The sequence below is a fragment of the Lactobacillus sp. XV31L genome, assembly GCF_059900865.1.
In genome coordinates this window covers 57,672-113,141 of sequence record NZ_JBWXGC010000005.1, presented here as the reverse complement: position 1 = coordinate 113,141, position 55,470 = coordinate 57,672, and the positions used below count along the sequence as shown (strand labels likewise).

Annotated in this window: 70 protein-coding genes, 1 other RNA gene and 3 pseudogenes (2 of these 74 running past the window's edge); 9 read left to right on the top strand and 65 right to left on the bottom strand. The window is 40.7% G+C overall.

Annotation, left to right across the window (positions count from 1 at the left end):
• Positions 1-1,089, top strand: the 3' portion of a protein-coding gene (locus AC2JF7_RS04940) for an LTA synthase family protein (protein ID WP_500727585.1). It extends 1,104 nt beyond the left edge of the window; the window shows 1,089 of its 2,193 coding nt (coding positions 1,105-2,193); its start codon lies off the left edge, out of view; the stop codon is at positions 1,087-1,089.
• 49 nt (positions 1,090-1,138) lie between these two features.
• A complete protein-coding gene (locus tag AC2JF7_RS04935; RefSeq protein ID WP_500727584.1) occupies positions 1,139-2,005 on the top strand; it encodes an SPFH domain-containing protein in 867 nt (288 codons plus the stop codon).
• Positions 2,006-2,095: 90 nt separating this feature from the next.
• Here the strand turns inward: AC2JF7_RS04935 and AC2JF7_RS04930 are convergent, their stop codons facing one another.
• From AC2JF7_RS04930 to glpK, 4 genes and pseudogenes are all read right to left on the bottom strand, one after another.
• A complete protein-coding gene (locus AC2JF7_RS04930) occupies positions 2,096-2,491 on the bottom strand; it encodes an SdpI family protein (RefSeq protein ID WP_500727583.1) in 396 nt (131 codons plus the stop codon).
• Positions 2,492-2,514: 23 nt separating this feature from the next.
• Entirely contained in the window at positions 2,515-3,483 is a 969-nt protein-coding gene (gene manA / locus AC2JF7_RS04925; protein ID WP_500727582.1) for a mannose-6-phosphate isomerase, class I, read from the bottom strand.
• 181 nt (positions 3,484-3,664) lie between these two features.
• Positions 3,665-5,397, bottom strand: a pseudogene (locus AC2JF7_RS04920) (FAD-dependent oxidoreductase).
• A 29-nt stretch (positions 5,398-5,426) separates the two neighbouring features.
• A pseudogene (gene glpK, locus AC2JF7_RS04915) lies at positions 5,427-6,938 on the bottom strand (glycerol kinase GlpK).
• 142 nt (positions 6,939-7,080) lie between these two features.
• Between glpK and AC2JF7_RS04910 the strand changes: the two are divergent.
• Entirely contained in the window at positions 7,081-7,965 is an 885-nt protein-coding gene (locus AC2JF7_RS04910) for a LysR family transcriptional regulator (protein WP_500727581.1), read from the top strand.
• Positions 7,966-8,184: 219 nt separating this feature from the next.
• Here AC2JF7_RS04910 and AC2JF7_RS04905 read toward each other — a convergent pair whose 3' ends face one another.
• The 55 genes from AC2JF7_RS04905 to AC2JF7_RS04635 all read right to left on the bottom strand — a co-directional run bounded on the left by AC2JF7_RS04905 (position 8,185) and on the right by AC2JF7_RS04635 (position 45,268).
• A complete protein-coding gene (locus AC2JF7_RS04905; RefSeq protein ID WP_500727580.1) occupies positions 8,185-8,370 on the bottom strand; it encodes a hypothetical protein in 186 nt (61 codons plus the stop codon).
• A 154-nt stretch (positions 8,371-8,524) separates the two neighbouring features.
• Positions 8,525-8,647, bottom strand: coding sequence for a hypothetical protein (locus AC2JF7_RS04900; protein WP_259334987.1), 123 nt, complete (start codon positions 8,645-8,647; stop codon positions 8,525-8,527).
• A gap of 153 nt (positions 8,648-8,800) precedes the next feature.
• Positions 8,801-10,147 (bottom strand): type II restriction enzyme, encoded by a 1,347-nt coding sequence (locus tag AC2JF7_RS04895; protein WP_500727579.1) that lies wholly within the window; start codon positions 10,145-10,147, stop codon positions 8,801-8,803.
• Between the two features lie 40 nt (positions 10,148-10,187).
• A complete protein-coding gene (locus AC2JF7_RS04890) occupies positions 10,188-11,021 on the bottom strand; it encodes a DNA adenine methylase (protein ID WP_500727578.1) in 834 nt (277 codons plus the stop codon).
• A 113-nt stretch (positions 11,022-11,134) separates the two neighbouring features.
• Complete coding sequence (locus AC2JF7_RS04885) at positions 11,135-12,247, bottom strand: GH25 family lysozyme (protein ID WP_500727577.1); 1,113 nt, start codon at positions 12,245-12,247, stop codon at positions 11,135-11,137.
• The gene (locus AC2JF7_RS04880; protein WP_500727576.1) at positions 12,225-12,662 is read right to left on the bottom strand and encodes a phage holin, LLH family; all 438 of its coding nucleotides are present in this window, start codon (positions 12,660-12,662) and stop codon (positions 12,225-12,227) included. Before AC2JF7_RS04880 ends, AC2JF7_RS04885 begins: the two co-directional genes overlap by 23 nt.
• 42 nt (positions 12,663-12,704) lie before the next feature.
• Positions 12,705-12,941 carry a hypothetical protein gene (locus AC2JF7_RS04875; RefSeq protein WP_500727575.1) on the bottom strand — a complete coding sequence of 79 codons (237 nt, stop codon included), beginning with the start codon at positions 12,939-12,941 and terminating at the stop codon, positions 12,705-12,707.
• Between the two features lie 12 nt (positions 12,942-12,953).
• On the bottom strand, positions 12,954-13,337 hold the full coding sequence (locus AC2JF7_RS04870) for a hypothetical protein (protein WP_500727574.1): 384 nt from the start codon (positions 13,335-13,337) through the stop codon (positions 12,954-12,956).
• Positions 13,318-13,473, bottom strand: coding sequence for an XkdX family protein (locus tag AC2JF7_RS04865; RefSeq protein ID WP_500727573.1), 156 nt, complete (start codon positions 13,471-13,473; stop codon positions 13,318-13,320). The genes AC2JF7_RS04870 and AC2JF7_RS04865 overlap by 20 nt, the downstream gene beginning before the upstream one ends.
• The gene (locus tag AC2JF7_RS04860) at positions 13,473-13,829 is read right to left on the bottom strand and encodes a hypothetical protein (RefSeq protein WP_500727572.1); all 357 of its coding nucleotides are present in this window, start codon (positions 13,827-13,829) and stop codon (positions 13,473-13,475) included. Before AC2JF7_RS04860 ends, AC2JF7_RS04865 begins: the two co-directional genes overlap by 1 nt.
• 9 nt (positions 13,830-13,838) lie before the next feature.
• On the bottom strand, positions 13,839-14,231 hold the full coding sequence (locus AC2JF7_RS04855) for a hypothetical protein (protein ID WP_500727571.1): 393 nt from the start codon (positions 14,229-14,231) through the stop codon (positions 13,839-13,841).
• A gap of 9 nt (positions 14,232-14,240) precedes the next feature.
• On the bottom strand, positions 14,241-15,716 hold the full coding sequence (locus AC2JF7_RS04850) for a pyocin knob domain-containing protein (RefSeq protein WP_500727570.1): 1,476 nt from the start codon (positions 15,714-15,716) through the stop codon (positions 14,241-14,243).
• Between the two features lie 14 nt (positions 15,717-15,730).
• Positions 15,731-16,282 carry a putative phage tail protein gene (locus AC2JF7_RS04845; protein WP_500727569.1) on the bottom strand — a complete coding sequence of 184 codons (552 nt, stop codon included), beginning with the start codon at positions 16,280-16,282 and terminating at the stop codon, positions 15,731-15,733.
• Positions 16,275-17,414 (bottom strand): baseplate J/gp47 family protein, encoded by a 1,140-nt coding sequence (locus AC2JF7_RS04840; protein WP_500727568.1) that lies wholly within the window; start codon positions 17,412-17,414, stop codon positions 16,275-16,277. The genes AC2JF7_RS04845 and AC2JF7_RS04840 overlap by 8 nt, the downstream gene beginning before the upstream one ends.
• The gene (locus AC2JF7_RS04835; RefSeq protein WP_500727567.1) at positions 17,401-17,871 is read right to left on the bottom strand and encodes a DUF2634 domain-containing protein; all 471 of its coding nucleotides are present in this window, start codon (positions 17,869-17,871) and stop codon (positions 17,401-17,403) included. Before AC2JF7_RS04835 ends, AC2JF7_RS04840 begins: the two co-directional genes overlap by 14 nt.
• A 1-nt stretch (position 17,872) precedes the next feature.
• Positions 17,873-18,250, bottom strand: coding sequence for a DUF2577 domain-containing protein (locus AC2JF7_RS04830; RefSeq protein WP_500727566.1), 378 nt, complete (start codon positions 18,248-18,250; stop codon positions 17,873-17,875).
• Positions 18,232-19,287 carry an XkdQ/YqbQ family protein gene (locus AC2JF7_RS04825; RefSeq protein ID WP_500727565.1) on the bottom strand — a complete coding sequence of 352 codons (1,056 nt, stop codon included), beginning with the start codon at positions 19,285-19,287 and terminating at the stop codon, positions 18,232-18,234. The genes AC2JF7_RS04830 and AC2JF7_RS04825 overlap by 19 nt, the downstream gene beginning before the upstream one ends.
• Positions 19,284-19,976, bottom strand: coding sequence for a hypothetical protein (locus AC2JF7_RS04820; protein WP_500727564.1), 693 nt, complete (start codon positions 19,974-19,976; stop codon positions 19,284-19,286). The genes AC2JF7_RS04825 and AC2JF7_RS04820 overlap by 4 nt, the downstream gene beginning before the upstream one ends.
• A gap of 12 nt (positions 19,977-19,988) precedes the next feature.
• Positions 19,989-23,096: a tape measure protein gene (locus tag AC2JF7_RS04815; RefSeq protein WP_500727563.1), complete on the bottom strand. Its 3,108-nt coding sequence runs from the start codon at positions 23,094-23,096 to the stop codon at positions 19,989-19,991.
• 17 nt (positions 23,097-23,113) lie between these two features.
• A complete protein-coding gene (locus AC2JF7_RS04810) occupies positions 23,114-23,266 on the bottom strand; it encodes a hypothetical protein (RefSeq protein WP_500727562.1) in 153 nt (50 codons plus the stop codon).
• Positions 23,267-23,304: 38 nt separating this feature from the next.
• Positions 23,305-23,721 carry a phage tail assembly chaperone gene (locus AC2JF7_RS04805; protein WP_500727561.1) on the bottom strand — a complete coding sequence of 139 codons (417 nt, stop codon included), beginning with the start codon at positions 23,719-23,721 and terminating at the stop codon, positions 23,305-23,307.
• 15 nt (positions 23,722-23,736) lie between these two features.
• On the bottom strand, positions 23,737-24,225 hold the full coding sequence (locus AC2JF7_RS04800; RefSeq protein WP_500727560.1) for a phage tail tube protein: 489 nt from the start codon (positions 24,223-24,225) through the stop codon (positions 23,737-23,739).
• Positions 24,226-24,239: 14 nt separating this feature from the next.
• A complete protein-coding gene (locus AC2JF7_RS04795) occupies positions 24,240-25,649 on the bottom strand; it encodes a phage tail sheath C-terminal domain-containing protein (RefSeq protein WP_500727559.1) in 1,410 nt (469 codons plus the stop codon).
• Entirely contained in the window at positions 25,646-26,053 is a 408-nt protein-coding gene (locus AC2JF7_RS04790; protein ID WP_500727558.1) for a phage tail terminator family protein, read from the bottom strand. The genes AC2JF7_RS04795 and AC2JF7_RS04790 overlap by 4 nt, the downstream gene beginning before the upstream one ends.
• Entirely contained in the window at positions 26,050-26,493 is a 444-nt protein-coding gene (locus tag AC2JF7_RS04785; RefSeq protein ID WP_500727557.1) for an HK97 gp10 family phage protein, read from the bottom strand. Before AC2JF7_RS04785 ends, AC2JF7_RS04790 begins: the two co-directional genes overlap by 4 nt.
• Positions 26,490-26,855 carry a hypothetical protein gene (locus AC2JF7_RS04780; protein WP_500727608.1) on the bottom strand — a complete coding sequence of 122 codons (366 nt, stop codon included), beginning with the start codon at positions 26,853-26,855 and terminating at the stop codon, positions 26,490-26,492. The genes AC2JF7_RS04785 and AC2JF7_RS04780 overlap by 4 nt, the downstream gene beginning before the upstream one ends.
• Positions 26,851-27,213 carry a head-tail connector protein gene (locus tag AC2JF7_RS04775; protein ID WP_500727556.1) on the bottom strand — a complete coding sequence of 121 codons (363 nt, stop codon included), beginning with the start codon at positions 27,211-27,213 and terminating at the stop codon, positions 26,851-26,853. Before AC2JF7_RS04775 ends, AC2JF7_RS04780 begins: the two co-directional genes overlap by 5 nt.
• A complete protein-coding gene (locus AC2JF7_RS04770) occupies positions 27,213-28,151 on the bottom strand; it encodes a capsid protein (protein WP_500727555.1) in 939 nt (312 codons plus the stop codon). Before AC2JF7_RS04770 ends, AC2JF7_RS04775 begins: the two co-directional genes overlap by 1 nt.
• On the bottom strand, positions 28,151-28,702 hold the full coding sequence (locus AC2JF7_RS04765; protein ID WP_500727554.1) for a phage scaffolding protein: 552 nt from the start codon (positions 28,700-28,702) through the stop codon (positions 28,151-28,153). Before AC2JF7_RS04765 ends, AC2JF7_RS04770 begins: the two co-directional genes overlap by 1 nt.
• Positions 28,703-28,818: 116 nt before the next feature.
• The gene (locus tag AC2JF7_RS04760; RefSeq protein WP_500727553.1) at positions 28,819-29,157 is read right to left on the bottom strand and encodes a YjcQ family protein; all 339 of its coding nucleotides are present in this window, start codon (positions 29,155-29,157) and stop codon (positions 28,819-28,821) included.
• An 8-nt stretch (positions 29,158-29,165) separates the two neighbouring features.
• Positions 29,166-29,378, bottom strand: a complete 213-nt coding sequence (locus tag AC2JF7_RS04755; RefSeq protein ID WP_500727552.1) for a hypothetical protein — start codon at positions 29,376-29,378, stop codon at positions 29,166-29,168.
• Positions 29,379-29,389: 11 nt separating this feature from the next.
• A complete protein-coding gene (locus AC2JF7_RS04750) occupies positions 29,390-30,787 on the bottom strand; it encodes a minor capsid protein (RefSeq protein WP_500727551.1) in 1,398 nt (465 codons plus the stop codon).
• The gene (locus AC2JF7_RS04745) at positions 30,774-32,207 is read right to left on the bottom strand and encodes a phage portal protein (protein ID WP_500727550.1); all 1,434 of its coding nucleotides are present in this window, start codon (positions 32,205-32,207) and stop codon (positions 30,774-30,776) included. Before AC2JF7_RS04745 ends, AC2JF7_RS04750 begins: the two co-directional genes overlap by 14 nt.
• Positions 32,198-33,448 (bottom strand): PBSX family phage terminase large subunit, encoded by a 1,251-nt coding sequence (locus AC2JF7_RS04740; RefSeq protein WP_500727549.1) that lies wholly within the window; start codon positions 33,446-33,448, stop codon positions 32,198-32,200. The genes AC2JF7_RS04745 and AC2JF7_RS04740 overlap by 10 nt, the downstream gene beginning before the upstream one ends.
• Positions 33,432-34,217, bottom strand: coding sequence for a terminase small subunit (locus AC2JF7_RS04735; protein WP_500727548.1), 786 nt, complete (start codon positions 34,215-34,217; stop codon positions 33,432-33,434). The genes AC2JF7_RS04740 and AC2JF7_RS04735 overlap by 17 nt, the downstream gene beginning before the upstream one ends.
• Positions 34,218-34,258: 41 nt before the next feature.
• On the bottom strand, positions 34,259-34,969 hold the full coding sequence (locus AC2JF7_RS04730; protein ID WP_500727547.1) for a KwaA family protein: 711 nt from the start codon (positions 34,967-34,969) through the stop codon (positions 34,259-34,261).
• A gap of 2 nt (positions 34,970-34,971) precedes the next feature.
• On the bottom strand, positions 34,972-36,030 hold the full coding sequence (locus AC2JF7_RS04725) for a hypothetical protein (protein ID WP_500727546.1): 1,059 nt from the start codon (positions 36,028-36,030) through the stop codon (positions 34,972-34,974).
• Between the two features lie 334 nt (positions 36,031-36,364).
• On the bottom strand, positions 36,365-36,877 hold the full coding sequence (locus AC2JF7_RS04720; protein ID WP_500727545.1) for an ArpU family phage packaging/lysis transcriptional regulator: 513 nt from the start codon (positions 36,875-36,877) through the stop codon (positions 36,365-36,367).
• Positions 36,878-36,892: 15 nt separating this feature from the next.
• Entirely contained in the window at positions 36,893-37,414 is a 522-nt protein-coding gene (locus AC2JF7_RS04715; RefSeq protein ID WP_500727544.1) for a hypothetical protein, read from the bottom strand.
• 20 nt (positions 37,415-37,434) lie between these two features.
• Positions 37,435-37,623: a hypothetical protein gene (locus AC2JF7_RS04710; protein ID WP_500727543.1), complete on the bottom strand. Its 189-nt coding sequence runs from the start codon at positions 37,621-37,623 to the stop codon at positions 37,435-37,437.
• Positions 37,624-37,627: 4 nt separating this feature from the next.
• Positions 37,628-38,119 (bottom strand): RusA family crossover junction endodeoxyribonuclease, encoded by a 492-nt coding sequence (locus tag AC2JF7_RS04705; protein ID WP_500727542.1) that lies wholly within the window; start codon positions 38,117-38,119, stop codon positions 37,628-37,630.
• Positions 38,120-38,128: 9 nt separating this feature from the next.
• Positions 38,129-38,590 (bottom strand): single-stranded DNA-binding protein, encoded by a 462-nt coding sequence (ssb, locus tag AC2JF7_RS04700; RefSeq protein ID WP_500727541.1) that lies wholly within the window; start codon positions 38,588-38,590, stop codon positions 38,129-38,131.
• Positions 38,583-38,810, bottom strand: a complete 228-nt coding sequence (locus AC2JF7_RS04695; protein WP_500727540.1) for a hypothetical protein — start codon at positions 38,808-38,810, stop codon at positions 38,583-38,585. Before AC2JF7_RS04695 ends, ssb begins: the two co-directional genes overlap by 8 nt.
• A gap of 2 nt (positions 38,811-38,812) precedes the next feature.
• Entirely contained in the window at positions 38,813-39,001 is a 189-nt protein-coding gene (locus tag AC2JF7_RS04690; RefSeq protein ID WP_500727539.1) for a hypothetical protein, read from the bottom strand.
• On the bottom strand, positions 38,998-39,804 hold the full coding sequence (locus tag AC2JF7_RS04685) for a DnaA ATPase domain-containing protein (RefSeq protein ID WP_500727537.1): 807 nt from the start codon (positions 39,802-39,804) through the stop codon (positions 38,998-39,000). The genes AC2JF7_RS04690 and AC2JF7_RS04685 overlap by 4 nt, the downstream gene beginning before the upstream one ends.
• Positions 39,805-39,818: 14 nt before the next feature.
• The gene (locus tag AC2JF7_RS04680) at positions 39,819-40,649 is read right to left on the bottom strand and encodes a conserved phage C-terminal domain-containing protein (protein ID WP_500727534.1); all 831 of its coding nucleotides are present in this window, start codon (positions 40,647-40,649) and stop codon (positions 39,819-39,821) included.
• Positions 40,650-40,653: 4 nt separating this feature from the next.
• Positions 40,654-41,373 carry a Sak single strand annealing protein gene (locus tag AC2JF7_RS04675; RefSeq protein WP_500727533.1) on the bottom strand — a complete coding sequence of 240 codons (720 nt, stop codon included), beginning with the start codon at positions 41,371-41,373 and terminating at the stop codon, positions 40,654-40,656.
• The gene (locus AC2JF7_RS04670; protein WP_500727531.1) at positions 41,374-41,631 is read right to left on the bottom strand and encodes a hypothetical protein; all 258 of its coding nucleotides are present in this window, start codon (positions 41,629-41,631) and stop codon (positions 41,374-41,376) included. It abuts the gene before it with no gap.
• Positions 41,624-41,926 carry a hypothetical protein gene (locus AC2JF7_RS04665; protein ID WP_500727529.1) on the bottom strand — a complete coding sequence of 101 codons (303 nt, stop codon included), beginning with the start codon at positions 41,924-41,926 and terminating at the stop codon, positions 41,624-41,626. Before AC2JF7_RS04665 ends, AC2JF7_RS04670 begins: the two co-directional genes overlap by 8 nt.
• A 227-nt stretch (positions 41,927-42,153) precedes the next feature.
• Positions 42,154-42,492, bottom strand: a complete 339-nt coding sequence (locus tag AC2JF7_RS04660; RefSeq protein ID WP_500727527.1) for a DUF771 domain-containing protein — start codon at positions 42,490-42,492, stop codon at positions 42,154-42,156.
• Between the two features lie 92 nt (positions 42,493-42,584).
• A complete protein-coding gene (locus AC2JF7_RS04655) occupies positions 42,585-42,815 on the bottom strand; it encodes a hypothetical protein (protein ID WP_500727525.1) in 231 nt (76 codons plus the stop codon).
• A gap of 2 nt (positions 42,816-42,817) precedes the next feature.
• On the bottom strand, positions 42,818-43,423 hold the full coding sequence (locus AC2JF7_RS04650) for a hypothetical protein (protein ID WP_500727523.1): 606 nt from the start codon (positions 43,421-43,423) through the stop codon (positions 42,818-42,820).
• Complete coding sequence (locus AC2JF7_RS04645; protein WP_500727521.1) at positions 43,420-44,202, bottom strand: antA/AntB antirepressor family protein; 783 nt, start codon at positions 44,200-44,202, stop codon at positions 43,420-43,422. Before AC2JF7_RS04645 ends, AC2JF7_RS04650 begins: the two co-directional genes overlap by 4 nt.
• Before the next feature lie 76 nt (positions 44,203-44,278).
• Complete coding sequence (locus AC2JF7_RS04640; protein WP_500727519.1) at positions 44,279-45,079, bottom strand: ORF6N domain-containing protein; 801 nt, start codon at positions 45,077-45,079, stop codon at positions 44,279-44,281.
• Between the two features lie 3 nt (positions 45,080-45,082).
• Positions 45,083-45,268 (bottom strand): transcriptional regulator, encoded by a 186-nt coding sequence (locus tag AC2JF7_RS04635; protein ID WP_500727517.1) that lies wholly within the window; start codon positions 45,266-45,268, stop codon positions 45,083-45,085.
• Positions 45,269-45,533: 265 nt separating this feature from the next.
• On the opposite strand from AC2JF7_RS04635, the gene AC2JF7_RS04630 reads away from it, so the two are divergent.
• The 6 genes from AC2JF7_RS04630 (at position 45,534) to AC2JF7_RS04605 (ending at position 50,780) form a co-directional block, all read left to right on the top strand.
• The gene (locus AC2JF7_RS04630) at positions 45,534-45,911 is read left to right on the top strand and encodes a helix-turn-helix domain-containing protein (RefSeq protein WP_500727515.1); all 378 of its coding nucleotides are present in this window, start codon (positions 45,534-45,536) and stop codon (positions 45,909-45,911) included.
• Entirely contained in the window at positions 45,898-47,034 is a 1,137-nt protein-coding gene (locus AC2JF7_RS04625) for an ImmA/IrrE family metallo-endopeptidase (protein ID WP_500727513.1), read from the top strand. Before AC2JF7_RS04630 ends, AC2JF7_RS04625 begins: the two co-directional genes overlap by 14 nt.
• Positions 47,035-47,127: 93 nt before the next feature.
• The gene (locus tag AC2JF7_RS04620) at positions 47,128-47,547 is read left to right on the top strand and encodes a hypothetical protein (RefSeq protein WP_500727510.1); all 420 of its coding nucleotides are present in this window, start codon (positions 47,128-47,130) and stop codon (positions 47,545-47,547) included.
• 250 nt (positions 47,548-47,797) lie between these two features.
• On the top strand, positions 47,798-49,003 hold the full coding sequence (locus AC2JF7_RS04615; protein WP_500727508.1) for an Abi family protein: 1,206 nt from the start codon (positions 47,798-47,800) through the stop codon (positions 49,001-49,003).
• 190 nt (positions 49,004-49,193) lie between these two features.
• Entirely contained in the window at positions 49,194-49,553 is a 360-nt protein-coding gene (locus AC2JF7_RS04610) for a hypothetical protein (RefSeq protein ID WP_500727506.1), read from the top strand.
• 114 nt (positions 49,554-49,667) lie between these two features.
• Positions 49,668-50,780 (top strand): site-specific integrase, encoded by a 1,113-nt coding sequence (locus AC2JF7_RS04605; RefSeq protein WP_500727504.1) that lies wholly within the window; start codon positions 49,668-49,670, stop codon positions 50,778-50,780.
• A gap of 70 nt (positions 50,781-50,850) precedes the next feature.
• Here the strand turns inward: AC2JF7_RS04605 and ssrA are convergent.
• From ssrA to AC2JF7_RS04575, 6 genes and pseudogenes are all read right to left on the bottom strand, one after another.
• Positions 50,851-51,217: a transfer-messenger RNA gene (ssrA, locus tag AC2JF7_RS04600) on the bottom strand.
• 69 nt (positions 51,218-51,286) lie between these two features.
• On the bottom strand, positions 51,287-52,096 hold the full coding sequence (locus tag AC2JF7_RS04595; RefSeq protein WP_500727502.1) for a Cof-type HAD-IIB family hydrolase: 810 nt from the start codon (positions 52,094-52,096) through the stop codon (positions 51,287-51,289).
• Positions 52,089-52,537: pseudogene (locus tag AC2JF7_RS04590) on the bottom strand (HIT family protein). The gene AC2JF7_RS04595 and the pseudogene AC2JF7_RS04590 overlap by 8 nt, the downstream one beginning before the upstream one ends.
• A 78-nt stretch (positions 52,538-52,615) precedes the next feature.
• The gene (locus tag AC2JF7_RS04585) at positions 52,616-53,800 is read right to left on the bottom strand and encodes an acetate/propionate family kinase (protein ID WP_500727500.1); all 1,185 of its coding nucleotides are present in this window, start codon (positions 53,798-53,800) and stop codon (positions 52,616-52,618) included.
• A 42-nt stretch (positions 53,801-53,842) separates the two neighbouring features.
• A complete protein-coding gene (locus AC2JF7_RS04580) occupies positions 53,843-54,844 on the bottom strand; it encodes a class I SAM-dependent methyltransferase (RefSeq protein ID WP_500727498.1) in 1,002 nt (333 codons plus the stop codon).
• Positions 54,845-55,029: 185 nt separating this feature from the next.
• A protein-coding gene (locus AC2JF7_RS04575) for a competence type IV pilus minor pilin ComGF (RefSeq protein WP_500727496.1) crosses the window boundary here: on the bottom strand, positions 55,030-55,470 show its 3' portion. 84 nt of this gene lie beyond the right edge of the window; 441 of the gene's 525 nt are visible here — the last part of the coding sequence; the start codon falls outside the window, past its right edge; the stop codon is at positions 55,030-55,032.

Here is a 55,470-nt window from a genome sequence, read left to right as displayed (position 1 = left end):
GGTTACAACTACTTCTTCGACCAAAATTACTTCAGCAATAACAAGGACGATCGCATTGGCTATGGCATTAAAGACAAGTTATTCTTTGCCGAAAGCATCAAGTACTTGGAACGAATGCAGCAGCCCTTCTACAACAAGTTTATTACGGTAACCAACCACACGCCCTTTGACATGGACGAAGAAGACCTTGATCCGCACTTTAAGACAAGCACAACAAGCGACAAGTCAATTAACAATTACTTTGAGACGGCTCATTACCTAGACCAGTCCGTGCGTGAATTCTTTTCTTACCTAAAAAAATCGGGCTTAATCAACAACACAATGGTTGTCATCTACGGCGACCATTATGGCTTAACCAATTCCGAAAATGAAACATTAGCACCCATAGTGGGCGAAAGTTCTGACACCTGGAACAATTATAATAACGCTCAAATGCAGCGGGTTCCCTTCATGATTCATGCTCCTAAGCTAAGGGGTGGGATCAACCACCAAGTAGCCGGAGAAATTGACGTGTTGCCTACCCTGCTGCACCTGCTTGGTATTTCCAACCGCAATTACATTCAGTTCGGCAGCGATATTCTGTCTCCCCAGTACAAACCTTGGGTGGTCTTCCGCAACGGCACCATTGTCAGCCAAAAATATGTCATTATTGGCGGCAAGGGCAAGAAGGGCATTGTCTATGACCGCCAAAGTGGCAAAGAGATCGTCAACTACACCAAGCAAGAAGAGGTAGAGATTGCTCAACTTGCCAAGCAAGGAAAGAAGGAGCTCAAATACTCAGACCTGCTCAACAACCATAACCTCTTGCGTTTTTACACGCCTAAAGGTTTTCAACCCGTTGACCCAGACCAATTTGATTATCTGACCAACTTCCAGCAAATGGAAGAATTGCGCACTTCTTTAAAGGCCAAGTCTACAGCCCTGATTAGCAAATACCGCAAGTCGACTACTAACCTCTACAAGACAGATGCACCTGAATTGAGGGGCCGGCAAGAAGAAATTACTAATGTGCCCGAGTCTGTTTCGGGTAACCACTTAAGCGAAAAGAAAAATAAAGCTGGCAAAAACCAAAAAAAGTCTTATAATTAGCAGATAATATTATTAATATAAAGTGATCTGCACTGGAGGTTGATTTTTGATGCTTTATTTATTTCTTTTTATTGTTCTCATCCTGTTATTCTTATCATGTTGCCGCGTGGTGCCCCAGAATAACGAAGGCTTGATTGAAACTTTAGGCAAATACTCTAGGACTGTTAAAGCAGGTTTAGTTTTAATTATTCCTTTAGTGCAAAAAATGCGCCGCGTTTCATTGGCCATGTTTCCAGCCGAAATATCCAAGTATTCAATCATTACTAAGGATAATGCCGAAATCACTACCAGTTTAACTCTGAACTATCTAGTTACAGACTCTTACAAGTATTTTTATAACAATACCGATTCCGTTAAATCAATGGTTGAGTTAATCCGTGGCCACTTGCGCGATATCATTGGCCGAATGGACTTAAATGACGCACTTGGTTCCACTAGCAGCATCAATACCCAACTGGCAGAAGCAATTGGCGACTTGACTGACATTTACGGTATCCGGGTGGTTCGGGTAAATATCGACGAGTTATTGCCAAGTGTTGAAATTCAACGCGCAATGGACAAACAATTGACTGCCGACCGGGAAAAGATCGCTGCTATCGAAAAAGCCGAAGGTGAAGCCAAGAACATTGAGCTAACAACCAAAGCCAAAAATGATGCACTAATTGCCACTGCCAAGGCACAAGCTGAAGCAGTCAAAACTAAGGCTGACGCAGAAGCTTACCGAATTAACCAACTACAAGCTACTTTGTCAAATGCTGGCGAAGGTTACTTCAGGAATCAGAGTTTAGACAGCTTTAACAAGCTAGCACAAGGCCCTGACAACCTAATCGTGGTTAATAAAGACGAAATGACTACGCTTGGATCAATTCCTGTGGCCGCTAAAGTTTGGCACCAGACTGACGAAAAAATAAAATAAAACCTGATAAAAAGCAAAAAGCACTTCAACTGAAGTGCTTTTTAATTTATAAATATTGCTCATACCATACCTTGCTAATTGCCGGCAAAATTATTTTCGTTGCCTAAATCCCTCGGTTTGCTCCCGCTTCACCTTATCAGGATCAACATAATCAGCTGGCAATTCATGACGACTTAACAAGAACTTTTTCAAGCTTTTTTCCGTAGCTATAATAGGAAAAATAATAAAAAGGTAAAAGGTTAGCAGCCACAGCAAGAAGTAGCGGTCCCACTTTAGTAGGTGGATTGCAACTCCTAAGACCACTTGCAAAGCACCAAAAAAGATAAGGTGCTGGCTGCCCTTTTTCTGTGCAAAGCGATAGCTTGCCTGATTGACTTGGGCCAAGTAGGAATAATAGCCATATAATGGGCTGTGTTTTTTGGCAGGTGCGATTATCCATAGTAAACCCACCACCATCATTACAGAACCACAAGCAATATAAATCATGCGTTTTTCCTTTCGCGAGAAAATTAATTCTCATTTCCTGGTGTAGAAATTATTATTTTCATTTTACCAGTGAACGCAAAATTCTTCATCATATTTGGAATAATTAAGTTCGTACCAGCCTTTAAGTTATACTTATGACTACCTGTCTCCAGTTGACCTGAACCAGCAACTACAGTTGCTAGCAGGTAAGGATGTTCACCTAATCCCGTCTTCCAGCTTCCATCTAAGTCTACTTGCCACAAGTAAAAATGTGGAGAAAGTGGTGGCTCAACCAGTGTTTTGATCCGTGCATCTTGCTCTTTTTTCACTTGGACTGCAATCTTAGGATCAACATGTGGCACAGTGGTCACGTCAATTGACTTCTGCGTGTGCAATTCACGCTTTTTGCCTGTTTTTTGATCGACCCGGTCATAGTCGTATAAGCGATAGGTTACATCACTTGATTGTTGGGTTTCAATCACGAGAATCCCCTTGGTTAAAGCGTGGATAGTACCTGCAGGTACATAAAAAAAGTCGCCCGCCTTCACTGGAACCTTGCGCAAAAGCTTGTCCCATTCACCACTATGAATCATATCAGCCAGCTCTGCCCTAGTCTTGGCAGTGTGCCCATATATTAAATAGGAACCGGGATCTGCTTGTAGAACGTACCAGCTTTCCGTTTTGCCACTATCATTTTCAACTTTTTGGGCATAATCGTCATCCGGATGGACTTGAACCGACAAATTATCGTTAGCATCAAGGAACTTAACCAGAAGTGGGAACTCCTTGCTCTTAGGATTGCCAAACAATTCTGGATATTCCTGGTATACCGTTCGTAGACTTTTACCCTTTAACTTGCCCGCACTAACAGTCGAAGCATCATCCTTATAGCCAGATATAACCCAGGCCTCGCCTACTTTGCCGTCAGGAATATCATAATTAAAAATCGTTTCTAACTTCCGTCCACCCCATATTTTGCTTCTAAAGTATGGGGTCAAAAAAATTGGTTCCATGTTATAAATCACCTCATGCTTTAGTTTAAACTTTTGGACCACAAAATAAAATTGCTTTTTTAGAAGATACACTATTTTATTGACAAACTTGGGCTTTTGGAACCTGCAAGTTGGCCATTAAAAAACCCACCGGGAAATCCGGCGGGTTCTTGGGGAAATAATCTACTACTAAATTTACTTTTTATTTTTTCAACTTGTCCAAGCGTGCTTCAGAAATCTCAGCTTCTAAATCTCGCTCATACTCTTCTGTCTGAGGTTTATCCCAGCCATAATACCTTGCCATGTGTTTGATAACGCCAGTCTTAACTTGATCCAGAGTATCACCTTTAAATAATAAGTGGTAGGTCCGACGCAAGAGATAGTCAACTGGAGTAAGCGTCATTTCTTCGGCTAACGCATAATCAAGTGACGCTGTTTCGCCTAAGCTTAATCCGTCTGCCGGCTTGATTTGCCTTGCATGATCGTATATTTGTCCAGCCTCTGAGCCAAATAAGGTGGCAATTTCTTTAGCTTCGCCGGTACTGAGCCCAGCTTCTACACCTCTTTGAGCAATATTTGCCAGTTCCACTTCCGCATTATCAGAGTCAAAGTCACCACCGGCTACCTTAATCTGTGCAGAATCCTTAAGGATAAAGTCCTTGCCAAACTTATTGTACAAATTCTGCTTGATCTTTTTCATCGCACCGTTAGCCATCAACCGGTAGTCTGTCAGCTTTCCGCCAGTCAACGTAATTAGTCCGTCAGCCGCTTCGGTCAATGAACTGCCACGAGAAACAGCAGATGGTGCAGAAGTACTATCTGAGACGCTGGCACCGGTTGCAGCATCAGCAGCTGTATTTTCTTCTTCGACCTCAATTAAGGGCCGAACGCCAGCCCAACTAGCTTCAACATCGTCAATTGTGAGGTGGGCAGTCGGATACTTACGGTTAATAATTTTCAAGAGATAGTCCACGTCAGACTGGTCAACCGTTGGGTGTGCATAATCGCCTGTAAAATCAGTATCAGTCGTCCCAAAGTAAGTCTTGCCTTCTCGTGGAATGGTAAAGATCATTCGACCGTCTGCAGTACCTGAACCAAAGTACGTTGGTTGTGGCACCTTGAGTCGAGACTGGTCGACCACAAGGTGGACGCCTTTAGTAGGCCGCAAACGTGGCTTCTTATAAATGGCATCATCCTCTTCTCTGACTGTATCAGACCACGGACCAGAAGCATTGATTACTACGTCAGCTCGAATGTCAAACTCTTCTCCTGTCAAGTTGTCATGAACGCGAACGCCGTTAACCTGTTTCTTTTCATCATGCAAAATTTTAATGCTCTTCAGACGACTAACGGCCAGACATCCTAGTTCGTGGGCCTTCTTAACATTTTCCAAAACAAGACGGGAATCGTTGTTTTGGTAATCCAAGTAAACGCCAGCGCCTTCTAAGTTTTTGGGATTTAACTGGGTTCGCGTCGCAGTGCTTCTTTTTTATCAATTGTATAGTTGGCATACTGCACTAGCGGAGAATCTCCCTCAATGCCAGCCAGATGGTCATACAGGTCCATTGCAACTTTAACCGAAAACATGGTAAAGGTTGCACCTGGTTCGTCATAAATCGGCAAGATCATAGGATCAGGCCTAGTCATATGCGGTGCAATATGCTGGATAACGGCACGCTCTTTGACTGTATCTGAGACCACCTGGACGTCAAATGTCTTTAAGTAGCGAATACCACCATGGACCAGTCTGGTTGAACGTGATGAGGTCCCGCCGCCAAAGTCCTGCATATCAATTAATCCTGTTTTGATTTTGGCAGCGCTAGCCTGCAAGGCAATGCCAGCGCCCGTAATGCCCCCTCCGATGACAAGCAAATCTAATTTCTCGTTTTTTAAGCGCTTTATTTCATCTTTGCGACTTGCAATTGAAAATGTCATTATTATCACTCTTTCTATGAACTTGCATCTTATTTTTGATAGGGCTTATAGGAAAAGCTTTGCGCTGCCTTGACTGCAGACTTCCAACCGGCATACAGGTGGTTGCGTTCTTTGGCACTCATCTTTGGCTTAAAGGTCTTACCTACCTTTTGAATGCCCTTAATCTCATCTATATCTTTCCAGTAACCAATGGCTAGCCCAGCTAAGAATGCCGCTCCCATTGCAGTGGTTTCAAGATTTTCGGCACGTTCTATATCAATGCCCAATATATCAGCTTGAAATTGCATCAAATAGTCGTTATTAGCAGCACCACCGTCAACCTTGAGCTTAGGAATTTTAATTTTGGTATCTTCATACATCGTATCGACTACATCTCGACTTTGGTAGGCCAAAGACTGCAGCGTTGCCTTGGTAAAGTCATTGCTAGTCGTGCCCCGGGATAGACCAAAGACTGCGCCGCGGACATCTGAATCCTAGTATGGTGCACCTAAACCGGTAAAGGCTGGGACAACAAAGACTTCATTATTGTCTTTAGACTCATTAGCAGCCTCTTCAGACTGAGCTGCGTTATCAATCAACCCTAACTGGTCACGCAACCATTGAATTGCCGAACCAGCAACATAAATACTACCTTCAAGGGCATAATTGACCTTGCCATCTATGCCATAAGCAATAGTCGTTAAGAGGTTGTTAGCTGAAAATTTTGGCTTTTGGCCTGTGTTCATCACAGTAAATGCACCAGTGCCATAAGTATTTTTAATCATGCCGGGTTCAAAGGCCAATTGACCAAAGAGTGCAGCCTGTTGGTCACCAGCCATACCTGCAATCGGAACCTGGCTGCCATAAAAGTGATATTCAGCAGTTTTGCCATAAACTTCAGAGTTTGTTCTAACTTCTGGCAACATTTGCCGCGGAATATTTAACAATTTGAGGATGTCATCATCCCAGTCTAACTTGGTTATATTAAAGAGCATGGTCCGACTAGCATTAGAATAGTCGGTAACGTGTACTTTGCCACCCGTCAGTTTCCAAACCAGCCACGAATCAATCGTCCCAAATAATAACTCGCCATTTTCGGCACGTTCTTGAGCACCAGGAACATGATCCAAGATCCATCTGATCTTAGTTGCAGAAAAATATGCATCAGGAATCAAACCGGTCTTTTCATGAATCATATCGCGGTAGCCGTCCGCTATAAGCTTGTCTGCCAAGGCAGCTGTTTGTCGTGATTGCCAAACAATCGCATGATAAATTGGCAGGCCCGTCTTCTTATCCCAAATAACTGTCGTTTCACGTTGGTTGGTAATACCTATACCCGCAATTTGAGTCGGTTTAATATCTGAATTAATGAATGAATTGGCAATGGTCGACAGGACAGAATTCCAAATTTCGTTAGCATCATGCTCTACCCAGCCTGGTTTAGGAAAATATTGGTTAAACTCTTTCCGCGAGTCAATTACCTTTTTCCCAGAGTGGTCAAGTATGATTGCACGCGTACTAGTCGTACCTTCATCCATCGCTAAAATATATTTTTCAGCCATTTTCTTCTCCTTTTTACTTAGACTTATTTTTGAAATAAGCTAATATCTATTACACAGCTAATTTTACCCTCGCTTTTAGTGAAGCGCTAACATATAATGTTAATAACTTATTAGCTAAAGTTATAAGCAAGGAGACGAAATAATGAAGTACAGCTTATTAGCATACAAATATTTTATTGATGTGGTGGAAACGCAAGGCTTCACCCCCGCAGCCAAAAGAAACTTTGTCTCCCAAACAGCCATCAGCAATGCGGTCAAAAATTTAGAAAAAGAATTGAATGTGCAGCTGATTGATCGTTCCACTTCCCACTTCAGGGTGACCCTGCCCGGTGTCAACCTCTACCATTTTGCCATCCCTCTTTTAAAACAATATTACGAATTTAATCAAAAAGCAGGTCATCTCGATAATGCCCACCGGTCTTTACACATTCGCTACTTGCGTGGCTTTGACCACTGGGCTATTAAGCTTGCTCAATCTTTAAAAAAGGATAATCCTGAACTGCAACTGCATCTTGATACCGAAAGATTTTCTGACAGTATTCCACGCCTTGATGTGGGTGACTATGATGCGCTAATTGGTTTCTCCACTGCTGTCAGCAAGATCAAGAGCATCCACAAGAAAACTATCGGAACTGCTAACTTTGGTCTTCTCCTTAATCAAGCCATGTTTGACAAACAAGGCCAAGTAAACCAAGAATTAATCAAGCAGCAGCCACTATTTTTGCAAAAGTGGTCTGCAACGGATAGTAATGACGTACAGACCAAAATTAAGCAGATTTTGCATACCATGGCTATTGACCACCAGAAAATCATCTATCGCAGTAGCTTTAGCGCTGCTTTGGCCAATGTTATTTTGAACCAAGGGATAGCACTTTATCCTAAAGAATTATCCATCCCCCGCATTTATGAAAGCCAAGTGCGTTACTTACCCGACTTGCCACCTTTGCAGTACGATGTTGTTGCCATATATAAGAATCCTATTTTTGGCGACCTTCTCTGCAAAAGCATGCCGCCACAGAAAAGCTGAAGATAATAATCTTGGCCATATCTTGGAAGGCCAATTGGATCCTTTAAACAAGCAAAAAAGCTCTCAATCACAATGGTTAAGAGCTTTTTTATATGGAGATGAGGGGCGTATTTTATATTTATTATCAAGGTTTTTGAAATTAAAGAGTTGATTTCATAGCATTTTATAGATTATTAAAGTTATTCAAGGCTGGAGTTGGATACCTTTTTGGATACCTTACTATTTTTTCAGTTCTGCTCTACGTTGCTCAATGTACTCTTGCATCGTGTCTAAGTCTTCTTCAGTGGCAAATTTGCTGATGAACCTTTTAGCTTGAGACTTAGCGACAATGTATTGCTTTTTCTCTTTATTTTTTTCATCCCACTTTTTATTTGCTTTAATACGTGCATCCGTTAATTTAGCCATTTAACTATCCTTTTAACATCATTAATATTTTTAAAATTATTGTTATTATTGAACATACTAACATTATTGTCCAAGCCATACGTTTTGTCATTGATTTATCCTCCATTATAGTTTATGATATGGCTAAAAGGAACCTTGCGGTTCCTCAAAGCTACTAGGGCTTAATTCCTAGATATTCGAGCAGTGTTATCAGCGTTGTGATGATTGTTGATATTGCTCCGATTAGTTCTAAAGGTGTCACTTTAGAACTTTTTTTATGCTTTCGTTTCTTCTTCATATCTCTCACCTCCTTACATATTATATAATACACGTTTTAACGTACAATGCCAACAATATTTGCTAATTAATTTTAATTTTTATGCACAAAAATAAGCCACTCTAGAGAACTTAATCCCTAGAGTGGCTTTTTTATAAAGTACATGCAATTGAGTTAATAGTATTCATTATCAAAATCTAAAATTTGTTTAATCCAGCTATTAATAGTACTTGCACGTCTTTTTATTGTTACATCACTATACTTTGTAAGAAATTTTTCTGTTTTAAGAATTTTACAAATGGTCTTTATCGACAACATACCTTCTTTACTTTCTAAAGTCTTTATAAAAATCCTATTAAAAGGTTTATGCCTCAAAACTAGTCTTATTAACAATATTTCCTGGTCATTTAAAGTTTTTCCATAAAAATCTTTTCCAAGTTTTGTAAAAGTAATTATTCCCGTTTTTTTGGTAACTTCAAAAATACCTAAATATTTACCTGCATTTGAATAATAATCTGCTTGTCTATAAACAAAATCTAATTTCAGAGACAAATCTTCTTTTGTAACTCCAGTATCCTTTTTTTTATTCAAAAAATTAATAATTGACAGTATGTTTTTCAAATTATCCGCTTGTGGAAAGGGGCATTCTTCATAAGATGGCTCAGAAACGTAATTCTCCTCTGCCCAATTTGATATCTCAATAATTTCATCTAATGAGATCTTTTCTTTTCCAATAACATAATTTTTTCTCTTTAATAATTTAATCGAATTATAATTGTTTATATCTTCAAATTTAAAAAGAGATAGATTATAAACACCATTATCATATTGCAAGTATATCGGCAAAATTCCTTTCTTGATACGTTGCTCCCACGCTCTGAAAGGATAATATAATTGGCGAATCAAAAAAGTTTTTGAACTATGTGCCTTTGCTTCCACTAAAGTCAAATATTTAAAATTTTCATAGCCACCATCAATTTCCATTTGACTATTGTTAACACTGATGGGAATTAATTGCCCATCAGTGTTAACTACTTTAAAATCAAAATTACCAGAACTCATTCGACCGTCAACAGTAGCAACTAAATTGGAAGTAGAATTTTCATCATCATCTTCTGCTATAAACTGATCAAGCATTCTACTTATTAATGCAACATCCATAATTGTTGATTCCGAAGTTATTTTTTGAAAATCAATTGATTCAATCCACTCTGGAATAGTAAGCTCATCAGTTGAAACATCTCTGATTTCTTGACTAAATGAAGCATACGCATCAAATTTTCCAATTACATAAGTTCCTCTACTTTTAGGTAAAATGCTCAGTTTATTTTCATAGAAAATGTCAGGCAAATTATTTTTATGATCAAACTTAGTCATTAAACGGGGTTCGGCATATTTTTTTATTTCTTTAGCAGATATACTAACTGTTGAATCCTTTTCTAACCTCGTTAAAATGTTTAAGTCATTAAAAATCTTTTCCCATATTCTATCAACGTTTCGTTGACTATTTCTTGTCGTCATTGTTCACAGCCTCAGTTATATTTAAATATATAATTTTAAATCAAAAATTAGTAATTAATACTTCTTCAACGTCACCACGTTTTTTAGCATTTGAGTTAACACTTCTTTTGGCTAACACCACTGAAATATTAAAGTTTTTATATAAATCATTAATTAGAGCAACATTCGAATTGGACACAATAAACTTTACACCCTTCTTATCTAGTTGAATGCAAGTTTTAGCCAATCTTTGTTGATCCCTGTCACTAAATCCGCCAGCAGTATAACCTGTAAAATTGGCCGTATCACTAAGAGTTGCATATGGTGGATCAAAATAAACTAATGAATTTTTTTTGATTCCTTTAAGTGCATCTTTAAAGTCTCCACTCTTAAATAGTATTTGATTTTCATTCAAATAATTACTTACATGCCGCAATACTACTTCATTAACAATATTAGGATTTTTATAGTGTCCAAATGGGGAATTGAAAAAGCCTTGGCTGTTAACTCGATAAAGACCATTAAAACAAGTTTTATTAAGATAAATCAATCTAGCCGCTTTTTCAGTATCAGAAAGGTTAACATATCCCTTTTCACGGTCTAACGCACGAATATTATAAAAATCTTTTTCTGTATTTTTATATTTTTTCAATGCATCAACTAGATCATCAACATTATTTTTAATAACTACATACGTATTAATTAAATCTGAATTAAAATCGTTAACAGTAGCTTTTTCAGGCATCAAATCAAACAATACAGCTCCACCACCTAGGAAGGGCTCATAATATGTTGAATAATGCCCTGCATCCATTACTTTTTGGTGTATTTCTGGTAATAATTGATGTTTACCACCTACCCATTTTACAAAAGGCTTTACAAAAGCATCTTTCATTATAAAACTCATCGCCTTAATTCTAAAAATAATTCACTTGTTCATACATTATTATAGCAGATAAACACAATTAAATAGCTATACATAAGAGCCTATTTACAAAACTTAAATAACTAAAACAGCACGTATGCGCGGTTACCCGTGACATAAACTGTTTTTCCTTTGTACTTGTCCTTTAGCTCTAAAAATCTGCCCTTACGTCCCACTATGCGATAGATTGCATTAGTAGCTAGTTTGTAAGCTTTCTTGCTATCAGCTGTTGGGCTGTATAGTGCGTGAGTGTTAGGCAAGATGATTTTAACTCGCCCACCAATGTCATCATGTGTCGCAAGTGGGTTTGACTTAGTAAAGCCAGCACGTCCATCGACCCACTGGTTTTTACCAACCTTTATTGCTCCGCCTTTTTCATCAAACACTTTATAAATGGTACTTTTTGCTAAGGTTTTAATCTTATGCTTCAAATCAGGACTGTCATATAAATCGCAACCCTTTTTATTAGTTACCACAAAGACACGTTCAATGTCCCACTTGGCAACGGGATGTACATTCATGTCATCATCTTCCTTCTTTGCTACTCCTGAACCACCTGAGCTTGCTTTTAATGGTAATACGGTGATATTACCGTCGACGTGCAATCCTCGATAGTTGTCCGTAAATTGCCAAATTGCTACCCTATTAATTGCTGGAAAGTAAGCCATATTTGCATTATTGACAGCTGCCATTGTTGGATAACTTGCCACCCACAAACAATTGCCGTATGCCTTAACTATGCTCTGCGTGTAGACATAGTTGCGCATAGCTGAAGCACCAGAGTAAAACAGTGGTATATATCCATGTCCCTTAACTACAGCCATTGCTGCCAGAATTGCAGTAGTGCTGCTTCCAACACCACCAGTAATGACGTTTCCACTACCACCTTCCCAGTCAACTGCTAAGTAAGTGCCATCCGGTAAGCCTAGCTCTTTGGCCTTCTTGCAAGCAAACTCAGCCTCTACCTTGGCTCGAGCCACGTTATTGGAAAATGTCGCGTAAAAATACCCCATAGTCAGCAGACCATGAGCTTTACTGGACGCTATTTGCGCTTTTGCTCGAGCGTAATTGTAGCCTGGATAATTGTACTGGCAAAGTTTGATAATTGTCGCTTTAGAGTATGGATAGGCAACATTATTGCCTTGAAACATTGATACGTCAGTTAAGTAACTTCTACTCTTGAGTGTCTGTGTCATCGCTATCCACCTCTACATTTTCAACTGGTGTGTTAGCTCTAGGATTTTCAATCAGGTCTTCATCATCTACAATACCTTGGATATCTGAAATCTCAGTATCAGCATCATCTTTCTGCGTATCAAGATAGGCTTTTTCAATCATCCCTTTTGCTGTTTCAGTTGTAATCCTAGCTTTAGCCTTCTTGGCCTGTTCAAGCAATGCAGCCGTAGCGTCGGCTTTCTTTTCATTGCCAGACTTGTTGTCATGCGTTGATTGTTGAGTAACAATGTATTGCGCTACGTTGTATAGCCACTCCATTTTTTCAGCAAAAGCCGGGTTGTGCTGCTTTGCATAAGAATAGATTGCTACGACACCAACTGCAGCCAGTACAACATAAGGCCATGCGATATTAAAATAACCTACAATTTGATTCATTTTTAAATTTCCTCCATACAAAAAGAACACTGTCTTGATTGATTAGTGTTCTTTTAATTTGTCTATTTTTTGTTTCAACTTTTCTACTTCTGCTTCAGCCTTTAAACGTTGCTCATGTTCTTGATGGTAGTCCTTGCGAAAGCCATCTCTTTCCTCTTTAAGCACATCAATGATATTGGCGTAGCTATCGCGGTTTGACTTGTGAAAAACAGCCCACGCCGTTGCTAATGCGCCTAGTGCTGCTGCAATCACTTGTATATCGCTTACTAAGTCATGCAAGTGATCACTCTCCTAACTTTCTAGTGCTGCCTTCCATAACAATGCAATAATTACCACATCGCCAATAACCGTATGTCCCATTTGCAACTGACCGGCAAAAGCAGCATGGCAAATCTGTGTAACTGCTAAGACAATCATTATCGTACTGCATACAATCAATAATATTTGCTGCACCGCTTTGTGCTTATTGTCGTTCAATGAGCACCACAATAATCCAAACCCAAATACTAAAATGATCACATCCAGCCATTCTGCGTTCATGAAAAAACGCAGTTCAGGCGGCCAAGAAAAGTAATTTCTGTCATACAAAAGGGAGGCGCCTATTGCCACGATTGATACGCTAGCCAGGGCTTGGTCGAAATTGTAGTTAATATTGTTAATCAGCTTTCTCAGCATACGCATCACCCGTAATCCTTTTGTAGGCTTCCCTATCGATAGTGAGGCCGACAAATCCTGCTACAGTCTCCTTGGTATACACACCAACTTCAAGCAGATACTTATAAAGCGATTCAATAATTTTTGAGGCATCCATTACTTTTTACCTCCTTTATCAGAACCCGATGCAACTGCCGTTGATACCAGAGTAACAAGTGACCCAAGCTGCTGGTTAATTGCTTCTTGACTAGCCTGGCTTGTAGTCACCGCCTTGGTCAAACTATCGATAGCTTTCTCAGCCTCGGCAAGTTTCTTGCCTTGAGCAGTTTCATCGCTTTCACACCAGCGATAGTTGTCCCAGTCATACTTAGGCGACTTGATACTAGAGTCTGGTGCCTCAGGCACGAATGGCCAAGCTATCTGCGCATCTTTAGGCGCAAACCAGACCTCGCAGTCGACCTTATTATTAGATAGATAAACTTGTCTATATCCATTGTTTTCTTTTTCTGTCATTTTTTCTCCTTAATCAAACACGATTTTATTGCTTACCGAATTTAAGCCATTTTTTGAAATCCAGTACAAGTCTCCTTGAGTACCAGAAAAGACATTACCAGAATTAAAATTAATTACACTGCTTTCAAGCAACCTTACCAAAATATAATCATTGTCTGTTTGACCAATAACTTGAAATTTTGTGCCGTTCTTAATGGCAGTCGTGAAATCCCATGTACTTGTTGGGTTAAATTCAGTACCCATCACGTGCAAACACCAAAAGTAGCTAACTATCTTGCCCGTTTGGTTATCGGTTGCTTTAGCATCTCCATAAGCGGCACCAATCTTGCCAATGTGATTACTTTTGGTAAAGGTCTCGCCATTCAAAATCAGGTTATTAATTTCTTTGCCGTTAATTAACATATCAACCTCCTAAGGTGTAGCCACAATTACTTCAGGGTGAGCTTTTGAGTAAGCTAAACCAGTGTCGTAATCGGCAGCCGCGTGGATATATTCTTTATTCTCCTGTGCTTCCATCCGTTTGGTTAAATCGACAAGCTTAGTGTCCTGCGTATCATTGACCTGCTTCTGGTCTCCGATTTTATTGGTTAAATCAACAAACTTAGGGTCGTACTTATCGCTTAATTTCTGAATATCGTCAAGGAACGAAAAAGTCCCAAAGATTGGATAATCGCTGGATTTGACCGACATCTCTCTGTAGTACAGCTTTCCGTTTACTATCAAAATCTGGTAAACCGCATTGCTATTCGAAGTGTCATCGAAGTTTAAATTAATAAGCCACCCCCAGAAGTTTCCTGGGAAAGTGTAATTGCTGGATTTAGCATCAATTTTGCAAGAAGAAATTCGATAAACTCCACTATCAACGATATTATTTGGGTTGATTGTTTGATTAGACAAAACTTGCTTAGCTCCACTTGGCGTGATAGTGATTAAGTCAGCAAGCGCAGCTAAAAGTTTGGTCTCTAGAGCAGTCAAATTCTTATCGGTGGCTAGCTTCTCAAAATCGACTTTTTTGCCGCTCTTGTCAGCCCGGCTTCTGACGTAGGTCAGAGTACCATTGCCATAGTCACAAATGTAGACAATCTGCTGATATTCAGTGGCGCCATTCCACTTCGGAATGTTAAAAATCCAACCATAAAGCTTATCGGTGCTCTGGTCAAATCCAGGCAATTGTCCGGCAGACTGCAATTTACAATTCAAGAACTTCGTGATACCCACCGTTGAGTAAGTGTCCAAGTTGATGGTTGTATCATAGATATTGTTCCCAGTGGGACTATTAAGCACCTCAAGCGACTTCGATTCATTCTTCACTTTGTCGTAAAGATTGCTGATGCTGCTGTCAATCTTATCGCTAAGCTTCTGGATATCCTGCTTCAAGGGTAGAGCTTTAATAACTCTATCTAGTTCATCCTTAGTCACTACACCATCTTCAACTACATTGACAGACACGTTATCCGTTTGACCAACCACTACATACATTGTCAGCTGGAAGTTAAACAGCACCTTATCCTTATAATCGGGCATCTTCTCCGGCTCAGCAGCAGTAGTAATCGCATAAAGTATCTCTTTATCACTGCCTTCTTCTTTAGCATACAAACCAATCGTGTTCAAATTGTAGCTGGTAGACAAATCTTTGTTGTTGAAGACCAAGCCGACCCCTATCACGATGCTCTTATCCTGTACTAATTCTGCAACATCCCTAATCTCGCCGAACTGCATTACACTTGGTAACTCGGTCAATTGTTGCAGTTCGGCAATACTCTTGTCTGAAAGCTTCTCAGTGGAGGCAGCGGACTTGGTGATAGCGAATTTCGCCTGACCCTTGTTGGCCTTGGTAGCTAACTCTAATCCGGCATTAGTTAGCACCGTTTTATTGTATTTTGACAAATTCAATCACTTCCTTAATTCTTAAATTGTGATACATTAGCAGGCACCTCCACATCCGCACTGGTCAATATTCCAATGCCAACATAGAGGTTATTGGTCACTTGAACATCTTTGAGAGCAATCTTAATCTCATAAATCATGTTGGCTGGCAGATAGACATTCAAAATGTACCTGATCGAGTCAATCTGCTTGGCGCCAACTTCTGTACCCTTAGCCTCAACAATTGCATTCCGTTTTGCGTAATCAACGCTTACCGTCACTGGTATCTTTAAAGTCTGAAACAACTCTCGCAGATACCTAATTGTGATTGGACGAGGCGGTAACAAGCGCATTAGCACCTTGTTCTGCCGCTCTTCCAAACTGTCACCCGGTTCTGGTTTAATGCCGACCTGGTCTTCATAGACTGCAATACCTGTAGCGTCTGTTTGCGTAACAAAAAGGTTAAGCAATATTCGCATCTGCTTGGTAGCCAGCTCATCTAGCACGCCGCCTTGAACTTGCATAATGGCTTCCATTTCATAGACACCATCATAGTAGTCTGGCAAGTAATTCATCAAATCAGCCATTGAAAGTCACCTCGCCTAGTACCGGAAGTTGTGAAACCTGATTATTGTAAACAAGTTCAATGTCTTTATCCTGACCATTAAGGGTCGGAATAGTCGCATTGACTACTCCTTCGGTCTGCATAATCTGAGACAGGATTTTGGACCGGTAAACTGTTTGGGCATAGCCACGACCCACTTTAGGGTCAACCACTGCCCAGCTCTGTCGCAGTATCTTAAAGTAAGTTTCAACCGCTGTCTTAATCTTTTCCTTAACCGTATCAACACCATGATTGCGATCAATACTAACTGATGTAGAAATATCAATCGTTAACGGTGTAGGAGCCATGACTGTGACCTGGTGGTCGATTGGAGCTAGACCATATCCTTGCGTCTCGCTGGCAACAGGGTCAATGATGTTCTTAACTTTATCGACCAAAGTCTTGCTTGCCGGCATTAAATTGTTGTCCACTACTACCAACTTTACCGTACCTGGTCCGTTCCAGACCGGATAGACCTGCGCTGATCCAACTTCGCTAATCATGCTTAGATAGTCCGTAACATTGCCACCATAGGCAATCCAGTCGTCTGAGCGCAATAGCCGTTCTCGAAGGTGGTCATCGGTTTCTGCATCCCTGGCTGGCACTTCAATCTCGGTAATCTCTGCCCAAGATAACGAGTCGTTGGCTGTAACGGGTAAGATTTGATCAATGTACGAGTTAGCCGCTGTTCCTGCTTCATCTGCAGTCAATTCTCCTGTCAAGTCATCATTGATTTTCTGTACTGTACAAAAAATAGGCGTTTCGCCAATGCTGGCAAATTTATCGCCTATTCTTACGTTATCAATCGGATTGCTGTCTGAGTTCAAGAACTTAGCCTTGACCTCCGTGTGCGTGGCTGCATAGCGCTCCGTGCCGTGTTCTGTTGCCCGATAGTCCAAGAACTCGCCCTGGGCCGTCTTGATATAAGATTGCCGAATGATGTTAGCCATGGTCAGCGATTGCTGGGCCATGACCATTGCAGCTGGTGCTAGGGCATCATAGATAATTGACCCCTCACGTTGGTCAATATCATCGGGCACATTGTCGAGCATCTCGTCTAACCAATATTGGTAGTCCCTGCTGGTATATTCAGCCGCGTACTCATCTGGATTCATCAATTGTCACCTCACTATCTATTGCTATATTTCCATAGACCGTCACACAAGTGCCGTTAACGGTTAATGTGTCACTGCTTGCCTGCTCAATTGTTTCAATTTGCACATCAGTCACTCGGTCATCTGCCAGCAGTGCTTCTTTCAGCATTCTTTCAACTTCAACCTTGGCATAGGCCATATCCTTACCAATCAAGTCATTAATATCGCTACCGTATTGGTCCGAGTAGATAGGATAGACTAGACGCTCAGTTGCCAGTAGCTTGTCGACTGCCTGTACCATTGCCGCCTTTTCATCTACCTTTCCCCGAATGCGACCATTCTCAACCTTGAAGGTTAGCGTCGGCTCATCTTCCAAAGTTTCGTCATCGTCTTCATCAGTGTCGACATCATCTTCCAACTCGGCATCATCTGCTTGGCCGTCTTCGTCTTCAATAACAATAATATCTTCATCGTCCATGCTAGCCCTCCTCTCGTTCAAACAAATAGAATTGTTGACCACCGTCCATGCGAATTAAGGTGACCTTGTCACCTTTTTGTAGGCTGTTATCGAATTCCATCTCCTTGAAGGTAATCCTCTCCTTCACTGTCGGCCGATTACCTGACACGTTGCCGATTTGGTCACTGTGGGTTTGGACTTCAATAGTTGCTTTACCAGGCAGCTTGAATTTGCCAATGTGCTTGCCTAGGACAATGAAGTTATCATCAATTACCATACTGTTAGACAGTTGCACCTTGAGCGGTTTAACCGATGTAACCAGACCGTAAACAACATCCGTATATTCGCTATCTTTACCGCCACGCTCTTGTAGCAGCTGCATTAAGAGTTCGCCAGCCATGCTGCACCTACTTTCATTGTTAGTTTGCACGTATAGTCTGTGCCAAAGTTGTGTTCTGCTTTCAAGATTGGGCAATTCTTTAAAGTCTTGCCAATGTCCGTAATCTTAATTGTGGCTGCATTACCAGCGACTAAGTTAACATTACCCAAGCAATCAATTGACAACTCCTTGTTAGCCTTATTCTTCTTGCGCAATTCATCCTTAGCCTGCTTGACCATCTGAGCATGGTTAGCCTTGTTCTTCTTGTTGACGGTCACCTGCAACTTGCCCCACTGCTCTGTAGACTTACCCTTGGCACTGGTTGACTTGAAACTGGTTCGCTTGGGGTCGTCCTGCTTGGCAGTTGCTGACTTCGATTGAGACTTCTTGGTGTCCTTCTGAATAACTTTGACCACGTTTGCTGCATTGTTAATATCGACGGCATAAGAAAAGCCGGTCATTGCCGACTTACTGCCTATGATGATTTTCAGCTTCTTGTATGGGGCCCGTCGTAGCTCCACTACGTCGTAGTTAGCGTACAAGTAGTACATGTGCTTGGTAGCACTCAAAGTCTTTGTGATGGCGCTCTTGAGCATGTCAAAGTAGCTCTTGCCATCGCAGACCTCTGCTGCCACCTTGTGCCTAGGCGTATTGACCACCTTATGTTTAACACCAGCCCGCTTGCAGACGTTGGTAAAACGCGCTGCAATAGTGCCCGACTTCCAGACAATTGAGTCCTGGTTCTTCAAATAACGTAACTTGTCATAGCATGTCACGCTGATTGAATTGTCATCTTTGACTTCGTACTTGAACACATAGCCGTAAAAAATCTTGTGGTGATCCCACCTGAAGGTAATAATGTCCCCCTTATAAGGGATAATTGGATGCGCATCTTGGTACAAGTCAAAGGTCAACTCACCTGCTGAGAAGTTCAGGTCAGTGGTCCACTTGATGTTGCCTGCAACTTCTCGCAGGTCATAGGTGGTTCCTTTCCCGTTCTTCTTCGACTTCCGATAAAGGTTGCTTCGTCTTTTGAGTTTAAACGTTGTCGCCGTCATGCTTTCTTCACTTCGCTTTTCTTAACCCAGCCTCGTGCCGCACCATTTACGCCAACACAGATCGGATATTTATTGCCAGTAGCAATATTAATCACGTTGCGCTTAGCATTCTTCTCATATGCTCCAGGTCCTCTACCAGTGGCATCCATGTGCAGTCGGCCATTAACGATTACGCTAGAGCCAACGCCAAACTTCTTTGGTGGTGAAATCCTGCTCTTGCCCTTCTTCGACTTATGCCTTTTCTTCTTTGACTTTTTCTTGGCCACTTTCTTAACCGAATACTTACGATACTGCTTCAGTGTTAGTGTGTACTTGTATTCTTCGTCATAACCATCCTCAAACCCGTATTCAAAAGAAGAAATAGTCATGGGCATGCTAATTTTGGTATTAGCTACCACTACTTGAATGTGACCCTTAGACTTTTGAATCTTCTTAAGAAATTTAATGTAGTAGTCTGGATCTTTAGGGCTGTCTACAACCGTGTAAGTTGTCTTGTTAAGTGGAAAAGTACTGTCAATTGTCAGTTCGACCAATTTAAGGTCACCCAGCTGGTTGACTTCGCCCAAGTTAACGACGGTCTGACTCTTGTCATCGCCCTCGTACTTAAGCTTTAACTCAGCCGGGTTGACCGGCAATTGGACAGTCTTATTATTCTTATAATTTGTCAAGAATATACCGAAACCGTCCATTAATATCACCCTCTAACTTAATGATTTTTCTCTTTTAGAGATAATTTTGTTTTCAATTGCGGAAAGCAGAGCATCAGCATCATAGTCAGCGTTACCTGTACTGTTTATCTGAATTGCTCCACTCTCGATTGTCACAGTAGCGCTGTGGTCCTCAGACTTGCTGCCGAAGCCGCCAAACTTGGAGCCAAGCAGACTATTAGATCTACCGTCATCGCCGCTGTATGATGTGTCAATCTGATCGGTTTCATCAATGCCAATGCCTGCATTGGCACCATTAAGGCTGCTTAACGCACCGCCAACCTGGGTGATTGCATCATAGGCCCGATTAAACCCGTTAGCCAGCATGTCACCAGCATTAGACTTGCTAATTGCTAATGGATTAAGCGTTGGCGTCATATCTGACGCAGCTGCAACTACACCTGCAGCCATACTTGCTGAAGCGTTAGCAGCTACATCTGCGTCATGGTTAAGGCCAATCGCCAGGCCCTGGTCTAGCCAGCGACCATATTGATTGAACAATTTAGATGGTGAGCCAATGTGGAAGAAACTCTTAGCTGCACCGACTACTTTGCCGGCAACATTGCTGACAGCACGAACAGCTGAACCGATCATTGACGTAATACCGTTGATAAGGCCTTGAATTAGGTCTTTACCAACGCTTACCAATGCGCTGCCAAAACTTTTGGCTGCATTAACCGCGTTCTGCACACCGTTACGTACCGCGCTAACCACATTCTGCATAGCTCCTGTGATAGCTGCAACTAGCATTGTGCCTGCCATAATGAACATGGCCACCATCATCATTGCAGCTGCACCGGCTGCTACCATACCAGCAGCAACCATCATCAAAGCAGCACCAACCACCATTAGTCCAGCACCTAAGATAATGGCTGCTACGCCCAAGAGTAAAACACCAACTGCTGCCACCAGAATAAGTGGCGTGGCCATCGCTAAAGCTACAGCAAAGAGCAGCATTCCAACAGCTGCAATCATTGCAACTGCCGCAACTAGGGCAATTCCAACGCCCATTAGTATTAGACCGACGGCTGCCACCAGTGAGAAGGCAGCTAGTAAGGCCACTCCCACACTCAGTAGCATCACCCCGACGGCTGCTACAATTGCAAAGATACCCAAGATCAGTAGTCCTGCACCCAACAGTGCTGCACCAACTGCGCCAACTATCATTGCAACGCCTAAAACTACAATTGCCAGCGCTAGACCAATTACTCCGACGGCACCAACAATCGCTGCAATGCCAAACACCGCAATGGCTCCAGCAAGCAAGAGAATATTCAGCGCTGCTTGAGCCCCATAATTAGCTATATTGGGCAGCTGCATCCCTAGTAGTGCTAAACCAGCGGTCGCAATAAAGATAGCCGCTCCAATTATTAAGAGTGCTACTCCAAACACTAGAAATCCTGCCGCTCCATCAATAAAGGCTGCACCAAGTAGCTTAACAACAACTGCTAGAGCACCAATTGCCACAATCATTCCAAAGAAGACAGCAATGGCTGCACCGCCACCATTTGCTAGTGACGTTGCGGCCTGGGCTAGTATCCAGAAGCCACTAGCAACTAGCACGACTGCAACACCTACTGCCATTAAGGCTGCACCGAGTTTCATAAATGCTCCTGCACTTTGAAGAATACCACCTGTCTTAGGTACTTCAGGTGTTGGTACTTTAGGCGTTTTCATGCTTTTTAATTTTTTGAAAAAGCCAAAGACACTTGATAATCCCTTGCCAATTGTGCCAATCACTTTGAGCACAGCAAATGCAATAGCTAGATTTTTTATTGCTCCTGCAAGATTGTTCAAGGTTCCTGGTTTTAGCTCACTTAACTTGTTAAGCCCTGCAACAACGGCGGTGAAAATCAATCCTTTGGTGCCTGTTTTAAGGATAAGAAATGCTGCACCAAGCTCTTTTAGACTGCTTGGATCGAGCTTGCCAATAACTCTTGCCATGGCGCTGATTGCCTTGGCCAATCCCGCAATTGATTTGCCTGAGATTGACCCAATCATGGTGAAGAAGCTAGTGCCACCCGTTCCGGTACTCATGGTATCGGTCAGGTTGCTAGCCGCATCAGCAATTGTTTGAAACATCTTGCCAATTTCGCTACCTGCGCCCGAACTCTTGAAGCCATCAAAGACATCCATTAAACCCAACTTAAACTTGTCAAGTATCGGTTTGACATAATTAATAGCGTTAATGATGCCATCGCCGAAGGCATTCCAATTCAAATTGCCCAGACTATCAGTAATGCCGCTTATTGCTTCGATACCAACTTTACTTAGCTTTTGGAATTGCTTTTGTAACCCATTGGCTAAGGTTTCTTTTAACCCATCCATAGCTTGACCAACCGTCTTATATTCGGTGGCCATTTTACTAAAGTTAGCATTGGTACCAGTTTTGGCTACTGCGTCCAGGAATTCCTGGGTCTTGACTTTACCGTCTTGGACATTAGTAACCAACTGCTGGGTCGACATCTTCATCGACTTGGCCACCGCAGCCATTCCGGCAGGAGTCTGTTCAAGCATCAGCTTAAAGTCTTGCCATTGTACTGTAGGCTTGGCTGCCATTTGCGTTGCTTGCTGACTAAGCGTCTTCATCGCTTGCTTAGGGTCAGTTGCTGCTGCCGCTAATCCACCGAAACCTTTAACCAGTTTAGTGGTGTTTTTAACACCAACTGCTGCTAGCTGACTGTACGTTGACGACATGTCAGATGCTGAGTAAATCGTGTCCTGGGCAAACTTTTGCATTTCACCCTTAGCAGCTGCAATTTGTGCCGGTGACCGCCCCAATTGACGCATGTTGCCGTCAAAGGTCTGCCAGGACACACTGGCTTCGTTCAGTTCACCAACCATTGACCGAATTCCTGCTGATGCTGCACTTGTGGCTGAACTAATCATGCCTCCAAAGGCAGTACCAGCAATTATTTGCTTTAAACCAATGCCGGCACTCCTTGCATTATTGCCAAGCGACAGCATGCCTCCGCCACCACTATTCATTGCACCTTTTAATCGATTACCTAAGCCTACACTGCGTTGAACACCAGCATTAAACTTGTTGAGCGTGTTGCTAAAGGCATCGCTAATCTTAAGCGTACTGCTAATTGTTGCCATTATTTATCCTCCTTTCCTTAAATATGTTTTGAGCGCGCCTTACGCTTAGCTTCACGCTCTTGCTTCTTTTCTTCTTTCTGCCGAATCTGGATAGAAGCAATAACTAGTGCCTTTTCCTGCATTGACAATGAAACGTATTGATTAGGAGTCCAGTGATATTCATTCAGCACATAGTGATAGATGCCGAAGTCACCATAGGACTCTTCAATTAGTTTTTTGCCTGTTCTACGTAATTGTCGATACTGTCGACATCAAAGCCAGAAAGCTCTTGGATAGCCTGACCCAAGTCGGTATATTGACCTGCATTGAGCATCTTCTTCACTACACCGGCAGGGTCCGCAATGCAGCCCCAGGACTTTTGCAGCTTCTCGTTGTTTAAGTCAGGTTGTACGATTGCATCTGCCATCATTAAATCAACTAACTTGTTCTGGTCTGTTTCCTGCACACGCTGGTGGGTCTTCTTGTTGATGTAGCTTTTGGTCGCTTGCTTTTGCAAATCGTTAAATTCATCTGCTGTCAAAGCTTTAATGATGAAGGGATCTTTGAACCCCTTGAACTTAATCTCTTTAGTTTCTGCTTCCTTTTTGACGTTTTCTGCTAAAAAGCTCTCTACGTTGTAAGCCATCTATTTACTTCTCCTTTATAAATCGAATCCATCGAATGCTGATACCAAGTTTACTTGCTCAAAAGTAAAGTCTGATTCCCATTCCATAACGCCGTCATCCGCTTCAAAGTCAGCAAATGGCACATCATCTAAATTGACTTCACCAAAGTGCAGGGTCTGCGAACCGGCTCTACTGGTTGGATCATTGATTGTCATTGTGATTTCAAAGTATAGGTCCTTGCCACCATTGACATAAGGCAGGGCATACTTGGTCCAGTTTGAAGAAATTAGATAACCACCTAATGTCCCAGTGCCTTCAACTGAAGTAACCTTCTTATGCTTCCAGCGACTGCCTAGGGTCTGCACATCTTCCTTGTTCTTTTCTAGCTTAGCGCTGAACTTTTTGCATTCGATTAACGGAATAACTTGCCCGTTAATCGTGATATATACTTTCGCATCTTTGGTAGAGATTGTGTCTCTACCGTTTAAGAAGCTGCCTACTGTGCTTACTGTTTCGTCTGCCATTTATTTACCTCCTACTACTGAACCGTCATAGTCATATACAGTTTTTCCATCGAATCAAGCGGCGTGATTGCCAGTGTGACTAAAATTGCATCCCTGTCGTCACCAGAATCGATTGTGATATCACTAGCATCAAAGCCAGTAATTACACCCGCATCACTTAAATCTTGCAAATAGCTAACTCTGTTAGCTTTAAATAAATCCCTACCAGTTGTGTCGTTGGTAATCTTGCCAATGAACATCTCTTCAAAGGTCCGCTCAGTGTTAGTGACAATGGTGTCCATTGTCCGCACTACCCGATTCTTACTGAAGAACACTGGCTTTTCATCTGAGAACTTAGTCAAGGAATTGATGTCTTGCTCAATTACCACGGTCTCATTGCGCTTCGTGGTAAAGACAATCTGCCCCTTTTCTAAAGCTGAAATTGTCTTGTCATTGCTAAACTTAGGATAAGCACTGATTGCTTCTGGGTATTCGGTATAGGTCAAAGACTTGCCCGCATCAGCTGCACTTGACGCACCAGCAAAGTAAGCAGTTGCGACGGTAGCATCTAATTCTGTGCCATCACCTAGGACCACACCGTTAGCAACTACTGAAATGCCTTCGTAATTGATTTGGTCATTGATAGCCGGAATTACTCCACGCACTTTTATACCGTTGTCTTCTCGCAAGTGTTTAATTTCATCGACCAGTTGCTTGTGGATTGGGTCATTAACGACAAAGCCAGCTGTTGTGGCCACGTTGTAGTCCTCAGTTTCTAGTGCTTCGTTAAGCAAGTCGCTTACGTTTACCGTTGTAGTCGTACCACCAGTCAAGTCAACCGTCACATCGTTCTGCAATTGCTCTAACTTCGAGCTCCTAGTGACTGGTGACTGTTTTGGCTTAGTCTTGTCGTCATCTGACTTAGGAGATGGCGAAGGTTGAGGCGCACTGTCATTGGTAACCGTCACTTTGATAAAGTCGTTATCAGTAAACTTGGCTGGTTCATCAACGGGGATTACTTGCTGGTCAACCATCTTCGTTCCAAAAATGGTTGAGACTGTCACCTTGTCATCCGTCTTCTGCACACTGACATGCAGGTCATTACCCTTGGTGCCTGGATACTGAGCGGTAAAGGACCACGGCAATGATGCGTCATTAACGCTTGCAGCTCTACCGTCATTGTTATTCAGCAATAGCACCGTATTGGCACCCTTTAGCGCTTCTCGTACTGCCTGCAACTCCGGGTCGCTTAGGTCGTGCCCTAGCAGTGCCTCAAAGTTGGCATCACTGTCTAATTTAATAATTCCTTTAGCACCCCAATTTAACGGGGAACTAATCGGCATTAATGTTCGACCAATCTCTGCGTTAACTTTGCCGTTGCCCTTACCAATCACGTTGATATATGCACCTGGCCGGCGCTTATTTTGTGTTTTCCAAACTGTCATTTGAAACTTCCTTTCACTTCTTGATTATTCATTTTGAATTCTTCTTTCTTATCGGGATAAAAGCGACCCCAGACTTCGAACTGATAGACCAAGGTATTGTCTTCTTGCTGGGTCATCTCTATGTGCCGCAATGGTGCATAATCCTTGAGCTCCAACAGACCGCTGAGCAGGTAGTCCTCCACCCACTCCATGTCTGCCTTGGGATGGTCAGGGTCAGGAAAGTAGATGACCTGATACTTGTAGCCTCTAGCTTGTCGGTCGAAGAACTGCCTGGCCACTTCTGTCCCAATTTTCTCAATAAAAAAAGACGGTTCTTCAAAACCGCCTGTTTGATTTTCAGTGTAGATGACCGCATCAGGAAAAATCCTGGCTAGTTCATCCGCTATACGTTCGATAATCGTCAACTATCCATCAACCTCCTCAAGATATCTTGAGTAACTGGTGTAAGCAGCTGTGGCACTTGGCTATTAGTCTCACTAGTTGCCTTCTCCAAAAAGTGCTGACCTGGTACCCAACTTGCTTTGAGCCGCTTGCCAATTGCTGGCACATACCTACCTGGTGTCTGCCGGTGACCATACTCTACAAAAGAGGCATATTCTTTGCCGTTTCTTATTTCAATCGAAATATTGGAACCTGAAAAGAATGGCCCCTTGAGTTGCCAATTCCTGCGCAAGTCTCCAGAATCAACTGGTGTTAGCTCCTCAGCATTCCGCTTATATTGCTCGCCGACTTGCTTGGTAGACTTGATTAGCTCTTGCTTGAGTTCACCACCTGAGACAAACGAGTTGACGTGCTTAGCAAACTCTTGCAATTCCTTATCGTCAAAATCTCCAAATGCACTCATGCTTTTTCATCCCTAACCATCGCCACTTCCTGATGGCTGACATAGCCCGAGTATCCCTTGCTGGCTCGCTTATAAGTGACTACCTTGCCATTAACATCGGTCACCACGATCTTGGCCCCAGCCGGAATGTCAATCCCGGTCCTAATAAGTAGCTTGGCATCGTATTCATCAGTGCCAAAGAATGACTGCTCACTGGCTTTTAATCCTTTTAGGATAACCTTAGCCGGTTCATCCTTAACGAGCTCTATGGGTTCATTGTTGACTATATGGTGGTCGTTAGTTACCTTCTTAGTGCCGTAGATGGTCACCTTGTCATTCCACAACTGGGGAGCCACTTCTTTCAGCCGGTTAAAAGCATCAATCATCTGGTAGCCTCCTGAAGTGGTTCAGTTCGTTCAAGAAATCATCTGTCACTGGGTTCAGTTGCTGCACCTTAACGTACAGGTCAGCAGGCGAGCCATAGCTAACCGACACATCCCCTTCACTGATTGAGTTGACTGCATCACCTTTTAGCCAATCGTGGGTCTGAATTTGCTGGATGCACATCGCCACAATTGTGGTGTCAATCTCAGCCGGCAGCTCCTTGACTGAAATATTGGTGTAGTTGGCCACCGACTGGATTACTCTGTCCACGTTGAAGTCAACTACATTGTCATCGATTGCATCACCCAATAATTGGGTGACCTTATCCTTAATTTTGCTTCTACGTTCTTCATCCATTACTGCTTCCCGCTTTTAGGTGCTGGTGCACTTGGCTTATCTGCCACTACGAACTGAATGCCGGCTGTCTTTGTGTTAAGCAGTAATACGTCATCATACGATTGCTCATAGTAGAGATAGTTGCCGCTAGATGCTGCCGTTGGCGCATCGAAGCCGACAAAGTGGTACTTCTCTGGTGCCACTTGCACACCGTTGTAAATCAGCATCATCTGAATTTGCTTGGCTGAATCAACTAATTTTGAGCCGTCAGTGAAGTCATAGTCTGTCTGCATCAAGTCTGACGGGATAACGATAATGTTGACGTCGTCCAAGCTGTAGACGCTGCGGTCAATCTTGTTCGGGTCCTTCAGCGACAGTGCCCGGTTCATGGCCTCCGCGCGCTTCAGAATCGCATTAATCTTCGGCGTCACATAGAGGAAGCGGTTTTGGTTAGGAATTCGTGCTTCATCGAAATCGACCATCATGTTATCGAAGGCTGTCAGGATGTTCTTCTCATCAAGGGTGTCTTTGGTAATCCCCTTACCACCGTCTTTAGTGTTCTTTTCTTGGAACAGCTTGCTGAACATATAGCGGTCCTTTTCAGGCATCTTCTGCGTGATGTTGAATTGCCGTGTAATGTTAGCAATTGACACTACTTGGTTAGTCTCATCAATATCAGATGGGTCAACCAATGTGCTCCAATATCTTTCATTCTTCAGCTCATAAGAATCCCAGTCGTTGCTGTAATTAGCTGCAATCTTAGTAATTTCACGTCTAGTTCTATCCTTACGGCCTTCTAAAATGTTTAGTCTAGGTAGCTTAATGTGATTTGCACCATCAAATGTAATTAATCCATTTGAGGGTGAGTTCCATAAGTTGCTGGTGTAGAGGTTTCCTTCATAAAAAGCCTCCTGTACTGCTTGTTGGTACGCTTCTGCGTAATTAATTGTTGCTGGCATTATTTAATATCTCCTTTAAATGCTTCTGTCAAAACTTCTGCCGGATTAGGCTCAGTTCCACCGCTGCCACCTTGTGGTTGGTAGTTTTCTTTGCTGCCTTCATCGAACAGATAGCCATCTGATTTTTGCAACAAACTGATTTGGTCATTGAGCCCTTCAAGCTCGCCCTTGTCATTGAGCTTAACCTCGTCCATGTTTAATAAGGCTTTAGCAGCCTTAGGATTGCGAACTTTGGCAGTGGTCAAAGCAGTATCTACAGCGCTGTTCAGCTTGGTCTGCTCTAGCTCCTTAGCCAAGTTCTCCGTGTCCTGCTTGTACTTGGACTGTAGCTCCTGAAACTTGCCGGATAACTCTTCGTTGTCACTGGCTTGCTTCTTCAAGCTGCGTAGGTCCTTGTCACGCTCGCTAATCTGAGCTTGCAATGACTCGTTAGTCTTGCCCAGTTCATCTGTCTTAGCCTTCATTGCCTCAACATCAGCGCCATGCAGGCTCATAATCTTATCAATCTGTTCATCGTTTAAATCTAACTTCTTTAAATCTTCTCTTTTCATTTTGTTTCCTCTCTCGCGATCTTTTACGTGGGGCGACCACATTCAAGGTATAAAAAATAAGCCTTTTTACGCCATGCTCAGGGCAAAATAAAAAGCAGCTGTTGTGCTGCTTTAATTTATTTGATTAGTGGAAGCCAATCCCTGACTTCCTTAAAAATTCTATATGCTTTCTGCATCATTGAGTTTTCTGCAAGATATTGCAATCCATCGCTTGTTATAACCGTACTGCTCCTATTACCCAAGAGTATACCGCCACTTAACAATGGAGAAAACGTAATACCTTCAATATAACCATCTTTAAACAGCATCTGTAGTGTACGCACAAATTGCTTTTGGGATATATTAAAGGTATCTGCTTTTAGTATGTCAGGGTCTGCATCTTGACCATTTTCATAGCAATATTTTAGATAGCTCAATATTTTGTATGCAATTGTGAAATAATCATTATTACTCATTGCTCTGCCTATGCTGGTACTGCGCTTACTACATCGGAAATCCAGATATCTTGTGGGTTATCACCCGCAGCCATGAAGATCATTTCAGGCTGATCATCATCTTCATTTTCGATTTCTTCTACAAAAATAGTTTTTTTACTCCCATCTTTTAATGTAAACGTGACATTTCTTGCACGGAAGTTTGCAATTATTTCTGGTAAAGACATTTTACGTGGATCCATAATTCAACCTCCTAATTTAAATAACCTGGCTTTCTTGGCGTGATATGTGCCCCTTTATTTTTACGATAAGAAATACGACCCTTTTTTGTTGGATATAAATTGCCGTTTATATCAGACCACATACCAATATATGATTCATGCTTAAACAAAATTTGATTCTTACTGGTACTTTCACGTTTCTTGCCATATTTGTCAATTAATGCTTGAGTTTCAGCAGGTGAAATAATCAATTCACTTACTGGCCGTTTACGACCTTTAGCATAATTATCAAACTCAGGCGTTCCCTTTACATGTTTATTATACTGCTCTGCATTGAGTTCATTCCAGTCAAACTTACCGGTTTTTATATACCTAGTAGCATTATTGGGAATTGTTTGAGCTTTTCTTTGATAATCAACAGACTTCTTCCACTCGTTAAATGTCATATCATCAACATAATAGCCTTTGCCCGTTTCAGGGTCCCTTGCCCAGTGTTCTTTGCTATTTGTTAACCCCTCCATGTATGGCATCGTCGTGCATCTGCAGTAGGGATGAATCAAGGGATAGTTGATGCCGTCCTTGCGGTCCTTCAAATCAAAGATCTGACCGTCAAGGTGGCCGCACTCCTCGCAGGTGTGTGACTCCAGCGTCGCCAGGTACTGATATTGCTCAATTCCTTCTTCCCTGTAAGCGTCTGCCGTTGCCGCTTCTGCCACATGGCCCATCTCAGTATTGATTAAACGGTGCAGTTGATAGTCTTCAACGTCTTTCAAGCGTTGACGCATCATGTCGTAAATCTTATTGTGCGAATAACCTAGAATAGTACCGCGTAACAAGGCATCGCCTAGCTCGTTGGGCAAGACTTCCGTGTAATTCTGCCAAATCCGTTTAGAGAAGTTGCTGCCACGCCATGGTCGATTAACGATTGCCCGCACCTGGTACTCGTTCACGTTAGCAAAATTGCTTGACAGTTGACCGCTCCGCATTTGCGTGTTGTAGATAGTGTGCATGTAGGTGTCTTGATACTGGTTCGACAAACCTTGCTGCAGGCGATTGCTTTCATCATCTGCATACTGTGCCATTATCTGCGTCAGCTGCTCGTCGATGTTTTCAAGCCTCGATAGACGACTGCGAAAGTATTCCGCATCCAGTTCCTGGTCGTATCCTCCTGCTTTTGCCTTGGCTTCAAACTCTTTTAAAGTCATGTGCCAGTCACGTGTCCCGATGGTTTCTAAAATTCTGCGAGCATCTTTGACGTCAATTTCTTGGTTAGCAGCGTACCGCTTGAGCCAGTGGTCGACTTCCTTTTCCAGTGCCTGCTCGGCCTCCTTTAGTCTCGCCCGCATCGCTGCTTCATACTGGGCTGTATTGGTTAGTTGCTGGTCCTTTTCTTGTAAGAAGCGCTTCTGCCAATAATTAAGCTTGGCCATCGTCATCATCACCGTTTAGACTGTCAGGCTGTCCGTATTGGTCGCTGCGGTCCTTCAAGTCCTGCTGCTGGTCTGCTAGCTCTTCTTGCCAATCCTCAACGATTGGGTTGGCTTTGGCAATGGCTTCTTTGCTCGTCCAGTTGGCCAGCTGACTAACCACCTGCGCACGCTCGACATCGTTTTGAATAGCCGTCCTGGTCCAAGTTTGGTTAATCCGCCTGCTATCTGCGTCTGCCACGCCCAGCCAGCGCATGATTGCCCGGATGAGCTCGGTTAGCGCATCCATGAAGTAGGCCTCCGTCTTAGCTGCCTTGAGTTCCAGGTGCGAATACAACATCTTGATAGCTGTACCGGTGGCGTTATTGGTCTCGAAGTCGGTTGGATCGATGCCTTGGGCATGAACAAAGATGTTTGTCTTGGTCGTCTCCAGCATTGAGTTGCGGGCCTCGGTCGGGATGTCAATCGTCAACTGGTCTACGCCCGAGTTATCACCTGCACCCATGCTCCTAATCTTGATGGCCTTCTTGTTTTTGAGTTTTTCCAAGAAATCATCTAGGCTCTGACCTTCGTAATTCTTCAGGATTAGAATGACTTGCTGAATATCATCCAGGTCATTGGCATAGCCGTTAAAGACCTTGTCATAGATGTCAATCAGACCCTTGTACTTGTACAAGTCCGGCTGCATTTCTTTGTTCTTCGGGAATGCAATGAACGGTATCCTACCTAGATTGTGCTTGTAAACGTTGGACTGACCCGTCTCCGTATTAGTCGTCATGTCGTAGATGGTGAAACGGTCATCCATCGCTTGCAGGTTAGCGTATTCTGAGTCACTGCATTTTGACTTGTAGGTGTAGCACGCTTGGTCGTCCCAATATTCGTGCACCCAGTAGCTCTTGGCTGTCTCAGGGTCAAGTTCTAAGTATGACCTACGCAAGGCCACTAACTTGCGGTTGAGCTCGGTCGAATAGATTGGCACAATCTGACTAGGCGGTACCAAGGCATAGCGGAACTGACCATCTTCATCAATCCAATAGTGCACCCAGGCAACTCCCGCATTGGCTGCATCCACGACCAGCTCATTAAGCCTTAAGGCAAAGTTATCACCCAGCGTGTCCTTAATCCGCTCGTTGAGCCTGTCTTCGCCCACGTCAATCGATGGTGGTTTGGTCGCAAGATAGCCAGCTTCTTGGTCGACTAGCAGTTGGTGGAAGTTGGAACTTACTCGGTTATTAGCTCTCCGCAGCGGATTTTTCTTAGCCTTGCCCTCATCATCTTCCTTGGTCTTAGACTCGCCGTTGTTAACTATGGTGATGTCATTTTCATTCTTGTAATAATGCTGCGAGGTCTGATACTTCTTGTCGAACGCCATGCGTTGACCTTCGGTATCCTTCAGCAGCTTCTTCATTGCTTCTAATTCCACTCAACAAAACCTCCTCTCCGAATCAAACTTTCTAGGGCATACCTGGTGGCATCCATCGTGTGGTCATTGCCATCCGGGTAGCCCGACTTGTAATTGCCGTTCAGGTCAATGTCGAACTCGTAGCTGGTGAACTCACTCCAGGCATCAGGGCATCTTACGGGGTCAATCACAATTTCGCGTAGGTCTTCTAGCCACTTATAGCCGTGATCTCTTGAACCTGGCCCCTTGATTGCACCGTAAATGTTCAAGCCTTGGTCGCCGTATTCAGCAATCATATCGGGGGATGCTGAATCAGCAGTTACTGGCTCGTTACGCGGATTACGCTCTTTAATCATCGCCACCGCATCACGCACCTTCAGGCCCACCTTTTCAAACTCATCGAAAATAAAAATTCGGCGTCTAGCCGAATCCCAATAAATCTTTACATATGCTGTAGGGTCTTTTGCAAAACCAAAGTCCAAACCGTGGTACACCTTGTCAAAGGTAGCAATCTCTTCCTGCGTAATCTCACGGGTAGTGATATTGTTGAATACTTCTGCACCAGTCCCAGTGACCTCGCCTAGGTACTCGTGCCGGTAGGCCTTCTCGTTGTCTCTTTGCAACTGTTTGGCATCCGCCAGGAACTCAACACCAAGCCAGCTCTTTGGCACTGACCGGTAGTCTGAGAGATTGACCAGCGTGTCGTCACGCATCTGCTCTTTGTCGACTGCTTGGTTCACCCAATTAGACTGCCTTGCCGGCGGGTTGTACGAGTAAAAGGTAATAATTCCAGAACCACCACGACCAAGAGATTGGTTGATTGAGCGGATTTCTTCCATGCCCTTGAACTCGGTGACCTCTTCAAAATGCTTGAACTTCGTGTAACCTTGCCTGAAGGTCTGCGACTTAATCTTGCGTGGGTCATCTGCACCCTTGAAACGTATTTGCTGACCCGTTGGCCTGTATGTTAACTGCATTGGACTAACTGACGACTGCCAGTATTCGTCTGCATGCAGCAAGTCAATTGCCCACAAATATTGCTCGTAAACTGAATCCCGCAGAGTGTTGGCCACCTTACGCAGGACAATAGCGTTAGCATCCTTATCTTGCATAACACCAAGAACAATCATCAGCGAAATAAAAGAGGACTTGGTCGAGCCACGTCCTCCCTTAAGCCAATAATTAGCATGTTTTCGATTGTGAATATCCCAGAAAAGTCCATAGAATGCTGGCGATATATTCTGTTTAAGACTTACTTGCATTGCCGTCCTCCTTTGGGATGTCAAAATTAATGTTGACTGTCGTGTCCTTATCAGTTGCTTCGTCCTTGAGCCATTCTAGCAGCTTGTCACGTGCCTTAGTCTTGTCAAACAGCTCAATGGTTGCGCCGTCTTTGCCCTTGGTTATCTTCTTAATAACGGACGTGTCAACTTTAGACTTATCCTTGAAATATAAAAAACTGTGGTGGATAACAACGGGCTTTCCGTCTGCATCAGTCACAGTTTGTTCTGTCTCTTCATCTTTTATCTCTTCTGGCCAACTACCGAATTCCATGTAGTCGCCAATGTCAGCCTTAGCCTCTTTGACTACGTCTTTAATCAGGTCGAACGGTTCGATAGATAGCTCTTTCAATCGTGCCTCACGAATGCGTTTGACTTCTTCTTGAATACTAGGTTTTACTAATAGCTGCGGTCCACATACATTGGCAGTCTTGTACTCTCCACCAAACACATTAATGTACGCTTGCGTAGCATTGTAAATCCTTAGATACTCAAGGACAAACTCCTTTTGCTTGTCCGACAACTCACTGTCATTTAAGTCTGAAATTGCTTGTTCAGATGGTGAATTAGGGTGCACCCTTTTTGGTTTTGGGTGCACCCCTTTTTGCGCACCCTTTCGAGTCCAACCATTTCTTTTGCGCCAGGATTTGACCGTGTTGATTGACACACCGTATTTCTCAGCAATGTCCTTGTACTTCATACCCAGAACATAGTCATGTTGTGCAGCTATCCGTCTTTCTGCATCAGTCACATCATTTCACCACCTCCTGATTTCTTGCATAAAAATCTACTTTAGCATTCCATTAATAAATCACCACCTAAAGAATGAACTTCAAATTTATGTTTCGAATCATTTTTAAATAATTCATCAAGTTCATCAGTTTTTTTTCTAGTAATGATATATTTCATAACATCATTGTCATTATTGCCGTCTCTTTCATATTTCTTACCATCCATCTGTACAATATTAATTTTATAAATATTATATCCAAGTAAAATCAAAACAGGATTTAAATAAGTTAAATCAAGTCGTATATACAAAATCATTATAATTAAAAATAAAATTATATTTCCTATTGCATCACTACTTTTAGATTGAACTGTCAATGTAGTCAATGGAACTATATAGGTCATAACGTAGCTTACGATATCTTCACTTACAAGTTTATATCCCTTAGCATTATATTTTTTATTTGCACTTGAAGTTTTATTTCTAAGTATCAATATAAATATTGGCATTATTGCCAAATACAGTAGTGTCCTAAATGCTAGATTATTTAAAAGAGACTGAAAAGAAATATATAAACAAGTTATATATTCCAACATATTTTTGCTAGACATCAACTCAGCTTTTTCAATAGTAAATTTGATTACAAGAATGATAAATAAAGGCTGGAAAGATATCAAAAACATATTTATCTTAACTAAATACTTAAAAGTCAAAAATTGTATTACAGCTATACCTAATATTTGAAATATAATTATAAAATCTCCTAAATTCATTTTCAGCTACCCAATTCGTTTAACTCCAATAATATACTTTTTTTAGGTCTATCAGATAATACTTGAAGAAATGGAAATACACTTTCTTTACTGTACTCTAATTTTCCCTCTCCCACATTGATTGATAATTTTTGGAATTTCTTTTCAAAGTTCGTATCTTTTTTAAATTCTACTATTTCTTCAAGCCTGTTTTTCCATTTTTCTGGATCAGTTATAACTTCTTTCAATTTTTGATTTATTTCTTTACTACTTAATTTTGTTAACATTTTATCCAACATAGGTGTAGACTTTGAATCCTTACCGTAATAGTCGTTCTCTAACTGATCTATACCAGAAAGCTGATTCCTATATTTTTTTAATTCTTTAGCTTTGCGTTGTGCTCTTTTTTTATATTCAGATTCCAAAAGAAACGTTTTTTCGAAAGTGTTTTTACCGTGAGGGTTAATTAAAAAAATCTTATCTTTCGAAATATATACTGCGTCAATTCTTGAACCTACACCAAGTATCAATTCATCATCACTAATTTTAGAAATAGTATTTATTCCATTTGTACTTGTAATATTAGTCAAAAATCCCATACCAATCTTTAAACTATTAAAGTTATTTATACCAAAAAAACCTATATCAGTTGTGCCATTATAAGAAAATTTAACAGCCAAACAAACTGAATTCTTTAATTTATCATCTTTGAATTTACCTTTTATGGCTGTGCTTTCTTTGATATTTTTTATTCCTTCAGAAAGATTATCAAACATGTTCTCATTGCAGTAGTATATTGTTTGGTCATTTTTTTCAATCAAGTTGAACTCTTTAATTTCTTTGCGATTTATTTTAAATGCTTTATATTCATTTACTAAACGCTCATACATTGTATCTCGAATAAAATCTTTTGTTTCAAATTCCGTATAACATAAATCTTTAATTTGTTTTTCACCTTGATTTTCATTTTCTCTATAAAATAATATAATAACTTCTATTACTAAATCTTTTTTATTTTTTGCTTCTACTATTTTATTTTTCCATTTATCAATATAATCACAATCTATTCCGTTTTTTTTCATTGTTCTCTCCATAATACTTTAAGTTTATTTAGATTAAACACTAAAAAGCGGGGCCTTTCAAGCCTCTTTTTAATCAAAATATTATGAACAACTATTTTTATTTAATGTTGCATAGCTACAACTATGAACGTGACGAGCATTGCACTCGCTTGCTAATAGGTCATCGCATGTCTAATGCAGCAGCAGGAATCGAACCTGCTAAGATACCAGTGCCGCACCCTCTGTCATATTAACTTGTTCTAAATTGTATGAAAGGAGGAATAGTTTAACGTCGTTGCGGACGTAATAGCTATCAAGAATTATTCTTTTCTTGATGATACCAATATAACACCCTTCAACTCCGATAATCCTCCGATTCTGACCCGAAATTGACCCGATTTTGATTTTTCGGAACCTTCAATTCAGGAATCTCGACATCATAGATTGTCTTCCAAGTATCAATTGTGTCTGCAAACTGACATAGTGCATACCTTTTCAAATCACTGTACCGTGAGTCGCTATATTGCACCCTGTCGGCGACTTTCCAGTCGTCTAGCTCATCTATATACAATGCTTTTAAAATTGTTCTGAAGGGTTGTTTGGTGCTGTCAGCGCAATGGTCAATTGCTTGATAGACTGCCTTGCATCTGTCTTGCATGTCTAAGATGTGCATCATCTTTCCCTCAGCGCCATTGCCATTACGTGCAGCAATACCAGTTAAATCAAGCTGTGGACTGCTGAGGTCAGTACGATGATAACCTGCCTTGATTAGATAATTGGGAAAGGTCTTCTTAAAAAATGCCCGCACCTTCCTTGATGTTTCCATCTGGTCTATATCAAGCCCTAAGTCGATGTCGATATTGTCCACAAACTCAATCCTTTCCTACTTCACAAATATTTCTGCATTGTTATCTGCTATCATGAACTGATCGCCTTTGCGTAAATCACCCCAATAGTATTTTCCAGCAATTAATTCTACGCCCATTTTATTAGCAGCTCTTGTAGCTACCTCAGTTCCAGATGCCTCTATTCCCCAAAATCTAAGATTAGACAGACGTACTAGGTAGACACCATCGCATTTAAGCCCAAACGGCTCCCTAACTTCCAAGTTATAGTGTCTAACAATTTTTCGAATTGACTCTCTAGCGTGGCCAGTAATATCAATGATTTCTCTTATCGTGTGGCCGTATTTTATCAAATCAATTACTTCTTGTTCGTAATACTGCGGCACGTATTTGCCTGGCTTTCGGGCGACTGCTTTTTTAGGATGCCGTTGCTTACGCATGATTGCACCCGTTTTAGCATGCAGCTTAACCATGTCTGGGTCATCATTCGGTATGTCTAAAGTACCGTGTTCATCTTCGATTTTATGGATTAAGTCCCACGTTTCCAGTGACAGGCTCATGTTTCCCTCCTTCCCACTGGTTATGCTTCTGTTATTGATACGATATTTGCCGCGTTGATCAATATTCTACCCAAATCTTTTTCATGGGCATCCACTAAGCACATTTGCGGACTATATGTGAATCTGGCTTTCATCTCATCAATTGATTGATCAATTGTATATGTCGTGCGACCATCGTTCATTCTGACATTTACACATTTCTTACTCATATCTTTATCCCTCCTTATCGGTGCCCCATTCCGCCTTAATCTCAACCCGCGGCTTCTCCGCGTACCATTTCTCAACGTGCAGGCACACAACCTGTTTGTCATCCCTGTATAGGCCTTCATGCACGCATTCTGCTTTGTGCAGTGCGTGGTTCAGCTTCATCTTCGGGTTTAGCCCATCCAGGATAATCTTAGCGATGTTGTCGCTATCAGGCTTCTTCCCTGGCCGTTCAACACCTGCTAGGCAATTATGCCTTCGCTTTTTAGAATACGACTTTGGTACCTTAAAATAAGCTTTGATGAATAAACTCATGTCAGCAGATATTGGCTTTACTTTCTCTCTTTTACGTGCGCTAATTGCACAATATCTAACTAGCTCTTCGTACTTCTGCGTTGTGGTTGGTGTATAGGTTCTTACTCCTTTACCTGCACGAGAGAAACGTGGTCTAGCCTTTCCCTGAGGCTCCCCTGGGACAGTGAATTCTATTTTATTTTCCATTCACTGCTCCTAGAACGGCAGGTCATCGTCCGTTACTTCGATTGAATCGGCCTGGTCCTTGAATGGATCACGCTGATTACTGCTGCTTGAGCCACTACTAGTGGCGTTATCACTGGCACCACTAGTGTTATAATTTCCAGCCCCGCGGTCCTTCTTCGACTCAAGTAGTGCAAAGTTGTCAACAACAACTTCTGTGACGTACACGCGCTTACCGTCTTTATCATCGTATGTCCTGGTCTGAATACGGCCGTCAATTCCTACAAGCGACCCCTTGGACGTAAAGTTGAAGAAGTTCTCTGCGGCCTTGCGCCAAATAACACAGCTAATAAAATCAGCACCGCGCTCGCCTTGAGCGTTGGTGAATTGGCGACCAACAGCAAGTGTAAACACCGCAACCGAGATTCCGCTGCTTGTCACCTTGAGCTCCGGGTCACGTGTAAGCCGCCCGATTAAAACTGTCCTATTAATCATTCTGCATCCAACTTTCTCCATTCACGTCAATTCTTTTTCTCTTGGGATCATTGATGAACGCTAGTAGCCTGTCGTAATCATCCTTGCTGCAGTAGCGGTCAACCATAGTCCCAGCTTTGTCATCATAAATCAAGTACCAGTAATCCCCGCTTGTATTGAGGCTTAACTCAAAATAGTCATCTTCGCGGATTGTTCTTCCGTCTGATAAAGTAATTTTCATTCTTACCACCCCAATGCTGTCCAAAACATATACACCCGTATCAAGCATGCTATCAGCAGCATTGCACCACCAACAACCAGCAACGTGACTCCGATTGCTAAGCTATACTTTGTTTCTCTTTTTAAAACGGCTAAGGCCCCAAAAATAATGACCAAGGATAAAAATCCTAAAATTATCATTGTTATTTTCATGTTCTCGTCCTCTTGTCTTGTATATTAGAAAAGTCAATCACACGGCCACGGTCGCCTTCCTGCATCCGGCTGACCAACCGTTCATGGTAAGTTCTGTACAGCTCATCCATGCTCAGATTAGTCGTTGTGATGATGCGCTGGTTGCTCTCGTAAATATCAAAGATGGTGTCTTGCACGAATGATGTGGCCATGTTGTTGGCACTCTCGGCGCCCAGGTCATCTAGGACAACTAAGTTGGCATCGTGCACAATGTCCGTGACATGCTTGGGTGACCACAATCCCATCTTGTCGCTGAACCAGTTCTTCATCTCCCGGATTAGCTTGTTAACACTGATAAATAGGCATCGTTCCATCGGGTCCGCGTTGTCGTTGACCGCATTTAGTATTGCCATGGCCAAGTGCGTTTTGCCAGCTCCTGCTGCACCGTAGAAAAGCGTGTTACCCTTCTTGTCCGGGTACTTGAGGTAAGCGCCAGCAATCAGCCTGGCATCGTGCTTAGCAGCAGCCTCCTTGGTATTCGGCTTGGCCTTGAACCCGTCAAAGGTATATCTAAAAACCTCGCTGCGGTCGACCAGGGATGCTCGCCTGAGGAAGCCCTTGGTCTGCTTGATTTTCAGGTCTTCGTGCATCCGCCGATTCTGCTCCTGGGTCTCCTCAATTCTGCATTGCTCACAGAACGGCTTAACCCTGTCTAGACCCTCTATGTAGATTAGATGGCAGTCGGGATGCATAGGACATGTCTCGGCAGTCTCTCTGCGCCGTATTTGTATCGCCTTGACCATTTGCTTTGTTATTCCAGTCATATTAGCTCTCCTTTCTAAAACGGCAGTTCTTTTTCGTCAACGCCTTCTATTTGTCCATTTGTGAAGGCTTCTTGGTTGATTTCAACGTGTGGCTTACCCTGTACTACTTTTTCGTTTAAGTAGCTCTCAAACTTGGTGCCAAATAATGTCTGTGGCCTTAAATACTGAACCATCTTAGCATCATGCAGCCAAGTCGCACATTTGTTGTTGATTACCTTTTTAAAGTCAGCAACTGTGAAGTCCTCGTTAAGCCGTGACTTAATCAATGTCTGAGTTGCCTTGGTTGTATAGCGATAGGTTTTACCTGTTTGCTGATTAAGATAGTCAATAATCTCCTTAAAAACTTCAGACTTCACGATAGGCAGTTCTGCTTTAGCAGGACTATATATATTTCTATTCTTATTGCTCTCTTTATTAATGTTCTCTTTAGTACCCACCCGTGCATAGGGGGTATCGTCATCCGTGGGTATAGGGGCATGTTCACCTGTGGGTATAGGAGTTTGCTCATCTTGCTGCTGCCATCCCTTAGTGAAGGCTTCTGCTAACGCTTTGCCAGCATATATCCGTCTATGATCAACATTACCCGTCTCATCCTTAAGGATTTCCCGCTTTATCAATTGATTTGCTTCCAAGATATTCAAATACCTGTCTATAGAGCTTATTGAGCAATGCAGTCTTTTCGCCAATGCTTTGTTGCTCATGTAGAATGAGCCTGTAACATTAAGCATTGATACTATTTCTCCAAGCAGTAGGATTGCTTTTGGCGTTTTTAAAAGTTTAATATCATGTGCAGCACTGGCTGGGGTCATTAAAAATGCTTTGGAACCGTTTAGTATTTCAGTCATGTAATCACTTCCCTGTCGGTTGAATGTCCAGCCATTTCTTGTACAGCTTCCTAGCATATATCTGCTTGTATGCTTCGTGGCTTTCACCAGCAAGACCTTTGATAGTGGCCTTGCTCTCTTCGTTGCCTTGTATTGCTTCTGACACCACCTGCACCAGCTTTACAGTGCCCTTCTTATCTGTAATCTGATAATCCAGTAGTTGCTGGTCGGTGAACTGCAATGCAGTCGATGCTTTTTTAGCAGGTTGTTTCTTAGCTGCAGGTTTACTTGTTGGTTTCTTTTGTGGAATATCTTCCACTACTGGTAAGTCTTCTCCGGCATATACGTTCAGACCTAAGCCTGCAATCGCTAGAGCCTTAACTAATGCACGTTGCTGGGTCTTGTTGATTTCAAAATAAGTAGCTTTAGGCAATGCTCTGTTGTGATAATCCATGACAAATAATTTTGAACTATACTCATGGCCCTCAATAGTCACTATTGCTTCCACCTCAAATCCAGCCTGAGTTTGCCGGTAGTCAACATCTCTTCCGGTAGCCACCCAGCCTTCCTTAGTTTGGATGTATTCAGGAAACTCAACAATCTTGTATGAGGCATCAGGATAGACTTGTTTGACTAATCCCCATGCCATTGCCCAACTAAGATAGTCAAGATTGCCTTTCTTTTCTAGCATAGGCTTAACATCGATTTTAGAAAGTTTGTTGTACACATTGGTTTTCTCAGACATCTAGTTTCCCTCCCATTTCTGAGCAAGTCCCTGCTTGCGTACTTCTCTGATCGCATCATCGATAACGTTATTAAGAACATTAATAATTGATTCTTCGGTCGTAGCGTGGAAGCCATCAGGAAAGCCTTGTTTAAGTCCTTTGAGCATATCTATTCCTTTTTTAGGACTAGCCAAAGTTTTAGCTTCATAAATTAATTGCTGTGTATACATTGCAGCATCTTGATTAAGGCTTTCTTGCCATTTTAAAAAGTCATTCATCGGGGTATGGTTCACCATCCTTTAATTCTCGGCCGTCAAAATACTCACTAGCAAGGTCGTACCATTCTTGATTGTGAGAATCAGTCCAGATTTCAGCAAAGTCATCTATCATATCCCAAAAATCTCGGTGTCTATAAGGCTGCCCTGCATAATATCCAAGCCGTTCAGCATACTTTTTCAAGTCATTCATTTTCCAGGCTTGTGCCACGACGAAGTCCCGTGGACTGTCGTAGTCGTCGCCTATTTCGCCGTAAGTGGCGGTTTTTCCTGTCATCTCTGTACCAATGCATTCCATCGTGCTATAATTCCCCTTAGATATTTTTATATTTATTGATTAGTCCGATTGCAGTCGGGCTTTTTTTTATGTGCCTGGTAAAAACTCTGGCGTGTTTAGCAGCATTATCAGTAGCACCGTAAATACAATTACTGCTAGCAATAATGCGATTTCTGAAGTTTTCGTCTTCAGTTCGATGTCGGTGTAGGTGTTTAAAAAATAACTCCATTTAGCTAATATCCTTTCCATCATGGTAATTTCGCGTTCCAATCTATCTCACACCTGTGCTGGTCTAGCCACTCTTGTGCTGGCTTTTCAAAAATAAACGTCCGGCTTCCTTCTTCAGTCTTGCGTGGATTGACCACCCAGCCGCCATTTTTTACATTGACTTCAGGATATGCGTCAAAAATGAATAACCTAATCCATTTGTCCGACTTACTGCCACAATACTTCTTCGAAAATTCCTTCATCTTGATAGTCTTACCTTCAAGTGACTCGGCAGGTACATAGCCACGTTTCTGCATGATACTATCTATAGCGATGGTCAAAGTATCAATTGGGATTGGCAGTTCAATTACATCTGGCATCAGTATTCACCTCCTTATGCAGTAGGTACACAGCATCATAACTGGTTTTATTTCCGTACTTCTGAACCAATTTGAACGGTCTATCATCAGTTTCAATCATATTTCTTCACCTCCTTATCTTCATAGCGGTCAAACCACTCTTCTAAATTAGCCAGTTCTAGTGCCTTCTCTGCAACTTCGCGCCACATGTGCGCCGTTGAATAGTAGTGCTTGTCTATAATCTCGCTACTTTTGCTTTCTGCTGCGTCCACAAGAGTTCTAATATCCTCAACTACTCTGGTCAATTGCTCGTCATGCTTATCAAATTCTTCTTCGCTATACATTGCTAATCCTCATTTTTTCTATTACAAGTTACCTTCTTAACCGCTTGCGTGTGTTCGCCGATTTTATAAGCCACATCAACTAGCTGATCAGCTAAATAATAAGTAGTGTCGATATAAGATTTCTCATCTTGTAGTAGTGCTTGTAATGCTTGCGGATCAGCCGAATTGTCATCTAAATCTTTGTTTTGATTTTCTAAAATAGATGAAATTGCATAAATTTTATTTAGCAAGCCATCCACTACCGATACTTGGTCTTGTAAAAATCCACTAGCCGTACTATTAATTCCTTTTTTGACTTTTTCTAAATAATCATTTGATGATGTACTCATTTTCTTATTCTCCTTAAATTCTAATTTTTTTAAAATTGAATCGATTTTTTGATAGCTTGCTTTAGATTTATTAAAATTTATTTCCCCCGTCTTTTGACTCCAAGCAATAATTTGATTGGTGCTAAAATTTTTAATGACAATAAAAGCAATTTCTTCAGGATATAGTTCAACGTGCTTTTGTATGAAATCAATAATTATGGGTAGTTTTATTTCATAATCTTCAGATGTTTCCAGTTCATGAACCATACTGTTCTTTGTAAAAACATATATTTTTTTCATGACTGAGCCTCACTTAGCTTTTCGTCCCATACTTTGTAATTAACAGCAAAGTCCTTAACCACTGCCATATAGACTTGCTTCAAGCGTTTATCAGCATCAATCACATCTAGTTTGTTGGTCTTGGCAATTCTGCTTTTAGATGCCCCCTCAAGTGCCATATTCTTTCTAAGATTGGTCAGCCTGGTTTTAAGACTAGAACCTGCACGTGCATCGGTTTCTTTATAAATATCAGATTGAATTTCTTGATAAGCACCGTAGCCGCCTTGAGTTTGCGCCATTTTATGAATTAAATTTTGTGCTGTTTTGCGCCACTCTGTTGTATTAAGCCCGACTATTTCAGTTATGTTATCTAGCTTTTTATCTACTCGCTTAAGCTCAAGCTCGTTTTTAGCCGCATTGTCAAATATCTTTTTGAACATTTGTAAATCTGGACTTAGTTCTTTAATATTCAAATGTTCTTCTCGGTACTTCTTTTCCACACCAATCAAATACTTGCGATATTGTTTGCCCTTTTCTGTTCGGCTTAATAAGCAGAGTTGCTTGGCCATATCAATGGTCATGTTGTAATCTTGTAATTCCTGCATACCAGCTTCGGGATAAGCTTCGTTATAGGGGGTGCGCACACGCACCCCCTCCCAATCGGTACCCTCTTCAAAATCTTTAAAATTTTCTTTTACCCAAACACTAAATCTTGCTTTTCTTTCTAAGCCTTTATATAAATCCCTTGCACTAACAAGTTGCTGATCATCTTTGACTTTTACTTTAATTAATTCTTGCATCTCTATGCTTCCTTTCTAGGCGCCCACTATTTGAAGCTTTTCCCAAAATCGGGGAAAAGTCTTTTCTATCTTTTCGCTATACATTAGGTTTAAATTCTTTCTTAATTGCCTGCATCCCCTTCTTGGTGTACAGCCATACAGGAACTTCCTTAGGAGAATACTGTGACTTGCTAGTAGCCCATCTGCCGTATTCATTTTGGCCCGGTTGCTCCGCCTTAAGCCCTAATTCATTGGCGATCATTCCAACTTTCTTGCCACTTGTATTTAGTTCTTTGGCAATTTCACCTGCTGAATAATACTTTTCTTTTAGAATCGGAATCTCCATTTCACCTGTTAAAGCTTCAGCGCCTTTAGCAATTAGTGCCTGTTTAGACGATTCAGATCTCGTGGCCATAGCTAACTTATAAAACATGTTTGCTTTTCTAGTGGCTGCGTTCTCTTCCATGATTGATAAACGCCTTTGTTGAACGAGCGATGGTTCATTACTCTTAATTGCAACCCGCATGTTGAAGTAGTTATCAACCAATTGGTCATAAATTTCCCACGCCTTGTCATCGTCTAAAATCTTCAGTAGTTTTGCATAGCCGCGCTCAGACAGAAGATAAGCGTTACTTAAACGATTCCAAGCATTCTGAGTAAATCCAAATTCGTTATGGCTCAGACCCATAACGGATTTTAAGTCGATAATATCGATATTGTCTTTAAACCTTTTTCGATTATCATTAATCCGTCTATTGATTTCGCCTAAAGGTTGATTGTGTATCTGCGCAATGTCCTTAACGAGCATTGCTTTCTTATTTCTACCGAATCCACCTTCAATTCCAGCGAATTCAATTTTTCCAATTTGTTCTTTTCCGAGAACTTTTAGTTCTTGCATTGTCTAATCCTCCATTCCTAAAACCTTGTAAATTTTCTTACGCACTTCAATAGCTCCCTTGGTGTTATTGCCTTTAATAGCTTGATTAACTTTGAAACGACTTTCACCCATTAGATTAGCCAATTCGATTTGAGTCATATTTCGCTCAATCTGCTTTTGAATATTCTCTAATTTTTCTTCAGTTGGCATTTTTATCACCTCCTTTTTTGTTGCTAATTTATTTATCAACTTATTAATAAACTTATTGACAAATATTAGGATATATCCTAATATTAATGCATAACAAATAAGCGAAACAACAACATTTCCCGTGCATTTTTAAAGCTTATTTTGTTGCGTCAAATTTGTTTTATAACTTGTTGATAATTAAATCTTACCAATATTTCCTAAAAAGTCAATAGATATTTAGGATAAATTAGTAACTTTTTGTTATCAAGAACTGGAGAATCTTGATATGAGTACGTTTGAAATAATAAAAAAATTAGCCAAAGAAAAGCATATGTCATTATCTGAAGTTAATTCTAAAGCCGGTTTAGGTACCAATACCATATACAGTTGGAAAACAAGCGTTCCGAGTTTAGAAAATGCTCAAAAAGTTGCCAAAGTTTTACATACTTCTGCTGATTATCTGTTAGGCAATACAGACGATCCTGCACCTGCTGCTTATAAAGACAAAGTATTTACTGAATCTGATATTGAAAACCCAAAAATAAAGATGTTAGCCAGAAAAATGGATAGTAAAAAATTAAATGATTCCCAAATTGATTCTATAAGTAAAGCAATCAGTTCTTTTATTGACTCAATGTTTGAGGATAAAGATGACGACAAGTAATAAGCCAAATTATTATAAAGCACGTGAAACTGCTGATTTAATATTTAAAAAAATAACCGATCATAAATATCCAGTTAATACTTTAAAAATAATTTTGAAATTAAAAAATATAAAAATTTCGACTTACGAAAATTTTTCAAGAAAAATCAACTGTAATATTAACTGTTTAAAAGAGTGTAGTTCCGATGCCTTTACAATTTGCAAAGTTTCAACCCAAGAAATAAGATATGTAATTTTGTACAATTCAGAGGTTAATACTATTGGAAGAATCAGGTTTTCAATAGCACACGAGTTAGGCCATATTTTTTTAAATCATTTTAACGGTAAATATCCTTTATTAGAAAAGGGAGGATTGACAGAAGAGATATATCAAAAATATGAAACTGAAGCCAATACCTTTGCTAACGAATTACTAATCCCCCCTTGTCTATTAAAGGGAGACTATGAAATTGAAGATATTCGTAAAAAATTTGATGTAAGTAAACAAGCTGCAAAAATCTCAATAGAAATCAAAGAAAATCACCCTTTTTTAAATATATCTTATATTCTTAGATCTGCACTAAAAAATAATGATTCGATTTTTAGACATTCCTCTTTATTTGAAAAAATTATTCCCAGAGAAAGTCATACATTAAAAAGTTTTAATTCCTTAATAATATCGTATAAGAAGCCTTCGATTTATTTCTGCAAGTCTTGCTTAAATGCTGAAAAATGCTATCTTCAAAATTTAGAATACTGTCCTGTGTGTGGAAAGGAAAATCTAGTTAATATTAATAGCAATCAATATTATTTGTTTCATGAGTTAATGGAGGGAACAGTAATGAAATATCCTGGTTTAAAAGTTAATACTTCTGGTAAATTAGAAGAAAATTGTCCTATTTGTGGGAATGAAGAAATCAAAGGGAATTATTGCACTATTTGCGGTATTTATGTCGTAAACGAATGCTCTGGATGGCATAAAAAAAGTGAAAATTTTTCTCAATTTGAGGATCCATGTTATAAAAGTTTAGATGGTTCTGATAGATATTGTCCTTACTGTGGTGCTATGTCTACTTTTTTAACTAATGGTCTACTTCAAGAATGGGATAGTATAAATCCATTTGCTAAAAGTAATATAAAATAGCTAATCAATTCTGAGATATATAAATATTTTTTACTATATATGTCCACCACACCAGTGACGCTAAATCCGCAGTTAATATTTTAGGAGATAACAATGAGTAATCTAAAGAAAACTTTATCAATGGTTGTGACTACTTCAGTAGCTCTAGCCATCGTAGGCTGTTCTAATAGCAAAAGTAACAAATCTAGCAACAACACTGCTAAAACGACTCAGCAGCAGAAAACAAAGCCTAAACCAAAAGTAGCTGATTATCCTAACATCAAAGATGCTGAAGCTGCACTAGGCAAAGGCAAAAATCTAAAAGGCAAAACCGTTCAATTCAAGGTTAAGAAATTAGAACCGCAGAGTGCCTTTGGTTACAACATGGAAACTGGCAAACATCTCAACTTTGTCAGTCCAGAAAACCCGAATGTAAAAAAGGGCGACACTGTCTTTCTTAAAATAAAGAAAATCAAGTCAGTGCTTGGCTCTTTTGTAATCACCTACTCGCACCTGTCTAAAGTTAAAGAATAAGCACAACAAAAAAACTTAAGAACTAACACAACTGTTCTTGGGTCTTGATTAATAATTGATCGTCCACCACGCCAGCGACGCTAAACCTAAGGCGATAATACTCTTCAAAATAAGTGACATTTATCAAATAGTACTTGTTGACAAATTATAATTATGAGTTATCATGAGTATATAGCTTAAATGCCTGTATTATGCACGGGTCGTTTAAACACCTCATGGTAATCTAATTACTGTGAGGTGTTTTTCGTTCATGAAGAAAAAAGCAAAATTTAAAACTTATCCAGAATTATTAAATAATCTCAATAACCATGGCTTAAATGTAAGCGGTGAAGAAATCAGTATAGAGATTTTAAAGACTCGTGGATATTATAATTTGGTGAATAGATATAAAAATGATTTATACCGTAAAAATGTTAATGAGTTCAACACTCGTACTACAATAGAAACTTTGTATCATTTTCACAGAATGGAAGACGATTTAAGGAATATATTATTTAGATTTACTCTTACTTTCGAACAATTCTTAAAAGAAAGTATGTCATATACTCTTGCAAGTACGTGGGGAGTAGATCCCCAAAAATATTTAAATCCGAATAACTATTCATACAGGCATCAAAAGCGTGCAATTAGCATTCTTAATATGATTTTAGAAATACAGGATACTTCAAAAAATCCAACAAAGTATTATAAGGATAACTACGATGTAATTCCTCCTTGGATTCTCCTAAACAATGCAATGTTTGGACAAACTAAAGCGCTTTTCAAAATACTACCAATTGATTTGAAGAGGTATATAATTCATCAAATGATGCCTTTCGACTTTTTTAATTATCATTTTGACAAATATCATTCAAAACAAATAAGCGAAGAGATGACCAATAGACTTTTTGATGAAGGAGATCTAATAGCACGATCACTAGCCAAAACCACTCATAAAGGAATTGATATTGAAGAATGGTTAGATTATATTGATCCATTTGTTTATAAGGATTTTAAAGGCACACCTTATCTTAATAAAGTTTCTAAGCAAATTGATGACGAACGTATCGAAGCATTCAGTGGTGTTTTAGATGCAATACATGAATTTAGAAATACATTGGCACATGGCTCGCGGATTGTTCATTTTCATTTCAAAAAGAATTTGAGGCTTAATTTGATTACAAAATATACCGGAGCTAATTTCAATGTTACACAATTTAAAAAGGAAAATTTGGGAAATGGTGTATTCGGTGTTTTATTGGGTTTATTAATAACTCTAGATAAATTCGACACTTTATTATTAATTAGTAAGCTGAAAAATTGGAAAAAGGATGTTACAAAAACTTTTAATGATAAAAAAGACTACGATTTATTTATAAAAAGTTGTGGCTTGCCTAAAAATTTTATTTATATTTTGGATAATATAAGAAAAGATTTATATTCCACAAATAAAAGGTACTATGAATCCAAATACTGATAAAGTTTATTCGGCTATTAGCATAACATAACATATTAACACAGAAAGCAAAACTCGAAAATGCAAAAAAGAGATGACTGGTGCAAAAGTTAGAAATCCACAAATTACTGACGAAGATGATGCCCAATTGCAGTATGGAATGGTTCTACTTTGGAATTAACCGGCAAATAGTAATATGCAGAGGTTTATTATGAAGAAAAATTCATTAGTTATTGGTGTACTAGCAGTCTTAGGCTTAATTTTTTCGTTAGGTCTAACACAACAAAACACTTCAGCAAAGTATTGGAAAGAATATTATTACAGACCGAGAAAAGTTAAAGTAATTAAGCCTGTAAAAATTTACAAAATGAAAATTGAGCATCCCATGATGTACAATCACTCAGTTGGATCTAAAACTTTAAAAGAAGGCGCAATCGTACATATTCAAGATTGCGCAAGTTATGAATGGATTGTAACGCACAAGGGATGGGCTAACGGATATTTCAAACGTGGTGGTAAATATTTCTGGCAGTGCCCTATTCCTAAAGGCTGGTATAAATTAGTTAAATAAGCAAAACAAAAAAAGCCCTTAAGAACACGTCTGGAAAACATTTCTTAAGGACTAATCTGAAAGCAATAACAAAGCTATTACTCTGTTTATTTTATCATATTGGAGTATAAAACAGTGGCACATTTAGAAAAACGTGGCGATAAGTGGCGTGCGCAGGTATCGTGGTATGACAATTTGGGCAAGCGAAAATTTAAAGTTAAGAGTGGCTTTTCTACAAAATTGCAGGCTCGTAAGTGGGCCAATGAAATCGAAGTAGCCAAGGACCAGAACCTAATTTCAAATCAGGACCCTATTTTTGCTGACTATTTTAAAGACTGGTACCTAAGATATAAGGCTCCTGGCAAGTCTAATAATACCAAAAGCAGGTATGGACATATTTACACTCTCTTAAAAGACAGCTTTGGGAATACTAAATTATCAAAAATGACACGTGCCAAGTATCAAGACTTTCTCAATGAATATGGTAAAACTCATGCTAAAGACACCGTTCAAAAAACTAACGGTACCATTAGAAGTTGCGTTAAAGATGCTGTAAGTGATGGACTAGCTAGACTTAATTTTACTGACAGAGTTAATCTTACCTGGAACGATGACAAAACGCGTAAAATTGAATATCTTAATTTTAAGCAAGTGCAGCAGCTGAAGGAATTATTGCTTCAGAATATTAGGCCGACGTATATTAGTAGATACATGCTGTTAACCATCATCTACACAGGGATGCGACCTGGTGAAATTAGGGTATTAACCTGGCACGACATTGATTTTAAAAATTGCGAAATACATATCACGAAGTCTTGGGATTATGACAATCGCAAAGTTATTGACTATGATTCTGATGAGATTAATAAAGAAACCAAGAATAAGACATCGACACGTGTGATCAAGGTTGATCAGAAACTATTGGATATTTTAAACCAGCTTAAAGTTAATAATCACGAAAGATTATTTATTGATGAAATGGGTACTATACCTACTTCTAATGCCGTCAATAAAACATTAAGGAAGCAATTAGATAAAATGGGCATTGAAGATAAAAGCTTCCATTTCCACAGTTTACGACACACACATGTGGCCCTGTTACTATTCAAGGGAGTTGACCTCTACTCTATTTCAAAGCGCCTAGGGCACTCAAATATGAGCATCACGGCTAACACTTACGCATACATGCTAGACGAATTAAAGCAAAAATCAGATAACCAAATCGTCAAAATACTTGACGAAATTTAACTCTTTAGATACCTTTTGGATACCTTATACATATAAAAGCCCTGTAGCAACAACAGCTACAGGGTTTTATTAATGGAGATGAGGGGAATTGAACCCCTGTCCAGACGCATTCCGTCACTAACATCTACGATCATAGTTATACTATTTGCGCTTCACTAGCCCAAAACGCCATATAACAGGGCTAGAATGGACTAGCTAACCTGGAATGACTCTTTTTAACTATTCAGATGAGGTAGTTAAACGTATCTCACTAAGTTGATACCTGCCACTAGACGTGAGCAATCCAACAACAGGCAACGCATGCGTCTAAATTAGGCAGCTAATGCGTATGAATTTTCTTTATTTGCAGTTAGAAAAACTGTGACGTTTTTACGTAGACGTGACCTACGAACCGCAGTCAGTGCGAATCTACGCCTGTCGAATCCCAAAACATCCCCTTAAGACATTTTCATTATAGCATATTTGAGATTCACTTACTACAGACCAGGTTTCACCCCTAAAACCACTTAGTTAAAAACAAATTTATTAAAGGCCTGCTCAATGCCATCAGCATCGTTTCCTGCCGTGACATAGTCCGCATGCTCCTTAGCCAATTCGGAGCCATTAGCCATTACTACGGCAGTGCCGGCGAATTCAAACATGGGGATATCGTTTCGTTCATCGCCGATTGCCAATACTTGGCTAGGCGCAATCGCTAATTTTTTGGCCAAAAATTCTAACGCAGCTCCCTTATTGATATTTTGGTGCATTACTTCTAAAAAGTTATCGGCCGCGCGGACGACATAATTTTCCGCCCCAAATTCACGCATAACGTCCCTTTCAAGGGCATCCAACTTTTCCTTTTCATCGGCAAAGACCGCCTTGATAACGGGTTTGTCCTTGTCTAACTCTTCGGCTCTTCGCACAAAAATGCCATCACTGTTCTCCCAGGCCTGTACTACCGTAATCCAGCTAATATCGCGATTGCTTGTGATAATGCGACTTGTAGAATCGACAAAGTTAAATGCCACCTGATGGTCATTAGCATATTGTTCAACTTTTTCGTAAGTTGACCGACTCAATTCGTTTTTCTTCAGTACCTTCCCGGTCACTGACTCAATTACCGCTCCGTTAAAGGTAATCACATACTGGTCAGCGTCCTTGATTGCCAGCTCCTGCAAAAAATGTTTAACGCCAGCTAACGGGCGACCAGAACACAAGACCACTTTGATTTTTTGCGCAATTGCCTGTTTGATTACGTGTTTAGTTGACTCAAGCAGAATTCCATGGCCGTTTAATAAAGTATCATCTACATCAATTGCTACTAATTTAATCATTCATTCTTCCCTTCAAATTTTCCGTATTGTCCTTCTTGATTATGCCATGCTTCTTTTCAACATATTGATATTTTGCATCTGTCCAAAAATGAGAATCATACCACCAAACTGGCTTAACCAATCTTTCTGGTGCTTCTGTTTGGTATCGCGGACAGACATGCGCACGCAAAAAGTGATTTGTATTACCTAAAATATCATAATTGATTCATGCCGAGCTACATGCTGATAATATCGCATCCCCAAGCAAAGTCAAATCTTTTAAAAATGCTACTCTTTCTGCTAGCTCCAAATCGTTTAAAGTAGCAATCCTTCTTTTAAGTAATATCCTGGCAGAAATTGTGTATCACCGATAACAGCACAGCCACTACTCAATTCTGCTATAATCAGCGGATTATTACCAGCAATTGTAGCACCAATACGATCAATTCGCCAATCTTTCACATTTCAATCCTTTTTTAGAAAAGAAAAGACTGCCAAGAGCCATGCCCTTAGCGGTCTTTTTGAATATTGAAATCTACTTTAGTTTAAATGAGCCAAGCGAACAACGTCACGCTCAATCATCAATTCTTCATCAGTTGGGATAATCATAGCCTTGATCTTAGAATCAGGTTTTGAAACAAACTTCTCACCGTTAGACTTGTTTGCTTCAAAGTCAGGTTCTAATCCCATGAATTCAAGAGACTTCATGATCTTTTCCCGAACATCTGCATCATGCTCGCCAACACCAGCTGTGAAGACAATTGCATCAATGCCTTCCATTTCAACAGCATAGGAACCGATATATTGTATAACCCGGTTGACAAAAATAGCTCGAGCAAGATCCGCCTTTTTGTCTTTATTATTTTCCAGATCACGCATGTCAGAAGAAATTTCTGAAATACCCAACAAACCAGACTTATCGTTCAAGATTTCAATCATCTGGTTAATGTCTAAGTTTTCCTTGTTCATGATGTATTGCAAAACAGATGGATCAACATCGCCAGAACGAGTTCCCATGGTAATACCAGCTATTGGCGTAAAGCCCATTGACGTATCATAGGATTTGCCGCCCTTAACAGCGGTCACTGAAGCGCCTGAACCCAGGTGACAAACAACCATCTTCAAGTCCTGAGCATTCTTGCCTAACATTTCAGCAGACCGACCAACAATATAACGCACTGAAGTACCATGGGCACCATACTTGCGCACGCCATATTCTTCATAATACTTATAAGGAATTGAATACATGTAGTGTACGGGGTCAAGCGTTTGATGGAAAGCAGTATCAAACACGCCTACTTGGGGAACATCTGGCAACAACTTCATAAAAGCTTTAACACCCTTCCCCTCGGCTGGGTTATGAAGTGGAGCATATTCTTTCAAGTCATAAATCTTTTGCAGCTTTTCACGATCAATAATAACAGAGTCCGAAAAGTCTTCCCCGCCAGCAACAATTCTGTGACCAACGCCGACAATCTCATTAAGGTCTGCAATTACCTTATATTCCTTAAGAGCTTTTAGTAGCAAGTTGACTGCTGTTTCTTGGTCTGGAATAGCAACTTTTTCAGCATGTTTTTCACCATTAGCCAATTTGATTTCAAAAGAAGAACCGGCAATTCCAACTCGGTCTGCAAGTCCCTCTGCCAGAACTGTTTCTTCTGGCAAGGCAAACAACTTATACTTGAAAGAAGAACTACCTGAGTTAATCGCTAAAACTTTTTTCATAAATTACTTTCCTCCGTACACACAATTTTTATTTTTCACAAATTAATGAATGTTTTTAGTATACCACTCATTCAGTTTAACATTAAGCTTAATTAGGTCTTCTTCTTTCTTAAATGTGTCCAACTTTGTGAGCATAACTTCGCTACTATTGATATTTTCACCATGATTTTGAAAGATCAAAATTGCCTTTTGATTAAACTTGTTTTGGAATAAATTATCGGGCAGCTCAATGATTGAACGAAGGAAAACTTTTTCAGACAGCCATGGCATAAAATCGCTGGCCGTTTTCCCAGACAAAATTGCTTGTGGGACAACCAAAAAGGCATAGCCAGCCGGCTTGAGGTTCTTAATAATCTGTTCAATAAATAAGAGATGCGCCAGAGAGTGCCCCTTGGAAGCTCTGGTAGAAAAGTTGGCTGCATTTTCATCAATTGGATAGTAACCAACAGGCAAATCAGCAACCACTGCATCAGGATTGGAAAAGAGCCATGGAGTTAGAGCATCTTGACAATACAAGTCAATGTCCAGCTTGTTTAAATGTGCGCCCACATCAGTCAGATTGAGCATTTCCTCATCATTATCAATTCCCTTAAGCTGATAGTCCACCTTAGTGTGGTTTGCATTCTTTAATTGATTCACAACTGCAAACAATAAGTTTCCGGTACCAATTGCCGGGTCCACGACTGTAATACTGTCATTTGGCAGCAATTTCTGCATAAAAAGCGCGATAACAGTCGATATTACTGGGGGCGTTGGCATCTGGTTAACGTCTAAAGCATCTTCATTAACGGCCTTAAGTGTCAAATAAGTGTAAATTTGCACCCTGACTTTTGGCGGCAATTCATTATAATTTAACTCAGCATACTTTTTGCTTAGCTTTTCAACGGTTGCTTTATCCGGTGCACCCATTTCAACCTTGATCTGACCTTTTTCAAGGTTGTCAAAGGTCTCGGTCAGCGCTTGGCTAAATGACACATTCAAAGCGTCTTGCAGGCAAGTCACACAGTCCAAAAATTTATTAAACAGTTCTTCAATTTTATCCATTGCTTATCTCCCTTATCTTCTTAAACATTTTAATAGAAATAAGGCAGTCAGCGCAAGCAAATCAATTGTTAAGTAGGTATTCAATTAATAGTAAATTGTTTTGCATGCTGTCTTGGTAGATGGCCTGGTAAAACTGCAATAAAATTAAACACGTGGCTAGCACTAGCACACTGCTTAATAAGGCGCTAGCTTTTACCTTTAATGGCCTTCTTGGTTTCATCTTTACTCTTCTCCTTTGGTTTGGCATCCAACTTAAAATAAATTTCTGAATTGCGGCCATCTTTTTCAGTCACCTGGATTTTGATCTGGCCATCTTTAGTAGCAAAGCGTGCTTGCGTGACGTTGAGCAAAAGTGGCATGTGACCGCCTTCTGGAGTAGTAACCCGAATCATATTTTTATATGGCTTTAACAGGTACATCTTTTCGCGGTCATTCTTATCCACCTTAATCACGGCTGCCTGCCGCGAATTCGACCCCTTAGGAAAAGCATAGGCTCTCTTATTTTTACCATCCCTTAAAAAGCGATTGAATTGCACGTAAGCAAACACTAGATCATCTGTTCGGTGACTGCTTTGATCTGCTGTAGTCAGACTTTTTATTAAGCCTTGCAAGAGCACAACTACTAG

Bases quoted from the DNA above. Each gene is read 5' to 3' on its own strand.
- AC2JF7_RS04935 (WP_500727584.1), top strand. From the start codon at position 1,139: ATGCTTTATTTATTTCTTTTTATTGTTCTCATCCTGTTATTCTTATCA.
- AC2JF7_RS04930 (WP_500727583.1), bottom strand. From the start codon at position 2,491: ATGATTTATATTGCTTGTGGTTCTGTAATGATGGTGGTGGGTTTACTA.
- manA (WP_500727582.1), bottom strand. From the start codon at position 3,483: ATGGAACCAATTTTTTTGACCCCATACTTTAGAAGCAAAATATGGGGT.
- AC2JF7_RS04910 (WP_500727581.1), top strand. From the start codon at position 7,081: ATGAAGTACAGCTTATTAGCATACAAATATTTTATTGATGTGGTGGAA.
- AC2JF7_RS04905 (WP_500727580.1), bottom strand. From the start codon at position 8,370: ATGGCTAAATTAACGGATGCACGTATTAAAGCAAATAAAAAGTGGGAT.
- AC2JF7_RS04900 (WP_259334987.1), bottom strand. From the start codon at position 8,647: ATGAAGAAGAAACGAAAGCATAAAAAAAGTTCTAAAGTGACACCTTTA.
- AC2JF7_RS04895 (WP_500727579.1), bottom strand. From the start codon at position 10,147: ATGACGACAAGAAATAGTCAACGAAACGTTGATAGAATATGGGAAAAG.
- AC2JF7_RS04890 (WP_500727578.1), bottom strand. From the start codon at position 11,021: ATGAAAGATGCTTTTGTAAAGCCTTTTGTAAAATGGGTAGGTGGTAAA.
- AC2JF7_RS04885 (WP_500727577.1), bottom strand. From the start codon at position 12,247: ATGACACAGACACTCAAGAGTAGAAGTTACTTAACTGACGTATCAATG.
- AC2JF7_RS04880 (WP_500727576.1), bottom strand. From the start codon at position 12,662: ATGAATCAAATTGTAGGTTATTTTAATATCGCATGGCCTTATGTTGTA.
- AC2JF7_RS04870 (WP_500727574.1), bottom strand. From the start codon at position 13,337: ATGCTGAGAAAGCTGATTAACAATATTAACTACAATTTCGACCAAGCC.
- AC2JF7_RS04865 (WP_500727573.1), bottom strand. From the start codon at position 13,473: ATGGATGCCTCAAAAATTATTGAATCGCTTTATAAGTATCTGCTTGAA.
- AC2JF7_RS04860 (WP_500727572.1), bottom strand. From the start codon at position 13,829: ATGACAGAAAAAGAAAACAATGGATATAGACAAGTTTATCTATCTAAT.
- AC2JF7_RS04855 (WP_500727571.1), bottom strand. From the start codon at position 14,231: ATGTTAATTAACGGCAAAGAAATTAATAACCTGATTTTGAATGGCGAG.
- AC2JF7_RS04845 (WP_500727569.1), bottom strand. From the start codon at position 16,282: ATGGCTGATTTGATGAATTACTTGCCAGACTACTATGATGGTGTCTAT.
- AC2JF7_RS04840 (WP_500727568.1), bottom strand. From the start codon at position 17,414: ATGAATCCAGATGAGTACGCGGCTGAATATACCAGCAGGGACTACCAA.
- AC2JF7_RS04835 (WP_500727567.1), bottom strand. From the start codon at position 17,871: ATGGACGATGAAGATATTATTGTTATTGAAGACGAAGACGGCCAAGCA.
- AC2JF7_RS04830 (WP_500727566.1), bottom strand. From the start codon at position 18,250: ATGGCTGGCGAACTCTTAATGCAGCTGCTACAAGAGCGTGGCGGTAAA.
- AC2JF7_RS04825 (WP_500727565.1), bottom strand. From the start codon at position 19,287: ATGACGGCGACAACGTTTAAACTCAAAAGACGAAGCAACCTTTATCGG.
- AC2JF7_RS04820 (WP_500727564.1), bottom strand. From the start codon at position 19,976: ATGGACGGTTTCGGTATATTCTTGACAAATTATAAGAATAATAAGACT.
- AC2JF7_RS04815 (WP_500727563.1), bottom strand. From the start codon at position 23,096: ATGGCAACAATTAGCAGTACGCTTAAGATTAGCGATGCCTTTAGCAAC.
- AC2JF7_RS04805 (WP_500727561.1), bottom strand. From the start codon at position 23,721: ATGGCTTACAACGTAGAGAGCTTTTTAGCAGAAAACGTCAAAAAGGAA.
- AC2JF7_RS04800 (WP_500727560.1), bottom strand. From the start codon at position 24,225: ATGGCAGACGAAACAGTAAGCACAGTAGGCAGCTTCTTAAACGGTAGA.
- AC2JF7_RS04795 (WP_500727559.1), bottom strand. From the start codon at position 25,649: ATGACAGTTTGGAAAACACAAAATAAGCGCCGGCCAGGTGCATATATC.
- AC2JF7_RS04785 (WP_500727557.1), bottom strand. From the start codon at position 26,493: ATGAGTGCATTTGGAGATTTTGACGATAAGGAATTGCAAGAGTTTGCT.
- AC2JF7_RS04775 (WP_500727556.1), bottom strand. From the start codon at position 27,213: ATGGATGAAGAACGTAGAAGCAAAATTAAGGATAAGGTCACCCAATTA.
- AC2JF7_RS04770 (WP_500727555.1), bottom strand. From the start codon at position 28,151: ATGCCAGCAACAATTAATTACGCAGAAGCGTACCAACAAGCAGTACAG.
- AC2JF7_RS04765 (WP_500727554.1), bottom strand. From the start codon at position 28,702: ATGAAAAGAGAAGATTTAAAGAAGTTAGATTTAAACGATGAACAGATT.
- AC2JF7_RS04760 (WP_500727553.1), bottom strand. From the start codon at position 29,157: ATGAGTAATAATGATTATTTCACAATTGCATACAAAATATTGAGCTAT.
- AC2JF7_RS04755 (WP_500727552.1), bottom strand. From the start codon at position 29,378: ATGGATCCACGTAAAATGTCTTTACCAGAAATAATTGCAAACTTCCGT.
- AC2JF7_RS04750 (WP_500727551.1), bottom strand. From the start codon at position 30,787: ATGGCCAAGCTTAATTATTGGCAGAAGCGCTTCTTACAAGAAAAGGAC.
- AC2JF7_RS04740 (WP_500727549.1), bottom strand. From the start codon at position 33,448: ATGCAAGTAAGTCTTAAACAGAATATATCGCCAGCATTCTATGGACTT.
- AC2JF7_RS04730 (WP_500727547.1), bottom strand. From the start codon at position 34,969: ATGAATTTAGGAGATTTTATAATTATATTTCAAATATTAGGTATAGCT.
- AC2JF7_RS04725 (WP_500727546.1), bottom strand. From the start codon at position 36,030: ATGAAAAAAAACGGAATAGATTGTGATTATATTGATAAATGGAAAAAT.
- AC2JF7_RS04715 (WP_500727544.1), bottom strand. From the start codon at position 37,414: ATGAGCCTGTCACTGGAAACGTGGGACTTAATCCATAAAATCGAAGAT.
- AC2JF7_RS04710 (WP_500727543.1), bottom strand. From the start codon at position 37,623: ATGAGTAAGAAATGTGTAAATGTCAGAATGAACGATGGTCGCACGACA.
- AC2JF7_RS04705 (WP_500727542.1), bottom strand. From the start codon at position 38,119: ATGGAAAATAAAATAGAATTCACTGTCCCAGGGGAGCCTCAGGGAAAG.
- ssb (WP_500727541.1), bottom strand. From the start codon at position 38,590: ATGATTAATAGGACAGTTTTAATCGGGCGGCTTACACGTGACCCGGAG.
- AC2JF7_RS04695 (WP_500727540.1), bottom strand. From the start codon at position 38,810: ATGAAAATTACTTTATCAGACGGAAGAACAATCCGCGAAGATGACTAT.
- AC2JF7_RS04690 (WP_500727539.1), bottom strand. From the start codon at position 39,001: ATGAAAATAACAATGATAATTTTAGGATTTTTATCCTTGGTCATTATT.
- AC2JF7_RS04685 (WP_500727537.1), bottom strand. From the start codon at position 39,804: ATGACTGGAATAACAAAGCAAATGGTCAAGGCGATACAAATACGGCGC.
- AC2JF7_RS04680 (WP_500727534.1), bottom strand. From the start codon at position 40,649: ATGACTGAAATACTAAACGGTTCCAAAGCATTTTTAATGACCCCAGCC.
- AC2JF7_RS04675 (WP_500727533.1), bottom strand. From the start codon at position 41,373: ATGTCTGAGAAAACCAATGTGTACAACAAACTTTCTAAAATCGATGTT.
- AC2JF7_RS04670 (WP_500727531.1), bottom strand. From the start codon at position 41,631: ATGAATGACTTTTTAAAATGGCAAGAAAGCCTTAATCAAGATGCTGCA.
- AC2JF7_RS04665 (WP_500727529.1), bottom strand. From the start codon at position 41,926: ATGGAATGCATTGGTACAGAGATGACAGGAAAAACCGCCACTTACGGC.
- AC2JF7_RS04660 (WP_500727527.1), bottom strand. From the start codon at position 42,492: ATGCCAGATGTAATTGAACTGCCAATCCCAATTGATACTTTGACCATC.
- AC2JF7_RS04655 (WP_500727525.1), bottom strand. From the start codon at position 42,815: ATGTATAGCGAAGAAGAATTTGATAAGCATGACGAGCAATTGACCAGA.
- AC2JF7_RS04650 (WP_500727523.1), bottom strand. From the start codon at position 43,423: ATGAAAAAAATATATGTTTTTACAAAGAACAGTATGGTTCATGAACTG.
- AC2JF7_RS04645 (WP_500727521.1), bottom strand. From the start codon at position 44,202: ATGCAAGAATTAATTAAAGTAAAAGTCAAAGATGATCAGCAACTTGTT.
- AC2JF7_RS04640 (WP_500727519.1), bottom strand. From the start codon at position 45,079: ATGCAAGAACTAAAAGTTCTCGGAAAAGAACAAATTGGAAAAATTGAA.
- AC2JF7_RS04635 (WP_500727517.1), bottom strand. From the start codon at position 45,268: ATGCCAACTGAAGAAAAATTAGAGAATATTCAAAAGCAGATTGAGCGA.
- AC2JF7_RS04630 (WP_500727515.1), top strand. From the start codon at position 45,534: ATGAGTACGTTTGAAATAATAAAAAAATTAGCCAAAGAAAAGCATATG.
- AC2JF7_RS04625 (WP_500727513.1), top strand. From the start codon at position 45,898: ATGACGACAAGTAATAAGCCAAATTATTATAAAGCACGTGAAACTGCT.
- AC2JF7_RS04620 (WP_500727510.1), top strand. From the start codon at position 47,128: ATGAGTAATCTAAAGAAAACTTTATCAATGGTTGTGACTACTTCAGTA.
- AC2JF7_RS04615 (WP_500727508.1), top strand. From the start codon at position 47,798: ATGAAGAAAAAAGCAAAATTTAAAACTTATCCAGAATTATTAAATAAT.
- AC2JF7_RS04610 (WP_500727506.1), top strand. From the start codon at position 49,194: ATGAAGAAAAATTCATTAGTTATTGGTGTACTAGCAGTCTTAGGCTTA.
- AC2JF7_RS04595 (WP_500727502.1), bottom strand. From the start codon at position 52,096: ATGATTAAATTAGTAGCAATTGATGTAGATGATACTTTATTAAACGGC.
- AC2JF7_RS04585 (WP_500727500.1), bottom strand. From the start codon at position 53,800: ATGAAAAAAGTTTTAGCGATTAACTCAGGTAGTTCTTCTTTCAAGTAT.
- AC2JF7_RS04580 (WP_500727498.1), bottom strand. From the start codon at position 54,844: ATGGATAAAATTGAAGAACTGTTTAATAAATTTTTGGACTGTGTGACT.